The organism is Mesorhizobium sp. M1322, from assembly GCF_040318085.1.
Classification (GTDB): domain Bacteria; phylum Pseudomonadota; class Alphaproteobacteria; order Rhizobiales; family Rhizobiaceae; genus Mesorhizobium.
In genome coordinates, this window is sequence record NZ_JAMYLP010000029.1 from 1 (window position 1) to 55,950 (window position 55,950).

The 55,950-nt window shown below is 62.3% G+C and carries 54 protein-coding genes, 1 tRNA gene and 2 pseudogenes (1 of these 57 only partly in view); 27 read left to right on the forward strand and 30 right to left on the reverse strand.

The window, feature by feature from the left end; translation table 11 throughout:
- Positions 1-96 precede the first annotated feature (96 nt).
- Entirely contained in the window at positions 97-570 is a 474-nt protein-coding gene (greA, locus tag NKH12_RS13380) for a transcription elongation factor GreA (RefSeq protein WP_352953542.1), read from the reverse strand.
- A gap of 118 nt (positions 571-688) precedes the next feature.
- On the opposite strand from greA, the gene NKH12_RS13385 reads away from it, so the two are divergent.
- On the forward strand, positions 689-2,065 hold the full coding sequence (locus tag NKH12_RS13385) for a TIGR03808 family TAT-translocated repetitive protein (RefSeq protein WP_352953543.1): 1,377 nt from the start codon (positions 689-691) through the stop codon (positions 2,063-2,065).
- Between the two features lie 10 nt (positions 2,066-2,075).
- Here the strand turns inward: NKH12_RS13385 and NKH12_RS13390 are convergent, their stop codons facing one another.
- Positions 2,076-3,080 (reverse strand): asparaginase, encoded by a 1,005-nt coding sequence (locus tag NKH12_RS13390; protein ID WP_352953544.1) that lies wholly within the window; start codon positions 3,078-3,080, stop codon positions 2,076-2,078.
- Positions 3,081-3,186: 106 nt separating this feature from the next.
- Positions 3,187-4,353: an acetyl-CoA acetyltransferase gene (locus tag NKH12_RS13395; protein ID WP_352953545.1), complete on the reverse strand. Its 1,167-nt coding sequence runs from the start codon at positions 4,351-4,353 to the stop codon at positions 3,187-3,189.
- Between the two features lie 223 nt (positions 4,354-4,576).
- On the opposite strand from NKH12_RS13395, the gene betI reads away from it, so the two are divergent.
- From betI to betB, 5 genes are all read left to right on the forward strand, one after another.
- A complete protein-coding gene (gene betI, locus NKH12_RS13400; RefSeq protein WP_352953546.1) occupies positions 4,577-5,167 on the forward strand; it encodes a choline-binding transcriptional repressor BetI in 591 nt (196 codons plus the stop codon).
- On the forward strand, positions 5,164-6,693 hold the full coding sequence (gene betC, locus NKH12_RS13405; RefSeq protein ID WP_352953547.1) for a choline-sulfatase: 1,530 nt from the start codon (positions 5,164-5,166) through the stop codon (positions 6,691-6,693). The genes betI and betC overlap by 4 nt, the downstream gene beginning before the upstream one ends.
- Complete coding sequence (locus tag NKH12_RS13410) at positions 6,690-7,691, forward strand: threonine/serine dehydratase family protein (RefSeq protein ID WP_352953548.1); 1,002 nt, start codon at positions 6,690-6,692, stop codon at positions 7,689-7,691. Before betC ends, NKH12_RS13410 begins: the two co-directional genes overlap by 4 nt.
- Positions 7,684-9,336, forward strand: a complete 1,653-nt coding sequence (gene betA, locus NKH12_RS13415; RefSeq protein WP_352953549.1) for a choline dehydrogenase — start codon at positions 7,684-7,686, stop codon at positions 9,334-9,336. The genes NKH12_RS13410 and betA overlap by 8 nt, the downstream gene beginning before the upstream one ends.
- Positions 9,337-9,498: 162 nt before the next feature.
- The gene (gene betB, locus NKH12_RS13420; RefSeq protein ID WP_352953550.1) at positions 9,499-10,962 is read left to right on the forward strand and encodes a betaine-aldehyde dehydrogenase; all 1,464 of its coding nucleotides are present in this window, start codon (positions 9,499-9,501) and stop codon (positions 10,960-10,962) included.
- Positions 10,963-10,971: 9 nt separating this feature from the next.
- On the opposite strand, the gene NKH12_RS13425 is transcribed toward betB, so the two are convergent.
- Positions 10,972-11,883: a LysR family transcriptional regulator gene (locus NKH12_RS13425; protein ID WP_352953551.1), complete on the reverse strand. Its 912-nt coding sequence runs from the start codon at positions 11,881-11,883 to the stop codon at positions 10,972-10,974.
- Positions 11,884-11,982: 99 nt separating this feature from the next.
- Here NKH12_RS13425 and NKH12_RS13430 point away from each other — a divergent pair, with 99 nt between their 5' ends.
- Positions 11,983-12,867 (forward strand): NmrA/HSCARG family protein, encoded by an 885-nt coding sequence (locus NKH12_RS13430; RefSeq protein ID WP_352953552.1) that lies wholly within the window; start codon positions 11,983-11,985, stop codon positions 12,865-12,867.
- Positions 12,868-12,982: 115 nt separating this feature from the next.
- On the opposite strand, the gene NKH12_RS13435 is transcribed toward NKH12_RS13430, so the two are convergent.
- The gene (locus tag NKH12_RS13435; RefSeq protein WP_352953553.1) at positions 12,983-14,503 is read right to left on the reverse strand and encodes a phosphomannomutase/phosphoglucomutase; all 1,521 of its coding nucleotides are present in this window, start codon (positions 14,501-14,503) and stop codon (positions 12,983-12,985) included.
- Between the two features lie 204 nt (positions 14,504-14,707).
- Between NKH12_RS13435 and NKH12_RS13440 the strand changes: the two genes are divergently transcribed.
- Positions 14,708-14,784 (forward strand) — tRNA-Pro (locus NKH12_RS13440).
- Between the two features lie 82 nt (positions 14,785-14,866).
- Here NKH12_RS13440 and NKH12_RS13445 read toward each other — a convergent pair.
- Positions 14,867-15,703 carry a universal stress protein gene (locus NKH12_RS13445; RefSeq protein WP_352953554.1) on the reverse strand — a complete coding sequence of 279 codons (837 nt, stop codon included), beginning with the start codon at positions 15,701-15,703 and terminating at the stop codon, positions 14,867-14,869.
- Positions 15,704-16,058: 355 nt separating this feature from the next.
- On the opposite strand from NKH12_RS13445, the gene NKH12_RS13450 reads away from it, so the two are divergent.
- The 4 genes and pseudogenes from NKH12_RS13450 (at position 16,059) to NKH12_RS13465 (ending at position 19,482) form a co-directional block, all read left to right on the forward strand.
- Positions 16,059-17,621 (forward strand): bifunctional aminoglycoside phosphotransferase/ATP-binding protein, encoded by a 1,563-nt coding sequence (locus tag NKH12_RS13450; protein ID WP_502910790.1) that lies wholly within the window; start codon positions 16,059-16,061, stop codon positions 17,619-17,621.
- Between the two features lie 31 nt (positions 17,622-17,652).
- The gene (trxC, locus tag NKH12_RS13455; RefSeq protein ID WP_352953555.1) at positions 17,653-18,102 is read left to right on the forward strand and encodes a thioredoxin TrxC; all 450 of its coding nucleotides are present in this window, start codon (positions 17,653-17,655) and stop codon (positions 18,100-18,102) included.
- 53 nt (positions 18,103-18,155) lie between these two features.
- Positions 18,156-18,722: pseudogene (locus NKH12_RS13460) on the forward strand (ATP-binding cassette domain-containing protein); the annotation flags it as partial.
- A 271-nt stretch (positions 18,723-18,993) separates the two neighbouring features.
- The gene (locus NKH12_RS13465) at positions 18,994-19,482 is read left to right on the forward strand and encodes a nucleoside deaminase (protein WP_352953556.1); all 489 of its coding nucleotides are present in this window, start codon (positions 18,994-18,996) and stop codon (positions 19,480-19,482) included.
- A gap of 34 nt (positions 19,483-19,516) precedes the next feature.
- Here the strand turns inward: NKH12_RS13465 and NKH12_RS13470 are convergent, their stop codons facing one another.
- The 7 genes from NKH12_RS13470 to NKH12_RS13500 all read right to left on the reverse strand — a co-directional run bounded on the left by NKH12_RS13470 (position 19,517) and on the right by NKH12_RS13500 (position 26,706).
- Positions 19,517-20,482 carry an ABC transporter ATP-binding protein gene (locus NKH12_RS13470; protein WP_352953557.1) on the reverse strand — a complete coding sequence of 322 codons (966 nt, stop codon included), beginning with the start codon at positions 20,480-20,482 and terminating at the stop codon, positions 19,517-19,519.
- Between the two features lie 2 nt (positions 20,483-20,484).
- Complete coding sequence (locus NKH12_RS13475; protein WP_352953558.1) at positions 20,485-21,492, reverse strand: ABC transporter ATP-binding protein; 1,008 nt, start codon at positions 21,490-21,492, stop codon at positions 20,485-20,487.
- A gap of 2 nt (positions 21,493-21,494) precedes the next feature.
- The gene (locus NKH12_RS13480) at positions 21,495-22,412 is read right to left on the reverse strand and encodes a dihydrodipicolinate synthase family protein (protein ID WP_352953559.1); all 918 of its coding nucleotides are present in this window, start codon (positions 22,410-22,412) and stop codon (positions 21,495-21,497) included.
- A gap of 17 nt (positions 22,413-22,429) precedes the next feature.
- Complete coding sequence (locus tag NKH12_RS13485; protein ID WP_352953560.1) at positions 22,430-23,332, reverse strand: ABC transporter permease; 903 nt, start codon at positions 23,330-23,332, stop codon at positions 22,430-22,432.
- Positions 23,332-24,291, reverse strand: a complete 960-nt coding sequence (locus NKH12_RS13490) for an ABC transporter permease (protein WP_352953600.1) — start codon at positions 24,289-24,291, stop codon at positions 23,332-23,334. Before NKH12_RS13490 ends, NKH12_RS13485 begins: the two co-directional genes overlap by 1 nt.
- Positions 24,292-24,371: 80 nt before the next feature.
- The gene (locus NKH12_RS13495) at positions 24,372-25,952 is read right to left on the reverse strand and encodes an ABC transporter substrate-binding protein (protein WP_352953561.1); all 1,581 of its coding nucleotides are present in this window, start codon (positions 25,950-25,952) and stop codon (positions 24,372-24,374) included.
- A gap of 40 nt (positions 25,953-25,992) precedes the next feature.
- Entirely contained in the window at positions 25,993-26,706 is a 714-nt protein-coding gene (locus NKH12_RS13500) for a FadR/GntR family transcriptional regulator (protein ID WP_352953562.1), read from the reverse strand.
- A 147-nt stretch (positions 26,707-26,853) separates the two neighbouring features.
- On the opposite strand from NKH12_RS13500, the gene NKH12_RS13505 reads away from it, so the two are divergent.
- The 4 genes from NKH12_RS13505 to NKH12_RS13520 are packed head-to-tail and all read left to right on the forward strand — an operon-like array spanning position 26,854 to position 30,628.
- Complete coding sequence (locus NKH12_RS13505) at positions 26,854-27,825, forward strand: Gfo/Idh/MocA family protein (RefSeq protein ID WP_352953563.1); 972 nt, start codon at positions 26,854-26,856, stop codon at positions 27,823-27,825.
- On the forward strand, positions 27,822-28,817 hold the full coding sequence (locus NKH12_RS13510) for a Gfo/Idh/MocA family protein (protein WP_352953564.1): 996 nt from the start codon (positions 27,822-27,824) through the stop codon (positions 28,815-28,817). Before NKH12_RS13505 ends, NKH12_RS13510 begins: the two co-directional genes overlap by 4 nt.
- Complete coding sequence (locus NKH12_RS13515; RefSeq protein ID WP_352953565.1) at positions 28,807-29,760, forward strand: dihydrodipicolinate synthase family protein; 954 nt, start codon at positions 28,807-28,809, stop codon at positions 29,758-29,760. Before NKH12_RS13510 ends, NKH12_RS13515 begins: the two co-directional genes overlap by 11 nt.
- A gap of 43 nt (positions 29,761-29,803) precedes the next feature.
- Positions 29,804-30,628: a TIGR01458 family HAD-type hydrolase gene (locus tag NKH12_RS13520; RefSeq protein ID WP_352953566.1), complete on the forward strand. Its 825-nt coding sequence runs from the start codon at positions 29,804-29,806 to the stop codon at positions 30,626-30,628.
- Between the two features lie 24 nt (positions 30,629-30,652).
- Here the strand turns inward: NKH12_RS13520 and NKH12_RS13525 are convergent, their stop codons facing one another.
- Complete coding sequence (locus NKH12_RS13525; protein WP_352953567.1) at positions 30,653-32,185, reverse strand: FAD-dependent oxidoreductase; 1,533 nt, start codon at positions 32,183-32,185, stop codon at positions 30,653-30,655.
- Positions 32,186-32,467: 282 nt separating this feature from the next.
- Between NKH12_RS13525 and NKH12_RS13530 the strand changes: the two genes are divergently transcribed.
- Both NKH12_RS13530 and NKH12_RS13535 read left to right on the forward strand, forming a co-directional pair.
- Positions 32,468-33,439 (forward strand): SDR family oxidoreductase, encoded by a 972-nt coding sequence (locus NKH12_RS13530; protein ID WP_352953568.1) that lies wholly within the window; start codon positions 32,468-32,470, stop codon positions 33,437-33,439.
- An 88-nt stretch (positions 33,440-33,527) separates the two neighbouring features.
- Positions 33,528-35,240, forward strand: a complete 1,713-nt coding sequence (locus NKH12_RS13535; RefSeq protein ID WP_352953569.1) for an HAD family hydrolase — start codon at positions 33,528-33,530, stop codon at positions 35,238-35,240.
- Positions 35,241-35,415: 175 nt separating this feature from the next.
- On the opposite strand, the gene NKH12_RS13540 is transcribed toward NKH12_RS13535, so the two are convergent.
- Positions 35,416-35,802, reverse strand: coding sequence for a TIGR02588 family protein (locus NKH12_RS13540; RefSeq protein ID WP_502910792.1), 387 nt, complete (start codon positions 35,800-35,802; stop codon positions 35,416-35,418).
- Between the two features lie 56 nt (positions 35,803-35,858).
- Positions 35,859-36,647, reverse strand: a complete 789-nt coding sequence (locus tag NKH12_RS13545) for a TIGR02587 family membrane protein (protein ID WP_502910793.1) — start codon at positions 36,645-36,647, stop codon at positions 35,859-35,861.
- Between the two features lie 362 nt (positions 36,648-37,009).
- Between NKH12_RS13545 and NKH12_RS13550 the strand changes: the two genes are divergently transcribed.
- Positions 37,010-37,453 (forward strand): PPC domain-containing DNA-binding protein, encoded by a 444-nt coding sequence (locus NKH12_RS13550; protein WP_352953571.1) that lies wholly within the window; start codon positions 37,010-37,012, stop codon positions 37,451-37,453.
- Between the two features lie 48 nt (positions 37,454-37,501).
- Here NKH12_RS13550 and NKH12_RS13555 read toward each other — a convergent pair whose 3' ends face one another.
- The 3 genes from NKH12_RS13555 to NKH12_RS13565 form a co-directional block, all read right to left on the reverse strand.
- On the reverse strand, positions 37,502-38,776 hold the full coding sequence (locus NKH12_RS13555; protein WP_352953572.1) for a DUF763 domain-containing protein: 1,275 nt from the start codon (positions 38,774-38,776) through the stop codon (positions 37,502-37,504).
- 150 nt (positions 38,777-38,926) lie between these two features.
- A complete protein-coding gene (locus NKH12_RS13560; protein WP_352953573.1) occupies positions 38,927-39,364 on the reverse strand; it encodes a GFA family protein in 438 nt (145 codons plus the stop codon).
- A complete protein-coding gene (locus NKH12_RS13565; protein ID WP_352953574.1) occupies positions 39,351-39,986 on the reverse strand; it encodes an alpha-ketoglutarate-dependent dioxygenase AlkB in 636 nt (211 codons plus the stop codon). The genes NKH12_RS13560 and NKH12_RS13565 overlap by 14 nt, the downstream gene beginning before the upstream one ends.
- Positions 39,987-40,141: 155 nt before the next feature.
- On the opposite strand from NKH12_RS13565, the gene NKH12_RS13570 reads away from it, so the two are divergent.
- Positions 40,142-40,357 carry a KTSC domain-containing protein gene (locus NKH12_RS13570; protein WP_352953575.1) on the forward strand — a complete coding sequence of 72 codons (216 nt, stop codon included), beginning with the start codon at positions 40,142-40,144 and terminating at the stop codon, positions 40,355-40,357.
- Between the two features lie 60 nt (positions 40,358-40,417).
- On the opposite strand, the gene NKH12_RS13575 is transcribed toward NKH12_RS13570, so the two are convergent.
- Positions 40,418-40,645 (reverse strand): hypothetical protein, encoded by a 228-nt coding sequence (locus NKH12_RS13575; RefSeq protein WP_352953576.1) that lies wholly within the window; start codon positions 40,643-40,645, stop codon positions 40,418-40,420.
- A gap of 172 nt (positions 40,646-40,817) precedes the next feature.
- On the opposite strand from NKH12_RS13575, the gene ku (NKH12_RS13580) reads away from it, so the two are divergent.
- Both ku (NKH12_RS13580) and ligD read left to right on the forward strand, forming a co-directional pair.
- On the forward strand, positions 40,818-41,687 hold the full coding sequence (gene ku / locus NKH12_RS13580; RefSeq protein WP_352953577.1) for a non-homologous end joining protein Ku: 870 nt from the start codon (positions 40,818-40,820) through the stop codon (positions 41,685-41,687).
- Positions 41,688-41,690: 3 nt separating this feature from the next.
- Positions 41,691-44,240, forward strand: coding sequence for a DNA ligase D (ligD, locus tag NKH12_RS13585; protein ID WP_352953578.1), 2,550 nt, complete (start codon positions 41,691-41,693; stop codon positions 44,238-44,240).
- 31 nt (positions 44,241-44,271) lie between these two features.
- On the opposite strand, the gene NKH12_RS13590 is transcribed toward ligD, so the two are convergent.
- Complete coding sequence (locus tag NKH12_RS13590; protein ID WP_352953579.1) at positions 44,272-45,270, reverse strand: ATP-dependent DNA ligase; 999 nt, start codon at positions 45,268-45,270, stop codon at positions 44,272-44,274.
- A gap of 83 nt (positions 45,271-45,353) precedes the next feature.
- Entirely contained in the window at positions 45,354-46,157 is an 804-nt protein-coding gene (gene ku, locus NKH12_RS13595) for a non-homologous end joining protein Ku (RefSeq protein WP_352953580.1), read from the reverse strand.
- Between the two features lie 348 nt (positions 46,158-46,505).
- On the opposite strand from ku (NKH12_RS13595), the gene NKH12_RS13600 reads away from it, so the two are divergent.
- The gene (locus NKH12_RS13600) at positions 46,506-47,195 is read left to right on the forward strand and encodes a phosphoribosyltransferase (RefSeq protein ID WP_352953581.1); all 690 of its coding nucleotides are present in this window, start codon (positions 46,506-46,508) and stop codon (positions 47,193-47,195) included.
- 187 nt (positions 47,196-47,382) lie between these two features.
- Here NKH12_RS13600 and NKH12_RS13605 read toward each other — a convergent pair whose 3' ends face one another.
- From NKH12_RS13605 to NKH12_RS13615, 3 genes are all read right to left on the reverse strand, one after another.
- The gene (locus NKH12_RS13605; RefSeq protein WP_127317242.1) at positions 47,383-47,598 is read right to left on the reverse strand and encodes a hypothetical protein; all 216 of its coding nucleotides are present in this window, start codon (positions 47,596-47,598) and stop codon (positions 47,383-47,385) included.
- A 16-nt stretch (positions 47,599-47,614) separates the two neighbouring features.
- Complete coding sequence (locus tag NKH12_RS13610; protein WP_029356303.1) at positions 47,615-47,860, reverse strand: hypothetical protein; 246 nt, start codon at positions 47,858-47,860, stop codon at positions 47,615-47,617.
- 237 nt (positions 47,861-48,097) lie between these two features.
- Positions 48,098-48,265 (reverse strand): hypothetical protein, encoded by a 168-nt coding sequence (locus NKH12_RS13615; protein ID WP_352953582.1) that lies wholly within the window; start codon positions 48,263-48,265, stop codon positions 48,098-48,100.
- Between the two features lie 473 nt (positions 48,266-48,738).
- Here NKH12_RS13615 and NKH12_RS13620 point away from each other — a divergent pair, with 473 nt between their 5' ends.
- Complete coding sequence (locus NKH12_RS13620; protein WP_352953583.1) at positions 48,739-50,484, forward strand: thiamine pyrophosphate-dependent enzyme; 1,746 nt, start codon at positions 48,739-48,741, stop codon at positions 50,482-50,484.
- A gap of 19 nt (positions 50,485-50,503) precedes the next feature.
- Here the strand turns inward: NKH12_RS13620 and NKH12_RS13625 are convergent, their stop codons facing one another.
- The 3 genes from NKH12_RS13625 to NKH12_RS13635 form a co-directional block, all read right to left on the reverse strand.
- Entirely contained in the window at positions 50,504-50,818 is a 315-nt protein-coding gene (locus NKH12_RS13625; RefSeq protein WP_352953584.1) for a hypothetical protein, read from the reverse strand.
- A 164-nt stretch (positions 50,819-50,982) separates the two neighbouring features.
- A complete protein-coding gene (locus NKH12_RS13630) occupies positions 50,983-51,231 on the reverse strand; it encodes a hypothetical protein (RefSeq protein ID WP_352953585.1) in 249 nt (82 codons plus the stop codon).
- 140 nt (positions 51,232-51,371) lie between these two features.
- On the reverse strand, positions 51,372-52,193 hold the full coding sequence (locus NKH12_RS13635; RefSeq protein WP_502910791.1) for an SIR2 family NAD-dependent protein deacylase: 822 nt from the start codon (positions 52,191-52,193) through the stop codon (positions 51,372-51,374).
- A gap of 184 nt (positions 52,194-52,377) precedes the next feature.
- Here NKH12_RS13635 and NKH12_RS13640 point away from each other — a divergent pair, with 184 nt between their 5' ends.
- Complete coding sequence (locus NKH12_RS13640; RefSeq protein WP_352953587.1) at positions 52,378-52,701, forward strand: hypothetical protein; 324 nt, start codon at positions 52,378-52,380, stop codon at positions 52,699-52,701.
- Between the two features lie 262 nt (positions 52,702-52,963).
- Here NKH12_RS13640 and NKH12_RS13645 read toward each other — a convergent pair whose 3' ends face one another.
- Both NKH12_RS13645 and NKH12_RS13650 read right to left on the reverse strand, forming a co-directional pair.
- Positions 52,964-53,425 (reverse strand): GFA family protein, encoded by a 462-nt coding sequence (locus NKH12_RS13645; RefSeq protein WP_352953588.1) that lies wholly within the window; start codon positions 53,423-53,425, stop codon positions 52,964-52,966.
- A gap of 42 nt (positions 53,426-53,467) precedes the next feature.
- Positions 53,468-54,886: a coniferyl aldehyde dehydrogenase gene (locus NKH12_RS13650; protein WP_352953602.1), complete on the reverse strand. Its 1,419-nt coding sequence runs from the start codon at positions 54,884-54,886 to the stop codon at positions 53,468-53,470.
- Positions 54,887-54,938: 52 nt separating this feature from the next.
- Between NKH12_RS13650 and NKH12_RS13655 the strand changes: the two genes are divergently transcribed.
- Together NKH12_RS13655 and NKH12_RS13660 are read left to right on the forward strand one after the other, a co-directional pair.
- Positions 54,939-55,550 carry a TetR/AcrR family transcriptional regulator gene (locus NKH12_RS13655; protein ID WP_352953589.1) on the forward strand — a complete coding sequence of 204 codons (612 nt, stop codon included), beginning with the start codon at positions 54,939-54,941 and terminating at the stop codon, positions 55,548-55,550.
- 172 nt (positions 55,551-55,722) lie between these two features.
- Positions 55,723-55,950: pseudogene (locus NKH12_RS13660) on the forward strand (ATP-binding protein) (its annotated part continues 192 nt past the right edge of the window); the annotation flags it as partial.

Below are 55,950 nucleotides of genomic sequence, written 5' to 3' on the forward strand. Positions count from 1 at the left end.
GTGGATGTTCATTCGGACCCTCCGGTGAGTGCTGAAGCCTGGTAACTCCAGTCTCCCCGGTCCGGTCCGAATGGACAACCTCCCGAAAGCTCACAACTAGTTGTCGGAGAGCTTTACAATCTCCCATTCCTTGCCGTTCACCACGGCAATTTCGCCGACCTTCTTGCCGAACAAGGCCAGGGCCATCGGTGAAACATGGGAAATTGTGCCCTTGGCTGGATCGGCCTCATCCTCGCCGACGATCTTCCAGTGTACCTTCCGGCCGTCATCGCCTTCCAGCGTGACGCCCATGCCGAAGCGAACCAGATTGCTGCCCGGTTCAGGCACGGACAGCTCGGCGCTTTCACGCCGCGCGGTCCAGTAGCGCAGGTCGCGCGAAATAAGCGCGATACGCTCGCGGTCGGCCCTCTTCTCCGCCCTGGCCAAGTCGTCGCGCAGAGCAGCCAGTTCGGCGTCGATCAGCGTCAGCCCGCGTTGCGTCACCAGATTGCGGTGCGGACTGATCGGCCGCTCGCCGATGCCGGCGATGGCGTTTTCGCTATCCTCTTCGCGCGTGAAGGCTCTGCTCATCGGTCGAGCTTATGCCTCGCGCGGCGACTTCACAAGCTATGCCGGCAATCCGGATCGGGCCGATCCGGTCTGGCACGATTCCTGCGGCGTGACGGCCGAACGCTGAGGATCTGTGCCGATGTTGAACAGACGAAAACTTCTCGCACAAACCGCCGGCTTTGCCGTCCTGGGCCTCTCGCTCGGCAAGGCAGCGGCGGCCAGCCTGCCCGGCATCGACAATGCCTCGATGCGCGGCTCGATCAACGCTGCCGACCTCGGCGTGCGGCCCGGCGCGCTTGACGACCAGAGCAAGGCCTTCGCCACGCTGCTGCGCGAGGCAAACGACCGCGACATGCCGGTGTTCCTGCCGCCGGGAACCTATGTCGTATCCAACCTTTTGCTGCCCAGCCGTGTCAGGCTTTCCGGCGTGCCGGGTGCATCGCGGATCGTCTATCGCGGCAACGGCCATCTGCTCATGGCCGAGCAGGCCGAGCACATCGAATTCACCGGGCTGGCGTTCGACGGCACCAACCGCTGGATGGGCGATTACGCGCAAGGCCTGCTCGACCTCCGCCGCGTCGCTCACCTCGTCATCGACAATTGCCAGATATCAGGCAGCGGTAAGAGCGGCCTGGCGCTCGAGCACGCTTCGGGCCGCATCGAGCGCTCGGAAATATCAGGCTCGGCCGACGCCGGCATCTATTCGGTCGAGGCCACCGGCTTGGCGATATCAGGCAACACCGTGTCCGACTGCGCCAATGGCGGCATCCTCGTGCACCGCTGGCAAGCGGCCGAGGACGGCACCATCGTCAGTGGCAACCGCGTCGAGCGCATTCAGGCGCGTAGCGGCGGAACCGGCCAAAACGGTAACGGCATCAATGCGTTCGGCGCCGGCAACGTCGTGATCTCGGGCAATATCGTTTCGGACTGTGCGTTTTCGGCGATCCGCGCCAACAGCGCCAGCAATCTGCACATCACCGGCAACACCTGTTCGCGATCCGGCGAAACGGCACTCTATTCCGAATTCTCCTTCGAGGGAACGATCGTCGGCAACAACATTGTCGATGGCGCCGCCAACGGCATCTCTATCGTCAATTTCAACGAAGGCGGCCGCATGGGCGTGTGTTCAGGAAACATTGTCCGCAATCTCTCGACCAGCGGCCCCTACCTTGCCGATGCGCCCGGTTTCGGCGTCGGGATCAACGTCGAGGCCGATACCACGGTCTCCGGCAACGTCATCGAGAATGCGCCGCTCTACGGAATGCACATCGGCTGGGGGCCGTTCATGCGCAATGTGGTCGCCACCGCAAACATCATCCGCAAGGCCGGAACCGGGATCGCCGTCACCGTGATCGAGGGCGCCGGCACGGCGGTCATCTCCGATAATGTCATCGACGGCGCCCAAAACGGCGCGATCGTCGGCCACCGCTGGGCCGAGCCGGTGACCGGCGATCTCGCCTCATCAGGCAATGCCGGCTATGCGCATCTGACCATCGAGCGCAATCATGTGAGCTGAATGCCCGTTCTCAGCTCAGTGCAGCAGTAGGGCGGAGTGCGCCAACCTTGGCGCCGATCCGGCTTCCGATAGGCGGATGTCCCTGTTCGATCAGTTTCGCCGCCAGCGCCTTGTCGGCATGCAAAAGCCTGGCAATGCATGCCGCGACCATGACTTCAGCCGCGCGGCCAGCGCCATCATCGCATTTCAGCGCGATGCCAAAGCCAAGCTCGGGAAGGGCTGCGCAATAGACGCCTTCGGCCCCTCCCTTCACAAAAATCCGGCCGGGTGCGGCTTCCATCAGCGCAACATCAGCCCTGCCTGTGCCGGCAACCAGAAATGGCTCGGTCATGCAGGCGGAAAGCAGATTCTTTGCGGCCTTGGCGCGGATGGGTTCAAAGCCGATACCGGTCGCCATGCGGGCAAAGCCGAGCGCGAAGCTGCGCAGCGGCACGGCATAGGTCGGGATCGAGCAGCCGTCAGTGCCGCAATGATCGAAATCATGGGCAGCACCGGTCACCGCTTGCATCGCATCGCGCACCATCTCCTGCGAGGCATGGCCTGATTTGACATAGCCGCGATGGGCGATGCCGGCGTGGGCGCAGGTGCAGAGAAAGCCCGCATGCTTGCCAGAACAATTGTTGTGCAGGGCGTTTGGCAAGTTGCCGGCGCTGGCAAGCGCAACCATCGCGTCGTGGCTGGACGGCCAATGCGCGCCGCATTCCAGCGCCGCCTCGTCCAAGCCGGCCTTGGCCAGCATCGTCCGCGCCAGTTCGACATGCGCCGGCTCACCGGAATGCGAAGCGCAGGCAAGCGCCAGTTCGCGGTTGCCGAAACCGTACGCATCGGCGGCACCGCTTTCGACCAGCGGCAGCGCCTGTATCGCCTTGACCGCCGAGCGCGGAAACACCGGGCGTGCCGTATCGCCGATTTCCCAGACCGATTTGCCGTCGGCATCGAAGACCGCAATGGCGCCACGATGGGCGCTCTCGACCACGGTGCCGCGCAAAACTTCGACCAGAACCGGATGCGTCATGATTTCCCCGCTGACGCATGACCTCGAAAGTCATGCGTAAAATCAAAGTGTTACAGCGTCCTTTGCGCGCCCGGAAGGGCGCGCGGCGCTGTAATGCGGGCCGCTTTTATCTGATCCGATCGAGAATGGAAACGTAGTTGGCGACCGCGGCACCGCCCATGTTGAAGATGCCGCCTAGCTTTGCTCCCGGCACCTGGATGCCGCCGGCTTCGCCGACGAGTTGCATGGCGCTCAACACATGCATCGAGACGCCCGTGGCGCCGATGGGGTGGCCCTTGGCCTTCAACCCGCCGGACGGATTGACCGGCAGCCGGCCGTCCTTCGCCGTCTCGCCATCCAGCGCGAGTTTTGCGCCCTCGCCCGGTTTCGCCAGTCCCATCGCCTCATATTCGATCAGCTCGGCGATGGTGAAACAGTCATGCGTCTCGACGAAGGACAGATCATCAAGCGTCACGCCGGCCTTCTTCAGCGCCTGGTTCCACGCATGCTCGCAGCCTTCGAAGGCGAGGATATCGCGCTTCGACATCGGCAGGAAATCCTGCACATGCTCGTTGGCGCGGAAGGCGACGGCGCGGCGCATCTTCAACGCCGTCGCCGTGTCGGCAAGGACCAGGGCGGCGGCGCCGTCCGAAACCAGCGAGCAGTCGGTGCGTTTCAGAGGGCCAGCGACGAAGGGGTTCTTCTCGCTCTCGTGCCGGCAGAACTCATAGCCGAAATCCTTGCGCATCTGCGCATAGGGATTGTCGACGCCGTTCCTGTGGTTCTTGGCGGCGATCATCGCCAGCGCGTCCGACTGGTCGCCATAGCGCTGGAAATAGGCTTGGGCGATCTTGCCGAAAACGCCGGCGAAGCCTGCCGGCGTGTCGCCCTCCTCGGGCAGATACGAGGCCTTGAGAAGGTTCTTGCCAATTTCTGGACCTGATGTCGTCGTCATCTGCTCGGCGCCGACCACCAGCACGATGCGGGCAGCATTGGCGTCGATGGCGCGGATGCCTTGCCTGACCGCCGCCGAGCCGGTGGCGCAGGCGTTCTCGACGCGCGTCGCCGGCTTGAAGCGCAGCCGGTCGTCGGCCTGCAGGACCAGGCTTGCGGTGAAATCCTGTGCGGAAAAGCCGGCGTTGAAGTGGCCGAGCACGATCTCGTCGACCTCGTCCGGACCGATGCCGGCATGATCGAGCGCCTCGCTAGCCACCTTGGTGATCAGGCCCTCCAGCGTCTCGCCTTCGAGCTTGCCGAAGCGCGAATGCGCCCAGCCGACGATGCATGCTGTCATGGCAATCTCCATCCTGCGGGCCGGGCTGCGCGATGTCGCGGCGCGCCTTAGCATTGTTCAAGCATGAACCGTTCCAACGACTTCGTGAAGGGGCCAGAACCACACAATCGCTTGATCTTGATATCTGGTCACGACACTTGACCTTTGCCATAAAATCGAGCTGGATTTTTGTTGATTGATCCGTCAATAAAAAATAATCTCGTCGCAACAGGCCGGAGCAAGAATGCCGAAAGTCGGAATGGAGCCGTTGCGCCGCAGGGCGCTGATCGACGCGACGATCTCGGCGATCGGCGAGCGCGGTTCGCTGGATGTGACGATGTCGGAAATCGCCGGGCGCGCCGGCGTGTCCTCTGCGCTTGCCCATCACTATTTCGGCGCCAAGGACGAACTTTTGCTGGCGACGATGCGGCACATCCTGGCCGAGCTGACCGCCGACATGCGGCGCGCGCTTCGATCGCCCAGCACGGCACGCCAGCGCGTTTCGGCTGTGGTCGCCGTCAATTTCTCCGACGCCCAGTTCCAGCCTGAAACGATCGCCGCCTGGCTCGCCTTCTATGTTGAGGCGCAGAAATCGGCAGCACTTCGCCGGCTGCTCAAGGTCTATGCGCGACGCCTGCATTCAAATCTGTTGAGCGGGCTGACCGGCATCCTGCCGAGAAGCGAAGCCGACCGGGTCGCCGAGGCGACAGCGGCTCTGATCGACGGCCTCTATATCAGGCGCGCACTGAAGGACGGCGTGCCCAATGCCGTGACCGCGATCGCACTGATCGAGGATTATCTCGAAACGAAACTCAGCCGGCGGAGCGCGCAGTGACGTCCAAGCGACCCAATTTCCTGATCGTCATGGTCGATCAGCTCAACGGCACATTGTTCCCGGATGGGCCGGCGGACTTCCTGCATGCGCCGCATTTGAAGGCGCTGGCCGCTCGTTCGGCGCGCTTCAAGAACAACTACACCGCCTCGCCGCTCTGCGCACCGGGCCGGGCCGCGTTTATGAGCGGCCAGTTGCCGTCACGCACCGAGGTCTATGATAATGCTGCCGAATTCGTCTCGTCGATCCCGACCTACGCGCATCATCTGCGTGCCGCCGGTTATCACACCTGTCTCTCCGGCAAGATGCATTTCGTCGGGCCGGACCAGTTGCATGGCTTCGAAGAACGGCTCACCACCGACATCTATCCGGCCGATTTCGGCTGGACGCCGGATTACCGCAAACCCGGCGAGCGGATCGACTGGTGGTATCACAATCTTGGCTCGGTAAGCGGCGCCGGTACTGCGGAGATAACCAACCAGCTGGAATATGACGACGAGGTCGCCTTCCATGCCGTGCAGAAGTTTTATGATTTCGCTCGCGTCTCCGACGATGCCGCGCATCGGCGCTGGTGCCTGACGGTCTCCTTCACCCACCCGCACGACCCGTATGTCGCGCGCCGGCGCTACTGGGACCTCTACGAGGATTGCCCGGCGCTCGAGCCCGAGGTCGGCTTTATTGCCTACGACAAGCAGGACCCGCATTCGCAGCGGCTCTACCGGGCCAGCGACTACGACAGTTTCGACATCACCGCGGAGCAGATCCGCCGCGCGCGGCGCGGCTATTTCGCCAATATCTCCTATCTCGACGACAAGGTCGGTGAATTGCTGTCGGTGCTCGAGCGCACGCGGATGCTCGATGACACGATCATCCTGTTCTGCTCGGATCACGGCGACATGCTCGGCGAGCGCGGCCTGTGGTTCAAGATGTGCTTTTTCGAGGGCTCAGCGCGGGTGCCGCTGATGATCGCCGGCAAGGGCATACACGGCGGGCTGATCGAGGCCCCGGTCTCCAATCTCGACGTGACGCCGACGCTTTGCGACCTCGCCGGCATCGACATGAGCGCGATCGCACCGTGGACCGACGGGCAGTCGCTGCTGCCGTTGATCGGTGGCAAGACGCGCACCGAGCCGGTGCTGATCGAATATGCGGCCGAAGGCTCCAATGCGCCGATGGTGGCGATCCGCGACGGCCGTTACAAATTCATCCATTGCGAGATCGATCCGCCGCAACTGTTTGATCTTGAATCGGATCCGCGGGAACTGACCAATCTCGCCATCGACCCGGCGCATGCGGCTCTGGTGACTGCATTCACCGATAAGATCCGGGCGCGCTGGGACATGGCCGCTTTCGACGCTGCCGTCCGCGCCAGCCAGGCGCGCCGCTGGGTGGTCTATTCGGCGCTGCGCAACGGCACCCATTACCCCTGGGAATTCCAGCCGCTGCAGAAAGCATCGGAACGCTACATGCGCAACCACATGAACCTTGACCTGCTCGAAGAGCAGAAGCGCTTTCCGCGGGGCGAATGATGACAACCCTTGTCCCCTCCCTCGATCACCTCAAACAGGCCTATGACGTCACCGCCAAGGCGACGCAGATCACGCCACTGCTGGAGTCAGCGGCCTTGGCCAGAGAGACCGGCGCCGCGCGCGTCTTCATCAAGCCGGAGTCGCTGCAATGGGCGGGTTCCTTCAAGGTGCGCGGCGCCTATTGGCGGCTGAAGCGGCTTTCGCCCGATGAAGCCAGGAAGGGCGTCGTCGCCTATTCCTCCGGCAATTTTGCGCAAGGGCTGGCCGCCGCCGGCCAGGCGCTGGGCATTCCGGTGACCATCGTCATGCCGATCGACGCGCCAGCCGCCAAGCGCGACGCAACGACCGGCTATGGCGCGCGCGTGGTGCTGACCGACCATGGCGAACGCGCGCGTGAGGAGGTTGCCGCCGCCACGGCGCGCGAGATCGCCGAGACCGAGGGGCTGGCGTTGCTGCATCCGTTCGACGATCCGGAGATCGTCGCTGGCCAGGCTGGTGTGGGGCTGGAGGCACTCGAGCAACTCGATGCCAGGGGTGCCAGCGCCGATCTTCTGTTCTGTTCGGTCGGCGGCGGCGGGCTGATCGGCGGCGTTTCGCTGGCTTTCCACTATCTGTCGCCGCCGACCGAGATCATCGGCGTCGAGCCGGAAGGTTTCAACGGCATGGGCGCGTCGCTGGCGCATGGCGCCATCGAAACCATGCCGATCGGGCCGAAATCGATCTGCGACGGGCTGATGGCGCGAAAGCCCGGCGACGCGCCATTCGCAGCGGTCAGGACCGCGGGCGTTCGCGGCATCACCGTCGACGATCAATCGGTGCGCTGTGCGATGCGGATCGCCTTCGAGCGGATGAAGCTGGTGCTGGAACCTTCGGGCGCTGCATCGCTGGCGGCGCTGCTCGGCGGCAAGGTGGATGTGAGCGGCAAGACGGTGCTCGTGGTGGCAACCGGCGGCAATGTCTCGCTCGCCGATTTCATGGGGCATATGAACCATGCTTGAGGCGGATTTCGTCATCATCGGCGCCGGCTCGGCCGGGTCTGCCATGGCCTACCGGCTGTCGGAAGACGGCAAATATTCGGTGATCGTCATCGAATTTGGCGGCAGCGATGTCGGGCCGCTGATCCAGATGCCGTCGGCGCTGTCGATCCCGCTCAACATGAGCCTCTACGACTGGGGTTTTGCCAGCGAACCGGAGCCGCATCTCGGCGGCCGCGTGCTGGCGACGCCGCGCGGCAAAGTCATCGGCGGCTCGTCCTCGATCAACGGCATGGTCTATGTGCGCGGCCACGCCCGCGATTTCGACCACTGGGCCGAACAGGGCGCGGCTGGCTGGGGGTTTGCCGACGTGCTCCCCTACTTCAAGCGCATGGAGGACAGCAACGGCGGCGAGAATGGCTGGCGCGGCCACGGCGGCCCGCTGACCGTGCAGCGCGGCTCAAGGACAAACCCGCTCTACGGCGCCTTCGTCGAGGCAGGCCGTCAGGCCGGCTTCGAGCTGACCGACGACTACAACGGCGCGAAGCAGGAAGGCTTTGGGCCAATGGAACAGACCATTCGCGGCGGCCGCCGCTGGTCGGCGGCGAGCGCTTATCTCAGGCCGGCGCTGAGGCGGAAAAATGTTAGCCTGCTCAAGGGTTTCGCCCGGCGGGTGATCATCGAGAATCAACGCGCCACCGGTGTCGAGATCGAAGTCCGCAAACAGATTCAGGTGGTCAAGGCGCGACGTGAAGTGATCGTTGCCGCCTCCTCGATCAATTCGCCCAAGATCCTGATGCTGTCCGGCATCGGCCCGGCCGAACATCTCAGGGAATACGGCATTCAGGTGGTCGCCGACCGGCCCGGCGTCGGCCGCAACCTGCAGGACCATATGGAGCTCTATATCCAGCAGGAATCGACGCAGCCGATCACACTGAATTCGGTGCTGAACCCCTTCTCCAAGGCAATGATCGGCGCGCAATGGCTGTTCTTCAAGTCGGGTCTCGGCGCAACCAACCATTTCGAGGCGGCCGCCTTCGTGCGCTCGCGCGCCGGCGTCGACTATCCCGATATCCAGTATCATTTCATCCCGGCGGCGGTCCGCTACGACGGCAGGGCGGCGGCGAAGGCGCACGGTTTCCAGGCGCATGTCGGGCCGATGCGATCGAAGTCGCGCGGTTCGGTGACGCTGCGCTCGCCCGATCCCGGATCGAAGCCGGTGATCCGCTTCAACTACATGTCGCATCCGGACGACTGGACCGAGTTCCGCCACTGCATCCGGCTGACGCGCGAGATCTTCGGCCAGTCGGCATTCGACCCTTATCGCGGCAGGGAAATCTCGCCGGGCTCGCACGTGCAGTCGGACGAGGATCTCGACGCGTTCATCCGCGATCACGCCGAAAGCGCCTATCACCCTTGCGGCACCTGCAAGATGGGCCGCAAGGATGATCCGATGAGCGTCGTCGACCCGGAATGCCGTGTTATCGGCGTCGAGGGGTTGCGGGTCGCCGATTCCTCGATCTTCCCGCGCGTCACCAACGGCAATCTCAACGCGCCGTCGATCATGACCGGCGAGAAGGCCGCCGACCACATTCTCGGCCGCACGCCGCAGGCGCCGTCCAACCAGGAACCATGGATCAATCCGCGCTGGCAGGTGTCGGATCGATAGAGCGACGTGCGTCCGTTCGGACGCACAAGCGCTCTATCGCTTTTTTAGTCCTCGCATCGTGCTTTCCGAAAATCGATTCCGATTTTCGGGCCGATGCGATAAGCCATGATCCGGTGGTGTCCGCCCGCCGGCCCCGGCGAAATACAATTTGGAGAAGCTCCCATGCGCGCCCAGCCAAAGGCATCGCACTATGTCAACGGACGCTACATCGACGACGAGCAGGGTGCGCCGCTGCCGGTGATCTATCCGGCAACCGGCGAGACCATCGCGATGCTGCGTTCGGCGACGCCGAACGTGCTGGAACTCGCGATCGAAGCAGCGCGTGCAGCACAACCGGCCTGGGCGCGGCTGAAGCCGGTCGAGCGCGGCCGCCTCCTGCGCCGCGCCGCCGACATTTTGCGCGCGCGCAACGCCGACCTGGCGCGCATCGAGACGCTGGATACCGGCAAGGCGATCCAGGAGACGCTGGTGGCGGATGCGCCGTCGGCCGCGGACTGCCTCGAATATTTTGGCGGCGCGGTCGCTGCCTATAACGGTGAATCCTTCGATCTCGGCGGACCCTTTGCCTATACAAGGCGCGAGGCGCTCGGCGTTTGCGTCGGCATCGGCGCCTGGAATTATCCGATCCAGATCGCCGGCTGGAAATCGGCACCCGCACTCGCCATGGGCAATGCCATGGTGTTCAAGCCGTCGGAGAACACGCCGCTGTCGGCGCTGGCGCTGGCCGAAATCTATACCGAAGCCGGCCTGCCCGATGGGCTGTTCAACGTCGTGCAAGGCTATGGCGATGTCGGCGCCCGCCTCGTCGGGCACGATGTCGTCGCCAAGGTCTCGGTGACCGGTTCGGTGCCGACCGGCCGCAAGGTGCTGTCGCTCGCCGGCTCGAAGATGAAGCATGCAACCATGGAACTCGGGGGCAAGTCGCCGCTGATCGTTTTCGACGACGCCGATCTCGAAAATGCCATTGGCGGCGCCATGCTCGGCAATTTCTATTCGACCGGCCAGATCTGCTCCAACGGCACGCGGGTGTTCGTGCAGAGGGGCATTCACGACCGTTTCGTCGAACGCCTGGTCGAGCGAACCAAGAAGATCCAGATCGGCGACCCGCTCGACCAGGAGACGCAGATGGGGCCGCTTGTCTCCAAGGCCCAGCGCGAAAAGGTCATTGGCTATATCGAAGCCGGCAAGCAGGATGGTGCTGTGCTCGCCTGCGGCGGCAACGTGCCCTCGCTGCAAGGTTTCCAAGGCGGCTTCTTCGTCGAGCCGACGGTCTTCACCGGCGTCACCGACACCATGCGCATCGCCCGCGAGGAGATTTTCGGGCCTGTGATGAGCGTGCTGAAATTCGACGATGAGGACGAGGTGATCGATCGCGCCAACGACACCGAATTCGGCCTTGCCGCGGGCGTCTTCACGCGCGACTTGCGACGCGCCCACCGCGTCATCGCCGAGCTGCAGGCCGGCACCTGCTGGATCAACGCCTACAATCTGACGCCCGTCGAAATCCCGTTCGGCGGCTTCAAGCAGTCGGGAATCGGGCGGGAAAACTCGCTTGCTGCACTGGCGCTCTATTCGCAGTTGAAGTCGGTCTACGTCGAGACCGGCGACGTGGCGAGCCCGTATTGAGGCTCGCGGCTACTGCTGGTCAGCCGCTGTATTTGCCCGACTGAAAATCCGGTCGGATGCAAGCTCGATGAATGCCTTGACGAGGGGCGAAAGATGCCGGCTGCTCGGGTATAGGACATGCAGCCCGCCGACCGGCGTCGTGTGGTCCCGGAGAACGCGGCTCAGCCGCCCCCCATTGATGAGGGGCTCGGCGATGCTATGCGGCAATTGGGCGATGCCGAAGCCTGCGAGCGTGGCCGCAACGACTGCCTGCATTTCATTAGCGGCGAAGCGCCCGGCCACCGTGACCGTTTCCTGACCGTGTGGCCCGTCCAGCACCCAATGGGCGCCCGAGGTCGAAGGGCCTGCGATGACGCATTGGTGGTGCGCGAGATCCGCCAGGCGCTCTGGTACCTTGCGGCGCGCGAGATAGTCCGGGCTGGCGCAGAGCAGCCTGTGCGTGGAGCCGAGCTTGCGGGCGATCAGCGTGGAATCCTGAAGAACGCCGGTGCGGAAAGCGAGATCTATGCCGTCCTCGACCAGGTTGAGCTTGTCGTCGGTCAGGCGCAGTTCGACTTTGGTCTTCGGATACATTGCCAGAAAGTCGACCACGGCAGCTGTGAGGAAATGACCCCCGAAGCCAACGGGCGCCGAGATGCGAATCGTGCCCGATGGCTCCGCCCTCGCTTCCGCGAGGCGCAGATTTGCTTCCTCGATCGTCCGCAGGGCGTGGCTGCTCTGCTCGTAATAGAGACGCCCGGCATCCGTCACGTTGAGGCTGCGCGTCGTGCGCTGCAGCAGGCGAACCCCAACCTCACGCTCGAGCGCGGCAACGCGTCGACTGACCGTCGTCTTGGGCATGGCAAGCACCCGTGCGGCAGCGGTGAAGCTGCCAGCTTCGACGACGCGAGCAAACACCACGATATCGTTGAGGTCGATCATTGTATCTAATTATGGGACAAAGTTTTCCAATTGTAGTTAATTATGCATCAATGTGACAGACCCTAATTTTGCTCCATCGGAAAAAAGAAGGAGCAATACATGACCACCAAACGAAGCGTTCTGGTTACCGGCGCCACAGGCCAGCAAGGCGGCGCTGTTGCGCGTGCCTTGCTGTCGAGAGGACATCGCGTCAAGGCATTGACGCGCAAGCCGGACAGCGATGCCGCGCGGCAATTGGCGTCGGCAGGCGCCGAGCTCGTGGCCGGCGATCTCGGCGAGGCCTCCGTTGTGAAGGCAGCAAAAGACGTCGACACCATGTTCTTGATGGGCAACAGCTACGAGGCTGGCATAGCTGAGGAAACCCGCCAGGGGATCCTTGCCGCCGACGCGGCGAAGGCTGCCGGCGTCGGCCATTTGATCTATTCATCCGTTGCCAACGCCGACAAGAACACCGGCATTCCGCATTTCGAGAGCAAATATCTTGTCGAGCAACATGTCGCCGGGCTCGGCATCCCCTGCACGATCAGCGCGCCGGTTGCCTTCATGGAGAATATCGTCGCGCCGTGGTCGATCGGCGCGCTCATCCAAGGCATGCATGCCTTTGCGATGCCTGCCAAACGTGTCCTCCAGCTGGTCGCACTTGCCGATATCGGAGCCTTCGTTGCCGCCCTGGTCGAGCGGCGCGAGCGCGTGTTCGGCAAGCGCTTCGATTTCGCCGGGAGCGAATTGTCAGGCGAAGACCAGGCGAAGATCCTTTCGCAGGCCATCGGCCATCTAATCAGCTATCAGGAAATCCCGATCGCGGCGGCTCGTCAGCAGAGCGAGGATACGGCGCTGATGTTCGAATGGTTCGACCGCGTCGGCTATGACGTCGATATCGCTGCCTTGCACAGGGATTTCCACGAGGTCCGCTGGCACAGTTTTGCCGACTGGGCGCGGGAGTTCGACTGGCGTGCCCTTGAGCGGGCTTATTCCGCTGCCTGAATTCCTGTAGACATCATCGGCCGATGAAAACCTGGGGAGCGGACCAGCTGCAACGGGAAACACGTGGTCCGCTTCCCCATCGTGGCCTTCTCGCGCCGCGATGAAATGAGAGAACCTAGAACGTCTGGTTGTAGGCGCCGACCTCGGGGCTGCGGCGCAGTACCGCATCGACGCCTTCGAACATCTGCCGGCGCCGCTCGGACGACACCGGGCTCTCCACCACCACGACCAGCTCCGGCTTGTTCGACGACGCCCGCACCAGGCCCCAGGTGCCGTCCTCGGCAACGACGCGAACGCCATTGACGGTGATCAGATCGGCGATCTTCTGGCCAGCGAAGACAGTGCCATCCTGCTTCATTGCCTGAAAGTCGGAGACGACCCGCTCGACCACGCCGTATTTCAGCTCGTCGGCGCAGTGCGGCGACATGGTCGGCGTGCCGAAGGTCAGCGGCAGGGCGCGATAGAGATCGGCCATGCTGCTGGTCGGGCTGCGATCCAGCATCTGGCAGATGGCGATGGCCGTGATGAGACCATCGTCATAGCCGCGCCCGATCGGCGGATTGAAGAAGAAATGACCGGATTTCTCGAACCCGGCGATGGCGCCAAGCTCGGCCACGCGCCGTTTTATGTAGGAGTGGCCGGTCTTCCAATAGTCGGTGACGGCGCCATCTGCACGCAGGGCGGCGTCGGTGTTGAACAATCCGGTCGACTTGACGTCGACGACGAAGGTCGAGCCGGGATGCAGTCGCGCGATGTCGCGGGCGAGCATGACGCCGACCTTGTCGGCGAAGATCTCGTTGCCTTCATTGTCGACCACGCCGCAGCGGTCGCCATCGCCGTCGAAGCCAAGCCCGACGTCGGCTCCCGTTTCCAGCACCTTGTCGCGGATGGCGTGCAGCATCTTCATGTCTTCGGGATTGGGATTGTAGTTCGGAAACGTATGATCGAGCGCGACATCGAGCGGGATCACCTCGCAGCCGATCCGTTCCAGCGCTTCAGGTGCAAAGGCGCCGGCGGTGCCGTTGCCGCAGGCGGCGACCACCTTGAGCTTTCTCGCTATGCGCTTGTCGCGGGTCAGGTCGTCCAGATAGGTTTTGCGGAAATCCGCAACGAAGTCATAAGAGCCGCCGCCGACCAGGTCGAAGTCGCCCGCAAGCACGATCGCCTTTAATGCGCCCATTTCCTCCGGACCGAAGGTCAGGGGACGCGCTGCCCCCATCTTGACGCCGCTCCAGCCGTTCTCGTTGTGAGAAGCGGTGACCATGGCGACGGACGGCGTATCGAGCGCGAACTGGGCGAAATAGGCCATCGGCGACAGCGCCAGCCCGATATCCCTGACTCGCGCGCCGGCGGCCATCAGCCCGGAAACCAGCGCCAGCTTGATTGCCAGCGAATAGGAGCGGAAATCATGACCGGTCACGATGTCCGGCCCGGCGCCCAGGCGCCGGATCAGCGTGCCGAGCCCCATGCCCAGCGCCTGGACACCGATCAGGTTGAGCTCAGGCGGCTCCGCAGAGCCAGGATGGCCGAACCACCAGCGCGCATCATACTCACGAAAGCCGGACGCCTTGATCAGCGCCGAGGTTTCAAACTCGAAGGTGTTGGGACGGCCTTCGCTAACGATCTTCAGGGGCAAGACAGCAACTCCAAGCGGCTGGAATCAGAGTGGTTTCAACGCAGGTGGCCGATGCCTATAACACGAGCCTTTAAGCCGTGTTTATCCCCCAGCAAACTGAAAGCTGTATGACGTTAGGGCGGAAGCGGAAGAAATGCGACAGAGGCGCTGCCATTGGCGCTTGCAGGAACGAAGTGCGGCGGCTATAAGCCCGCGGTCTGGTCACGGAGTGTAGCGCAGCCTGGTAGCGCACATCGTTCGGGACGATGGGGTCGCAGGTTCAAATCCTGCCACTCCGACCAGAAAAAACAAATACTTAGCATTTCCCGAGATCGCCCGCCTCTGGCCGGCGGACTGACCGATGTCCGCGACAGCAGCCGGCGGCTACCGCGCCATAAGGATCGGCACTGGCGGATCTTCAATCATCGAGATGGTGACGCCACCGAAGATGCGCTCGCGCAACCGGGAATGACCATAGGCGCCCATCACCATCAGGTCGGCGGCGATGTCGAACGCGTGCCTGCGAAGCACGTCGGCGACTGAATGGTCCAGGCTGGGCAGCCGGTCGACCGTGACATTCACGCCATGCCGCGCGAGATAGGCAGCGGCGTCGGCTCCGGGTTCCGCCCCGTGGCGGTATTCGTCCGCCACCGGATCAACCATGACAAGGTGCACCTCGTCAGCGCTAGGCAACAGGTCGAGGGATTCGCGGACGGCACGCGATGACTCCAGACGCGCGTCCCATGCAATCAGCACGCGTTTCGGCTTCAGTGTCGGTCGCGACCCCTCGGGGATGAGCAGCAAAGGCTTTCCCGAAGAAAACAACGCGCCTTCGATCGCTTTGCTTTTCAGCGTTTCATTGGCAAGCAACTCCGGTCCAACAACCGTAATGTCGGCGTAGCGGGCACGGCGGCCGATGGTATCGTCGGCCCAGCCAGCTTCCGGATATTCGCTGGAGACATCGGCCGAAGGCGCCCTGCCGGCGAGAAAAGCCGACACGGCAGCGGTTCGCTTCTTCAACAGATCCTCGTCGGCCCGACGCTCGTCGAGCCAGGCTTCTGAAACGACCGCGGCATACTCTCCGACAGGTGGCGGCGCAGCAATGGCAACGACCAGAACAGCAAGGTGGGCGCCGATTTCGCTGCACAGGTCGGCGACGAGCTTGAGGTCCTCGTCACCCTTGTTCGGTCCCGTGACGGTAAGTATCGTCCTGAACGCCATGGCGGCTGCTCCCGATCTTGCGCCAAAGCCCAATCGTCGTTGCAACAACAGCGAGACGGCGCGGCGCGTTCCTAGGGCTAAGACAAGAACGTCGCCGTGCATCATTTGATCCGTTTCAACGTGCCCATTTGCGTCTTGCCGGAACATGGCGATCGCGACATGCCTTTGCGGGGTCGCCAGCGTTCTTCCGGACGACGCTAAGAAATACCGTCCGAACACCGGAGAGCACCACGGAACGCATCCACGACCTGGCTGGTTATATCCAGACGCTGCAGCAGTATGGGCCCGATGGCGCGGAATTTCAGCGACCACGCTCGTCGGATTCCAGGTTGGATACAAACCAAAGAGGCATCCGATGATCGTCGAAGATCAGGCATTCGTGGCCGCGATGTTGATGGATCCTGCCGCATATGGCGAGACCGGGCCGGTCGAGGCGATCGAAACCCATATCTCGCGTATCTTCCTGGTTGGCCAGCGCGCCTACAAGATCAAGCGAGCTGTCAAGCTGCCCTATGTCGACTTCTCGACCCCGGCCCTGCGGCTCGCCGCCTGCGAGAAGGAGGTGGAGCTTAACTCCAAGACCGCGCCCGGCCTCTATCTCGGTGTGCGGCGCATCACGCGAGAGGCTGGCGGCAAGCTCGCCTTCGACGGAAGCGGTGAACTGGTCGATGCGGCAGTCGAGATGGTCCGCTTCGACCAATCGAAGCTGCTCGATCGAATGGCAGTCGGCGGCGAACTGACGCCTGCGCTGATGACGGCGGTCGCGCGCATGATCGTGCGCTATCATCGCGGGACACGGGAGATCCACAAGGGCTGCGGATCCTCGAACCTGGCAGCCGTGCTCGCCATCAACGAAGCCGGCTTTGCCACCAGCCATATTTTCGAAGAAGCCGAGATCAAGGCATTCACCGGGATCTTCCGCACCGCCCTCGCCCGTCATCGCGAACTGCTCGACCGGCGGGAGACGGCAGGCAAGATCCGGCGATGCCACGGCGACCTGCATCTGCGCAACATCTGTCTCTTCGACGGAGAGCCCCGCCTCTTCGATCGCATCGAATTCAATGACCAGATCGCCAGCATCGATGTGCTTTACGACCTGGCCTTCCTGCTGATGGATCTTTGGCACCGCGGCTTTCCGGAACTCGCCAACCTGGTGATGAACCGGTACCTCGACGAAGCAGACGACGAGGACGGCTTCATCCTCCTGCCGTTTTTCATGGCAGTGCGGGCCGCAGTGCGCGCGCATGTCACGGCAACCCAGATCGAGCAAGGCAGTGCCGATTCCGGCGTGCTGATTGCCGAAGCTAGATCCTATTTCGAGCTTGCCCGACCACTTCTCCAGGCAAGGCCTCCGCGGCTGATCGCTATCGGCGGCTTGAGTGGTTCCGGCAAGACGGCCGTTGCCGAGGCACTCGCCGCACATATCGGCGCGCCGCCCGGCGCCCGCATTATCGAGAGCGACCGCATCCGCAAAGCGATGCATGGGGTGCCGGCCGAGACGAAGCTTCCGGACAGGGCTTATCGACCTGATGTGTCCGACCGCGTCTACCGCGAAATGGCATGGCGCGCCGACCTGATCCTTTCCGAAGGTGGTTCGGTGATCGCCGATGCCGTCTTTGACAGGCCGGCCGATCGCGACCGCATTGAGAAGGCGGCAAATGGCAGAGACGTTGCTTTCGCCGGATTCTGGCTGGAGGCGGATCCGCTCGTTCTTTGGCGACGGGTAAGCGAGCGCCGGGGTGGTCCTTCCGATGCTACTGTCGATATCTTGTCGCGGCAATTGCAGCGAAAGGCCACCCCGCCCTCCTGGCGCAAGGTCGACGCCGATCGAAAGCTCGCCGACATCGCCGCAGAGCTAGCGAGCGTTTCGGACGCGGCCGCTTGTGCGCAGGGTGCTCCCCTCAAGACAGCATCGTGACGGCGACGCGCATAAAGACGGGTGAATGGGCATGACGCAGGAAAATCTGGTGGTTTGCGGCAAATGCGGCGGGGTCAATCGCCTGCCGCCGGCACGCAATGCCGGGGACGCGAAATGCGGAAAGTGCGGCTCCAAGCTGTTCGCGGGTCACCCGGAAGACGTCGATGCACAGAGCTTCGATCGCCAGGTCAAGCGAAGCAGCCTCCCCGTTGTCGTCGACATCTGGGCACCGTGGTGCGGCCCCTGCAAGACGATGGCGCCGGCATATGAAGCGGCAGCAAGCGAACTGGAGCCGCGTGTTCGCCTGATCAAACTCAATTCCGACAAGGAGCAGGCCGTTGCAGCCAGGCTCGGCATTCGCAGCATCCCGACCATGATCCTCTTCCATGGCGGACAGGAGGTTGCGCGCACATCCGGCGCCATGACGGTGGGGCAGATCGTCAGGTGGGTCCGCGATCACCTGCCGACAGCCGCAGCCTGAACGCCGCCACGCCGTGGATTCGCTGATCGCGATGGCCGCATCAGCAAAGTTTCGAAATGAACGAGAAGCGGCTTATGGCGTTTCGGCGCAAGGTCCAGATGGTCTTCCAGGATCCGTACGGATCGATGAATCCGCGCATGCGCGTTTATTCGATCATTTCCGAACCCTGGGTGATCCACCGCGATATTCTGCCGAAGAACAGGTGGAAGACTCGAGTGGCAGAGCTCCTGGAATTGGTGGGGCTGTTGCCGGAGCATGCCGACCGCTACCCGCACCAGTTTTCCGGCGGCCAGCGACAGCGCATCGCCATTGCACGCGCGCTTGCGAGCGAGCCGGAACTGATCGTCTGCGACGAAGCGGTTTCGGCGCTCGACGTCTCCATCCAAGCGCAGGTGATCGACCTTCTGGCCGACCTTAGGACCAGGCTCAGCCTCTCCTATGTTTTCATCACACACGACTTGCCGATCGTGCGCCATTTCGCGGACCGGATCATGGTCATGAAAGATGGAAGGATTGTCGAGGAAGGCCAAACTTCGGCGCTGTTCGGCGCGCCTCGCCACGAATATACGCAAAGCCTTCTGCGGGCTGTTCCCAGGCCCAAATGGCTTACGCAAGCCTAGTAGTCCTCATCCTCCCGCAGTCAGCCCTTGAACAGCCGAACGTCAAGCTCGAACGGATCGATCCGTGCGTTTAATTCGGGCCGCGGCAGGATGACGAGGATTGATGAGAACATTCTGATCTGGTCCGTCCGAGACGGGACAATGGCTGACGGAACAAAGAACAGAGCAGCGGCGACGCTGTTCCGCCACTCATCGCCGAGCTGAATCTGCCGACTTGAGTCGGCGGATTGTTCGGCACTATGATCAAACGGCGCTGCCGGAGGATCTGCCGATGCCACAACGCCCCTATGATGAGCGCCTGCTCCGTCAGGCGTTCGATGTCGCGCGCAAGGCCCGCGATGCCGGCGAACATCCCTTTGGTTCGCTCCTCGCTGACAAAGACGGCAATGTGTTGCGCGAGCAACTCAACGGTTACAAATCCGGAGGGGGCGACCGCACCGCTCATGCCGAAAGGCTGCTGGCTTCGTGGGCGGGGATGAATTTCAGTCTCGAAAAGCTGGCCTCCTGCACACTCTACACTTCGGCCGAACCTTGCGCGATGTGCTCCGGGACAATCTATTGGGCGGGCATCGGACGGGTCGTCTTTGGGCTGAGCGAACATGACGTCAAGGGATTGACGGGTGCACACGTCGAGAATCCCACACTCGACCTGCCCTGCACGATCGTCTTCGAAGCTGGGCAGCGTCCGACTGAAGTCGTCGGCCCGCTGCTTGCCGATGAAGCGGCGCAACTCCATGCCGATTTCTGGAAAGACAAGTAGCTCAATTTCCGCGCGCGCGGGTATCGAGTGAGTGCTAGCCGACGTCGTCGCGAATGCAGGCCTTCAGATGGCCATCGGACGTTGCCCTCAGCGGCGGGACAATGCCGGCGCAGGCGTCGAGGGCAACCGGGCAGCGGGTTCGGAAAACACACCCGGTTGGCGGATTTGCAGGGCTTGGAATGTCGCCCTTCAGCACCTGCCGGTCTTGCCTGGCCAGCGGGTCGAGCGACGGAATGGCCGAAAGCAGCGCGCGCGTATAGGGATGCTGCGGCCGGGCATAGAGCGCGGCCGCCGGTGCAACTTCCATGATGCGCCCGAGATAGAGAACGATCACCGTGTCGCAGATATATTCGACGACGGCCAGGTCGTGCGAAATGAACAGCATGGTCAGGCCGAGCTGGACCTGCAGGTCGCGCAAAAGATTTATGATTTGCGCCTGAATGGAGACATCGAGAGCAGAGACCGGCTCGTCGGCGACGATGAATTCGGGTTCGAGCGTAAGCGCCCGGGCGATGCCGATGCGCTGACGCTGCCCGCCCGAAAATTCGTGGGCGTAGCGGTCATAGGCATCGACTGGCAGCTCAACCGCAGCAAGTGCCTTCTCGGCTCTCGCCCGTCGCTCGGGCCTGTTGCCGATACCCTGAAGATCCAGGCCTTCGGTCAGGATCTGCCCGATGGTCATGCGCGGCGACAGACTGGCGAACGGATCCTGGAAAATGTACTGCATCTTGCGGCGCTGGCGAGCCAGCGGGCCGGCGCTCAGCTTGGTGATATCGACGCCGCCAAAGCTGATTTCGCCGGAGGTCGGTTCGATGAGACGCAGCACCGAGCGGCCGATCGTGGTCTTGCCTGACCCGGATTCGCCGACGAGACCGACCACCTGGCCGCGCGCAATATCGAAGGAAATATCTTCCAGCGCCCTGACGACGGGACCGCGCGAGAACGCCGTCGGCGCAAAATGCTTGGTCAGGTGCCTGACCGAAAGGAAGGGGGCGTCCACTGTCAGAGATCCTCCCAGCGCAAACAACGGCTTTGCTGGGTCGACGTCGCCGCGAACAGTGGCGGTACCGCAGCGCGGCAGGCATCGACAGCCATGGCGCAACGCGGCGCGAAAGAGCAGCCCTTGGGCAGCAGGGCCAGCGACGGAACATTGCCGGCGATGGTCGGAAGCGGCGTTCCTGCTGCCTTCAGCTTGGTGGCTTGGCCAAGCCGTGGCACCGAACGCATCAGCCCCGCGGTGTAGGGATGGCGCGGACGGGTGAACACCTCGCTCACCGGACCCGATTCCACGATGCGCCCGGCATACATCACCGCGACCCGGTCGGCGATCTCGGCAACGACGCGGAGATTGTGCGTGACGAATAGAATACCCATGCCGCGTTGCGCCTGCAGCTCGGCCAGCAGGTCGAGAATCTGGGCCTGGATGGTGACGTCCAGCGCGGTGGTCGGCTCGTCGGCGATCAGCAAGGTCGGATTGCAGGACAAGGCCATGGCGATGGTAGCGCGCTGGCGCATCCCTCCCGACAGCTCATGCGGGTATTGCCGCGCCCGCCGATCGGGATCGGGAATGCCGACCTGAGCCAGCAACCGCACGGCGTCGGCGGCGGCATCACGATGCGACTTGCCGAGATGGATGCGGATCGGCTCGGCAATCTGTTCGCCGATCGTGTAGACCGGATTGAGGCTGGTCATCGGCTCCTGGAACACCATGCCGATGTCGTTGCCGCGCACCTTGCGCAGCGACTCGGGATCGAGGCCGGTCAGCTCGGTGACTGTGCCGTCCCTGCGGCGCAGCGCGATCGATCCCTCGGCGATGTGTCCGATCTTCTTCGGCAACAGGCCGATGATCGACAGGCTGGTGACGGATTTGCCCGATCCGGACTCGCCGACGAGCGCGACCGTTTCACCCGATCCGATCGTCAGATCGACGTCCTGCACTGCGGCGATGTCGCGTCCGGCGATACGGAACACCGCCCGCAGACCGGAAATCGAGAGAATCGGAGCGTCCACGGTCAGCGCAGCAATCCGACGTCGCGAAGGATGATTTCGACCTTTGCGGTTTCCTCGTCGTTCAAGCTGCGTTGCGGCCGCGCCATGGTATTGGATGCGACAATGCCGAGGCTTTTCATCGCAGTCTTGAAGGCGCCGACGCCGGCCGAGCCGGCGCTTGTCCGGCCGAGCGAGATCCAGACGATCTCGAACAGCTTCAGCAGCCGTTCCTGCTCCAGGCGGGCTTCGGCGTGCTGACCAGCCTGCATCAGGTTCCACAGCTTGACGTAACCGTGTGGGTCGACATTGGCGAGGCCCGGCACGACGCCATGCGCGCCCATGGCCAGCACGCTGTCCACCAGTATCTCGGACCCGGTCATGCCGAAGAAATCCGGATCGTTGGCCATGTCCTTGAGCACATAACGCAGATTGCCGTCATCGCCGCTGGAATCCTTGATCCCCGCGATAACGCCCTCGCTGGCAAGGCCGACGGTGGTCTTACGCTCCAGCCTGACATGGACGCAGACCGGAATGTCGTAAGCGATGATGGGGATGTCGACCGCGTCCTTGATATAGCGGAAGTGATCGCCGATCTCGGGCTGGCTGGTGCGGGTATAAAACGGCGCGGTGACCACGACGGCGTCAGCGCCGGCCGATCTGGCTATCCGGGCGTGGTTGATGACACGATCGGTCGTCGGGTCGATGACCCCGGCGAAGATCGGAACGCGGCCGTTGTTGACCCTGACCGCATGCTCGATGATCGCTCTGCGGCCGGCCTCGTCATGGAAGACCACCTCGCTGGTCGAGCCGAGCACGAACAGCCCGTGAACGCCGCCGTCGAGCAGGTTTTCGATCGTCCGGGTGAACGACGGGAAGTCGACACTGAAATCGGAAAGGAGCGGGGTGACGACAGGTGGCACGACGCCGGTAAACAGGGGCATTTTGAAAAACCTTCAGGTCAGTTGAGATCGGAACGGGGGTCGAATGCATCGCGCAGGCCATCGCCGATAAAGTTGATGGCCAGGACGGTGAGCACGAGCACGGCGCCGGGAAACATCCATTGCCAGGGATATTGTTCGAGCACGACGGTGGAGCGGGCCAGATTGAGCATGTTGCCCCAGCTGGCTTCGGGCGGCGCGATGCCGAGGCCGAGGAAGGAAAGGCCGGCTTCGAGCAGGATGGCGTTGGCGATCTGCAGCGTGGCGTAGACGACAAGAATGTCGATGCAGTTCGGCAGGCCGTGACGGAACAGGAGGTGCGGCAGCCCCGCCCCCATGCCTCGGGCGGCGACGACGAAGTCACGCTCGCGCAGCTCGAGCAGCCGGGCGCGCACCATGCGCGACAGCACCGGCCATGAGAGCAGCGAGATCACCAGGATGGTCGGCGCAATGCCGGTGCCGGCAATCGAAGCGAGCACGAGCAGGAAGATCACCGGCGGCAGCGTCATTGCGAGGTCGACGAAGCGCATCACCGTGCCGTCGACGAGACGCCCGCCGAAGCTCGCTATGGCGCCGACCAGGAAGCCGATGACGATCGAGATGGCGACCGAGCAGACGGCGACCAGCAGCGAGATCCGCCCGCCTTGCATCAGCCTGGCCATGACGTCACGGCCAACGCCGTCGCTGCCTAGCCAATGAATGGCGGACGGTCCCTTGTTGATCGCCCTGAGATCGATGACGTTGGGGCTGAACGGCCACCATAAACGATAGGTCGAAACCGCCAGCAGGATAGGGATAACGATAAACAGACCGGCGCGCGCCGCACGATTTTCAAAGAAGCGGTCGAGCGCGCGGCGGAGCGGTCCTTTGATTTGCAGCACGGCTGTCGAGTCGACTATCGGATCTGGCGCGGTGATTGCCATCACGACACCTGAATGCGCGGGTCGACAACGGCATAGACGATGTCGGTCAGGAGATTGACCAGAATGACGCAGATGCCGATTACCAGAGTGGCGCCCATGATCACCGGGTAATCCCGTGTGCCTACCGCGTTGACCAGCAGCAGCCCCATACCCGGCCAGTTGAACACGCTTTCGAGGAAGATCGCGCCGCCGATCGCGATGCCGACCGTCGACCCGATCAGAGTGATAACCGGCAAAAGCGCATTGCGGGTCGCGTGCTTGATGATCACCCAGAATTCGCGCACTCCCTTGGCACGCGCGGTCCGCACATAGTCCTGGTTGAGCACTTCCAGCAGCGACACGCGCATGTAGCGCATGATCAACGCGGCGTGTCCGATGGACAGCAGGCAGGCGGGCAAGACGAGGTGCGCGAGCACGTCCGATACGGAAAAAGGTGCGCCGGCGGTCTGCATGCCGCCTGATGGCGCCCAACGCAGCAGCACCGAGAAAAAGTACAGCCCGAGAAGTGCCGTCAGAAAAGCCGGGCTGGAGATGCCGACGAAAGCAACCACCGACAGCATGATGTCGGGCAGCGCGTTACGGCGGACGGCGCTGAAGATGCCGGCGGAAATGCCGAGCACGACGGCGATGGCCAGGCCCGTGCCCATCAGCAGCGCGGTTGGGCCGATGCGCTCCATGACCAGCGGCAGCACGGCAACGCCGCTGCGCTGGATCGAATAGCCGAAGTCGCCGCTGAGCGCAGCGCGAAGCCAGGCGAGGTATTGCACGGGAAGCGGCTGATCGAGCCCAAGCCGGTCGCGCAGGACTTCGAGGTCGGAAGCAGACATCGGGCTGGACGGATTGATATACGCGTCGATCGGATCGCCGGGCGCCAGTCGCAAAAGGATGAAGATGAGGACGCTCAGAGCGACCAGCATCAACAGTCCTGTAGCGCTGCGGCGGGCAATGAAACTCAGCATTGGCTGTCCGTAGTGGGTGAGCGGAGCCGGCATCAGGCCGGCTCCTTGCAAGGCGGGCCTGGAGTGGCCCGCCAAGCGTTTTACTGGATGTCCCAGCGTTCTGGGTGAGCCGCATAAGGACCGCCGGCCGGCGCCGGCGTCCAGACAAAGTCACGCAGCTTGTTGGAGGCCACGCCATAGCGGTTGGCCACCCATAATGTGGCCCAGGGCACATCCTTGTTCATCACCTTGCAGACTTGCTGCCAGGATTGATCGATCTTGGCCGGATCGGTCTGGCCGAGCGCGGCGTCCAATGCAGCGCTCAAATCGTCGAACTCGATGCGCATGGTGTTGAAGCCTGCCGGCGGAATCTGGGACTTATTGAGACCCGGGCTGATGCCGGCCGGATTCGGACCGTTCTGTAGGCCGGCATAGACCATCGGAAACGCGTTCCAGTCCGGCGTACCTTCCTTGTAGACGATGCCGTTATAGGTCGGCGTATCGACGACGCGCGGCACCACATTGATCCCGACCTCGGCCAGCATCGATTGGATGGCGGCCATCACATTGGCCGCTTGCGGCGAGCCGTAGTAGGTCAGCAAGGTGATGGGTTTGTCGCCGTTGATCTTGTCCCAGCCCGCCTCGGCAAGCAGAGCCTTGGCCTTTGCCGGATCGTAGGCATAGGGTTCGAGGCCTTCGGGGAGCAGATGCGGCGCGACGTAGCCGCAGTTGGCCGGTTTGGCCGCGCCGCCATAGAGGCTCTCGATGATGGCATTGCGATCGATCGCGTACATGATCGCCTGGCGGACGCGAACATCCCTAAAGAGCTCGACCTTCTGGTTGAGGCCGATGTAGTTGACCACATAAGAAGCGCCCTCGATCACCTTGAAATTGCTGTCGCTCTTGAAGGATACCGCGTCGTCGGGCTCGACATAGGTGAACTGGATTTCGCCGGCGCGCAGCGCGGCAACGGCCGCCGCCGGGCTCTCGAAATAGCGGTTGATGAGCACATCGACCTTCGGCTTGCCGCCGCGATAGTCGTCATCCGCGGCCAGCTCGACATATTGATCGCTGACATAGCGATTGAATTTGAAGGGACCGGTGCCGACCGGCGTGGTGGACCACCAGGTGCTTGTGGCCAGCGTTTCTGGTGGCATCCCGGCCAGGGCATGCTCCGGCAGGATCATCACCTGCGAGAGAATGGACAGGAAGGAGCCGTTGGGCTTCGACAGTTTGACGACTACGGTGCGGTCGTCCGGCGCGTCGACCGACGCGATGTCGCCGAGACGCGCGGCAAACAAACTGCCGGATGCTTTGTTCCTGGCGAGTTCAAGCGTAAACTTGACGTCCTTGGATGTGAACGGCTTGCCGTCGTGCCAGCTCTCTTGGGCAAGGTTGAACGTATAGGTCAGCTGGTCGTCGCTGACCTTGTAGTCCTTGGCCAGATCGCCTTCGAGTTCGGTCAGATCGGCGTTGTAGATGACCAGCGGTTCAAAATAGGTGCTGAGCCAGGTAAAACCGCCGGTCGCAGCCAGCGGGTTGAAATTCTTGGGAAAGCCGCCGGGGCCGACGTCGAAGCCCCCGGTTATGGTCTTGTCGTCCTGTGCCTGGACGCTGGTGGCCAGGCCGCCGAGCAGCAGTCCGGTGATGGCCAGATGACGAGCGATAGTCTTGATGCGCATGGTTTCCTCCCTTGGCATTGTCAGGTAGTTCGGCGTTGGGTCAGGTGGTTCGGTTTTTGGCGATGACTTGCTGAATCCCCCTATAGTGGTCGTCGAGGCGTTCGCGCGCCCGGTCGACATCCTTGGCGGCGACGGCCTCGACAATCTCGTGATGGTCGCGCCACGTCGCCAGCGGTGTCGGATTGTCGAGGCTGGTGAAGTTCGAGGCCTTGTTGAACGCCACCCAGAAGATGTCGATCAGCGCACTCAGCATGTGATTGTTCTGGCAACGGAACAGCAGCTGATGGAATTGCTGGTCCTCTTCGGCAAAGCTCTCCTGGCGCTCGGCGCGCCGCCGCATGCTTTCGGTCAGCTGGCGCAGCGCGGCGATGTCTTCGGCGCTGATCATCTCGATGGTTTTGGCGATCAGGCCGGTTTCAAGGACGCGGCGGATCTCGCGCAGCTCTTCCACATCGCGCAACGAATCCTGCAGGCCATATGCCAAATTATCCAGCAAGGGCTTGAACGAGAATTCCTTGACGAACACGCCGATGCCGCGACGCGTCTCCAGAATGCCGATCGACTCCAGCGCCTTGATCGCTTCGCGCACCGAGTTGCGGCCGACGCCGAGCCGCTGCGCCAGGAAGGTCTCTGGAGGCAAGGGATCCCCCGCCTTGAGCTTGTTGCTCTGGATATAGGTCCTGAGGCTCTCCTGCACGCTGACGTGAAGCAGCGGCGGTCGGCTCAGCGGTTCGATCGACCTGGGTTCCGACATGGATTTGGGTTCCGAGATCGATTTGGGTTCCGACATTTTGCTCCCAGCGCCGCTGCAATTGCGCCCGATGGCACATTGCAAAACGGTCGATGCTTGTAGCATAGCGACTTGTAGGATATCCTGCAAGCGGGAGGATACGTCAACGAAATGAAGATGGTTCTGGCTGGCTCAAGCCATTGGCACGCCGAAATGCATCTCGACGCTGCACATTCTTGTGGCACTGAGATTGCCGGCATCTGGGATGAGGACGCGGAGCATGCGCGCGCCTTCGCGACGCGTCACCAATTGCCGTTCATTGCGGATTTTGCGGAAATCCTCTCCAGCCCGCCGGACGTGGTCCTGCTGATGGGACATCCTTCGACAGTACCGGCGCGGGCGCGGGTCGTCATCGAAGCCGGCATACCGCTGATCCTGGAAAAGCCGGCGGCGAGCAGCACCGGAGCGTTGGCCGGGCTGCGCGACCTGGCGAGGCAGCACCAGGCCTTTGTCAGTGTTCCCCTGCCCAACCGCTTTGGGCCGGCCGTCACTGCCTTTGAACGGCTGCGCCAGCAAGGCCGCGCCGGAGCGGTTGCGCATTGCCAGTTCCGGCTGGTCAATGGCCCGCCGCAGCGTTATGCGGCCGACGGCGTCGCCTGGGTGGTGGATCCGGCGATCGGTGGCGGCGGCGCGCTGAGGAACCTCGGCATACACGGCGTCAATGCCGCGCTCGGCCTGGCAACCGGCGGGCTTGGGCTGAAAGCCGTTTCGATCGAGAACCGCATTCACCGCGCCTCGGTCGAGGACCATGCGCTGCTTGTGCTGGAAGACGCTGCCGGAGCGCTATTCGTCGTCGAGGCAGGATACACTTTCGCGTCTATGCGCCCCGGCGGCGACTTCGAATGGCGCATCGTCAGTGAGAATGCGACCCTCATCGACTATGGAGACCGCGCCATCTGTGCGACGCTGGACGATGGCGCTATCGTCGACTTGCCGATCGAATTGCCGGCGACACGCTACCGGCTATGCATGAGCGACACGCTCGACCGGCTGGCCCGAAAAGCGCCGCCGGCGATTTCGATCGATGACTATGTTGCGGCGATGTCGCTGATCGACGCCGCGTATGAAAAGGCAGGACGATGATTGGAATAGGCATTATCGGAGCGGGCGATTTCGGCGCGGCCCATGCGAGGGCAATCAAGGAAGTGCACGGCCTGCAACTCGTCGCATCGTGCCGCGGCAATAACGACGCCCTCGCCGCCTTCACCAGCGAGCACGGTGGTCGCGGCTACACCGACTGGCGCAAGCTGCTGGACGACAAGGATGTCGACGCTGTCCTCATCGCCAGCCCTCACCATCTCCATGCCGAAATGGCGATCGGTGCAGCAAAGGCCGGCAAGCACGTCATGCTGGAAAAACCGATGGCGCCGACGGCGGCGGCCTGCGATGCGATCAACGCCGCCGTGGCCGCCGGTGGCGTCAAGCTGATGATCGCTCATCTCATGCATTTCGCCCTGCCCTGCATGGCAGCCCGGCAAATGCTGGAGGAAGGAGCGCTCGGCCGGCCGCTCATCGGATCGAGCTGGATCATTAAGCTCTGGATGGAGCACAATCGCCGCGTCTGGCATCTGCGCGAGACAACCGGCGGCGGCATGCTGTTGACGGCCGGCATTCATGCGCTCGACCGCCTGGTCTGGCTGATGGATGACGATGTCGTGTCGGTGAGCGCCATGCTCGGCGCCAAGTTCCATGACCAGGAAGCTGACGACACCGCCTTGCTCGGACTGCGCTTCGCCGGCGGCGGGCTCGGCCAGGTGCAGAGCGTCGGCTATCGCAATGGGGCGACCAGCTACGCCATGGACCTGGTCTGCGAGCAGGGAACGCTGCGCATCGACATGGACCGCGGCACGATGCTGGGGCGCGATACCACCTGGACCGACCTGCCCGGCTCGTTCGAGCCGAACTGGATGCATAACGCGCTGGTGCGCGAATGGACGGCAATGCGCGATGCGATTGCGGACGACAAGCCGGTGCCGGTCGACGGTGCCTATGGTCGCAAGATCATCGCCATCATCGAGGCCGCCTTTGCGTCGAACGAGACCCGGCGCGAGCACGAGATCGCCGGTGCGCGCTGAGCTCGACGATCACCTGAGCCACTTGCCTGCACACGCGCCGCGCGGCGTCTGGGGCGCGGTGATGCTGGCCATCGATGATCTCGGAGCAATCGACTGGCAGGCGACGGAAGAGACGATCGCACGGCTCTGTGCATCAGGTCTCGATGGCATCTATTCCAACGGCACGGCCGGCGAATTCCACTGCCAGACCGAACCCGAATTCGACCGTCTTAGCGACCTGGTGGCCGCGATAGCCGGCCGCGCGCGCCTGCCCTTCCAGATCGGCATCAGCCAGACCAATCCGCGCGTCGCGCGCGAGCGGCTGGTGCGCGTGTCGGCGCTTCGCCCGGCGGCGGTGCAATTCACCTTGCCCGACTGGTGGCCGCCCAGCGACGACGAGGTCATGCGCTTCGTCGGCGGTCTTTGCGAGACTGCGCCCGACATGCCGCTGGTGCTCTACAATCCACCGCACGCCAAGCGCCGTCTGACGCTCGAAGGCATCGCCAGGCTGCGTGCAGCCGTGCCGTCGCTGGTCGGCGCCAAGCTGCCGGGCGGCGACGCCAGCTGGTACGCCGACATGCGCCGCGAACTGCCGGGATTTTCGGTCTTCGTGCCCGGCCACACGCTGGCGGCGGGATTTGCCCAGGGCGCCCACGGCAGCTATTCCAATGTTGCCTGCCTCAACCCCAAGGGGGCGGTGATTTGGTGGCAGACGATCCGCACCAACATCGCAGCCGCTGCCGAGGTCGAGGCGCGCATCCAGGCCTTTCTCGCCAGCCACGTACTGCCTTTTCGCGCTCGCTACGATGTCAGCGATGCGGCGCTCGACAAGGCGATGGCCGCGGCCGGCGGCTGGGCCCCGCTTGGCCCGCGACTGCTCTGGCCTTACAGCTCGGTTCCCGACGAGGAGATCGCGACGCTGGCCGAAGCCGCACGCACGGCCTTCCCCGAATGGTGGCAGTGACCGTCGGTAAGGAACAACCATGGCCTTGTTCCGGATTTGACGCTTGGCGGACTCGTGGTCATGCTGGACCGATGACAAGGGGGGTGTACTGCTGGACCTCGCAGGCGTCTTCTATGATGGCGAGACCGCCATGCCAGGCGGGATCGACGCCGTCGCGCGTTTGCGCCAGGCCGGTCTGGCCGTACGCTTCGTAAGCAATACCACGCGCTCGTCGAAACAGAGGGTCCTCGAACGTCTGGAGGCGATGGGACTCACCGTTACCAAGGCAGATGTTCTCACGCCGGCGCACGCTGCTCGCGAATGGCTGCTTCGCAATGGCCGTGCGCCATACTTGTTGGTTCACCCCGGCCTTGCGCCGGATTTTTGCGAACTGCCGGATCGCGACGAGCGCGCCGTCATCGTCGGCGATGCCGGAGACGCCTTCACCTATGCGGCGTTGAATGACGCGTTCCGCGAGCTGAGCGCGGGGGCCGAATTGCTGGCCCTTGCCACCAACCGGACGTTTCGGGACGCTGACGGCGGGCTCAGCCTCGATGCAGGGCCATTCGTCGCGGCATTGGAATTTGCCTCCCTGAAGCGCGCAATCGTTCTTGGCAAGCCCTCGCCGGCATTCTTTCTGTCGGCGCTGGCAAGCATGGGCTGTCCGCCGGATCAGGCGATCATGGTTGGCGACGACGCCGAGGCCGATATAGCTGGCGCACTGCGGGCCGGACTTTCGGGCGCATTGCTGGTGCGGACAGGTAAATACCGGCAGGGCGATGAGAAACGGTTTGATCCGCGCCCGACCGCAACCGTCGCCGATCTCGCGGCGGCAACCGACTGGATCATTGCGCGCGAGCTCCAGTCAGGAAGCGCAATTGAATGCTGATCGCCACGGAAGGCGGGGCGCTCGCTAGGTCATTTGGCGCTCCATTTCCACCTCGGCCCCTAGACTTTCGATGTCGCGGAAGATCGAAGCGACAGCCAGCGTGCGCCCTTCGCGCTTGAAGCGGAGCAGGCAATCCTTGGCAATGATGTCTCCATCGACCACGATCTCGTCCCATTGCGCGGCATGGCCGACATAGTTGATGGGAACATCGTAATGCTGGCTCCAGAAGAACGGCACGGCGACGAATTTCTCGCGATGGCCGAGCATGTTGAGGGCCGCGGTTCGCCCCTGCCTCTCGGCAACCACCCAATGCTCGACCCGAATGCTCTCGCCACTGTGAGGATCTGGCCACCGCGCAATGTCGCCGGCCACGAAGATGCCTGGTGCGCTCGTCTCCAAAAAGGAGTTCACGACGACCCCGCGGTCAAGGATGAGCCCCGCCGTTTCGGCAAGCCCTATCCGCGGTCGCACGCCGATGCCGACGACGACGAAATCCGCCGCCAGCGTATCGCCACTGCTCAGTTTCACCTTGCTGCCGTCGATGCTGCTGGCGGTGTCCTCGAGATGGAACACGACACCATTCTCCTCATGGAGGGCGCGGATGAAATCGCCCATTTGCGGACCCAGGACCCGTTCCATGGGCCGTTTTTCCGGCGCCACGACATGAACTTCGATCTCGCGCGAGCGCAGGGCCGCGGCAACCTCCAGACCAATGAAACTGGCGCCAAGAACGATGGCTCGGCGCGCAGTTTTGGCTCGCGCGATGATCGCCTTGCAGTCTGCGAACGAGCGCAATGTGAGAACGTGTGGTTGGTCGGCGCCTTGTATAGTCAGGCGAACCGGTTCGGCTCCTGTCGCCAGGAGTAGCCTGTCGTAGGCAGTCCGGGCCCCGTCGGCGAGCACAACTTCGCCAGAACGTGCATCGATGCTGGCGACGTTCACATTGAGGCGCAGGTCGATATCGTTCTTCGAATAGAAGTTTTCTCCGCGGAGCGGAATCCAATCCTCCGGTGCTTTGCCGGCGAGGTAGTCCTTGGAAAGATTGGGCCGATCAACGGGCGGCGCTTCGTCGTTGCTGAGCATGACAATGCTACCTTGATACTGTTCGCGCCGCAGTTTTTCTGCCGCCGCGAAACCGGCTGCGCCGCCACCGACAATGACAATTTTCTCTGGAACCTGGCCGGAGCTTCCATTGCGCTGCTTCGGTGCCGTCCGTTTGCGCTTCTCGCGCACGAATATCCGATCATCGCGTTGTTCCACCGACCAGCAAGCGAGTGGACTGAAAGCAGGGGCGCGCAAGGCTTCGCCTGTCCGCAAATCGAAGCACGCGTGATGCCAGGGACACCGGACGGTGTCTTCCACCACAAGACCGTCGACGAGCGGCCCGCCATAATGTGTGCATGTCGCCCCGGTGGCGAAGACCTCGGTCCCGCTGCGCACCAGCAGCACCTGCTCATCGCGGCAATGGCCGAGGAGCTTTGCGCCATCGGCAAGGTCGGATAACGCGATGCCCGCGACCAGATCCGGCCCGTTTGGTTTGGTGTGACGTTCAGCCATGTTCCTCTCCCTTGGCGCGATCCGGTGACAAGATCGCCTGTACGGCCGAGAAGCGGGAAATCTTTAGGTCACCAGCCTCGGACTACCTTCTGCCTGGCTGGCGCGCCTTCAGGTTCTCGGACACCGCTCGTGCCCAAACGTGCGGCCGCGTCATTCGTTGCCAGTTGGGCAAGGCCCCGTTCGATTTCCTGGCGTTTGGATTCGCTACCGAAGGAATGACACCGTCGCGTAAACTTTTTCGCCGGACGTGCGTTGTCCCTTCTCCAAGCCAAGGAGACAGCCATGCAGATGAAATCGGAAACCGCCGGCGAGGCCGCCAAGCAACGCCACATCCAGCGCGGCATCGATGCCAAGGACAAATCGAAGGCTCACGGCAAGCAACAAGGCGCCATGCAGGCCGGAGCACGCAAATATCCCGAGCCGCCCTTTCCCGAACAGCACCAGCCGAAGCCCGGGCACGAATGGGCGATTGAGCCGGCGCCGCTCTATGACGCGCCATTCTATATCGGATCGAAAAAGCTAGAGGGCAAAGTGGCCGTCATCACCGGCGGCGATTCCGGCATCGGCCGAGCCGTGGCCGTGCTCTATGCGCGCGAAGGCGCCGATGTGGCGATCGTCTATCTGTCCGAGGATAAGGACGCCGAAGAGACGAAGAGGGCCGTCGAAGCCGAAGGCCGGCGCTGTATGCTGATAAAGGCCGACGTCAGCGAACGCGACCACTGCCACAATGCTGTGGCTGAGGTGGTGAAGGAATTTGGCCGGATCGACGTGCTGGTCAACAACGCCGCTTTCCAGATCCATTCCCGCGACTTCAGCGAACTGACCCAAGAGCATTTCGACACGACGCTGAAGACCAACCTTTACGGCTACTTCCACATGGCGCAGGAGGCCGTGCCGCATATGAAACCTGGTTCGGCGATCATCAACAGCGGCTCCGTAACCGGCATCGAGGGCTCGAAGCAACTGGTCGACTATTCAATGACCAAGGGCGGCATTCATGCCTTCACGCGCGCACTCTCCGGCAACCTTATCGAAAAGGGAATTCGGGTGAACTGCGTGGCGCCGGGCCCGGTGTGGACGCCGCTCAATCCGTCGGACAAGCAAGCCGGTGACGTTTCGAAATTTGGCGCAAACACGCCGATGAAACGGCCGGCGCAACCGGAGGAGATCGCGCCCGCCTATGTGTTCCTCGCCTCGCCGCACTGCTCGAGTTACATCACCGGCGAGATATTGCCGATCATTGGCGGCTACTGAGTGCTCGTCGCCCGTCCAGCTCGATCGTCGTGGGACCTCTCGCATGCGACGGCGGCAGCGGCGATCTCAGATATTAAATGGTCGACAGATGTATTTCATTGCCTTGGCGACAGACTATGACGGCACGCTGGCGCACGATGGGATCGTAGCTGAAAAGACGCTTGCAGCCCTCGAACGGTTCAAGGAAAGTGGCCGCAAGCTTATCCTCGTCACTGGCCGCGAACTGCCCGATCTCAAGCGGGTTTTTCCCGAGCTTGGCGTATTCGACAAGGTCGTCGCCGAAAATGGGGCGTTGATCTACACGCCTGCCAGCGAGGACGAACGTGCTATTTCCCCGGCGCCGGCGCCCAAGTTCGTCGCCAAGCTGAAGAAACGCGGCGTCAAGCCGCTTTCAGTCGGACGGTCGATCGTTGCGACCTGGGAACCGCACCAGGCAACGGTTCTCGAAGTCATCAAGGAACTCGGGCTTGAGCTGGAAATCATCTTCAACAAGGGCGCGGTGATGATCCTGCCGAGCGGTATCAACAAGGCAACCGGGCTTGCCGCCGCACTTGAGGACCTCAAGCTGTCGCCACACAATGTGGTCGGTATTGGCGATGCTGAAAACGACCATGCGTTCCTGCAGGCCTGCGGCTGCAGCGTCGCCGTCGAGAATGCACTTGCGGCGGTTAAGGACACAGCGGATCTCGTAACGCGCGGCGCGCGTGGAAAAGGCGTCGAGGAACTGATCGAAAAACTGATAAAGCGTGATCGGGAATTTGTCCGAAAACGCCGTGACGCCATCCTTCTCGGCTCGGTCGGCAGCGACGAAGTCTATCTGACGCCGACCGATACGGTTCTGATCGCCGGAAGCTCCGGCATCGGCAAATCCACCTTGGCCACCGCATTGACGGAACGCTTCGTCGAGCACGGATTTCAGTTCTGCGTTTTCGACCCGGAGGGCGACTACGATGGGCTCGAAGGCGCCGTCCGGATAGGCGACGGCTCAAGCGAACCGACAAAGGCACAAGTGCTCGACCTGATCGAAAAGCCCGACACGAATGTGGTCGTCAATGGACTGGCGTTGCGGGTCAATGAGCGACCAGACTTCTTTGCCGATCTGCTCCCCGGTCTTGGCAGTATCCGCTACCGTACGGCGAGGCCACATTGGCTGGTCATCGATGAGGCGCATCATCTTCTGCCCAAGAGGCGCGACGACACCCGCGCCATTCTATCGTTGGAATTGCCAGGCACTGTCCTGATCACCGTTCATCCGGAAGCGATCTCGACCGACGCCCTGCGTCTGGTCACTGCCGTTATTGCGCTCGGGCCCAAGGCCAAAGATGTCATCAAGGCCTTTTGTCAGGAGACGGACACCAAGCCGCCAAAGGATATTCCCTCGCCAGAAGGCGAGCGGGTGCTGTTCTGGCGGCCGCAAGCCCGCAAGAAAATTGCCATGGTCAAAGCGATCGAGCCGCGTCAGTCGCTCAAGCGTCACAGCCGCAAATATGCGGAGGGTCAACTCGACGAGGCCGGCAGCTTCTATTTCAGAGGTCCCGACAACGCGATGAACCTGCGGGCCCACAACCTGATGATCTTCGCTCAGATCGCCGAGGGCATCGACGACAGGACCTGGGAGCATCACCTGCGCGCCGGCGACTATTCCGAATGGTTTCGCCGACAGATCAGGGACAAGGAGCTGGCGCGCGAGACCGCCGAGGCGGAAAAGGACGAAATGCTCTCGGCGCAGGAAAGCCGCAAGCACGTTCTGGATGCGGTACGTCGCCGTTATACGGCTCCTGCCACCGCCCCGGAGGAATAGGGAGCGAAAGGATCGCCCATGCACATTATCCTCGAAGGCACGGGCCATGTTGATTCTGCTGCAGCGATGTCGCTTTTACAGCATCCATGTCGCTTTTACAGCAGGGCGAAGCAGTGGCCGGGTTGACCGCGTCATCCATGCCGAGTTCCATCTCATCGGTGGTGTTTCCGACTGGTCAGGGTTCGCTGTATCCACTAGCAAAGAGGCGCAGGTCATAGGCCTCGGGATCACGACGAAAGATCAACGCGCCCTTCCGTTGGGATTCCTGTGGGACATAGTCGAGCGTAGCGCTGCTTTCCTCGACGACCTCATCGCCATTGCGGAGTTCACCTTTGATTTCGACAGCAGCAACTGATTTCCCCGCTCTGTTTGCGGCAGCGAACTCGACCACGTAGCCGCCCTCGGTGGCCGCGACCGCGAGCGGCAGCACAACAATCCGGGCGGTCCCATCGCGCTCGCTCAAGCCATCAACGACAAGATAGCTGAGCACGGCAAGCAGGGCTACGGAGCTTATCCCCGCCACGACCCATTCCGTGACCGAAGTCCCGGGTTTGCGTGTCATTCTTTTGTTGTCGGACGGCTGCTTCTGTTGCTTGTCGCCTTTTGCGGGGTTCTTTGTCACAGAATGAGCCTCGCAACCGCCGCCCCGAGCGCGCCGGGAAACGACAGAACCACCACTGCACTGAGTGTTTCCGAAAAGCCGGCGCCATCGGTCCTGCCGAAGGTCCACAGGATATAAAGGTTCACAAGCATCACCAGGACATAGCCGACGATCGCATAGCGAAAGAAAATGCTGGCGAATCCAGCGCCTGGTTCGGGACTGTGCGAGCCGCGGAATTCGAACTCATAGACGAAGGCGTGCATGAGAGCGAGGGTGACCACGACCAGAGCGATTTCCTGCCAGGGGTGCATCTTGTAAGCGATGAGGACGACCTCCTCCGTTGGCGCGATGTTCACCGATAGAAACAGCGCTCCGACCACCATCAGGAACAGCTCTCCGGTGTAGCCGGGCTCGGGAATGTCCTCCTCCTCCAACGAACTCGGGCCAAGCTGAGCGCGTGCCAAAGATGCTCCGAGACTGCCTGGGACAACCTGCACCGCTATTTTGCCAATCACCTCCCGTAGCGGCATTTCGACGGTCACGATGCCGAAAATAAAAAACACCGCAGTAGCCGCCACAGCGGCCACAAGTATGGCCACAAAAGCATCGGCGATGCGGTCGCGGAGCGCCACCGTCTGGCGAAAGCCTCCGTACTTGTGCAGCAGCACCAGCATTGGCAAAGTGACAGCGAGGAACAGGGCGAGCCGCAGTGGGTGAAGGTGAAAGCCCAGCGCCCAAGCTTCCATGGTCATCAGTACCGGGACGGCGAAGATCAACGCTCCGGCAAAGGCACGGCCAAGACCAATCCAGAACTTACGCGGCGTCAGCGCATGCCTGACGATGATTTCACTTGGCGTCACGTCCGCTCCCTGAGATAGCCTGCGGGGAACAATGTTTCCTGCGCGATCTTGTTCCGAAGGCGCATCGAGGAAGCATGGACGCGCCCAGGCATGAAAACACTCCGTGTAAGCGCTCGGCCGAACTGAATATCGCAGCGGTGCGGAACGATTTCGGACCAGGCGATCGCGACAGGGACAGCTCTGGATTCGAACTTCGGCTTCAGGAGTTCCAAACCAACCCACCCCTTCGGAACTCACGGGCCAGCTTTCCGTTCAAACCCGATCGAACAGGAAACCGGCAAAGCCGACACAGCGTCTGGAGTGAAGTCATGAAATCGCAGCTCGTCGCCGAAAGCGCCGGACAAAGGACGTTCGTGGTGGTGCTTGATCCCGGCGAGGAAGCGTTCGCGGCGCTTACCTCTTTCGCAGTCGATCAGGACATTGGCGGCGCCTCGCTGACCGCGCTCGGCGCCTTCGAAACGGCGACCGTCGGCTGGTTCGACTTTGGGGAAAAGACTTTTCGCAAAATCCCGGTCCGCGAACAGTGCGAGGTGCTCAGCGTGATCGGCGATGTCGCGATCGGCGACGACGGCAAGCCCAGCCTTCACATCCACGCGGTGCTCGGATTGCGCGACGGCACGACTCGGGGCGGACATCTGCTCGAAGGCATTGTTCGGCCGACACTCGAAGTCACATTGGTGGAAGCGCCTGGCCACCTGCGCCGCAGGAAACGTCCGGAACTCGGCATCGCCTTGATCGATCTGGGTGCCTGAGGCCGAACACGGATCAGGCCAGGTCCGCTGAATTGCGATCCGGGCCGATTATCCCTTTTGTTTGATTTGCTCGACGCCCGCGGGGGCCTCGGGTGCGGCCTCCCAGCCGAACACGCTGCGACCGCCGAGCAGATGCGACTGATCGAACTCTCCGGCAACGATTTCCTTCAAGCTGGGGCCTGTGACATAGCGTTCGACCTGCCGTGACTGGTCGTCCAGCCGCTTCAAGGCACCGATTTCTTCGTCGCGGCCAAGTTTGGCCTTGTGAACGGCGGACTTCAGCACGCCGATCGTCTCGTCATAGACCTTCAGCGGCACAGGGAATGGGTGCCTGTCCTTGCCGCCATGCGCCAGCGAGAAGCGGCCGGGATCGGAAAAACGGCATGGCGCGCCATGCAAAACCTCGGCAACCAGCGCCAGCGCCCGCACCGTGCGCGCCCCAACGCCGGGGACCAGGAGAAGTTCGGAGAAATCGGCCGGGCCACGCTCGGCAGCCGCCGCCATGTTGCCATGAAGGCGGCGCATGATGACATCGCTTTCGCGGACATCGTGGTGCGCCGGCATGACCAGGTGTGGCAGCATCGGCTGGGCGGGCATCGGTTCTGCAGCCACGTCACGCTCGAGAGCGGCAAACTCCCTCAGAATGCGATCCGGTCCGAGGTCCTGCAGCAGTTCCAACTGTCCCTTGCGCGAGGCGTCGGCGCGGCGGTCGGTCAGGTTGACGATCTCGCCCTGGTTGGCGCCCTCGATGGCGGCATGCGGCTGGTCGACGAAGCTCTTCAGGCCTTCGGACAGCCAGTGATAGCGGCGCGCCACCCTGTTGTCGCCGTTCATACCCTGCTGCACCACGACCCAGTCGCCATCATCGGTGACGATGAAGCCATGCAGATAGAGGTCGAAGCCGTCCTGGACGGCGGCGCTGTCAACCTTGGCGACGAGCCGGCTGGCAGTTGCCAGGCCTGTTCCGTCGAAGCCGACGCGCTCGCCGATGGCGGCAAGCTCGTGCGGGGTCTTGCGTGAATGCGCGCCGCGGCCACCGCACACGTGAATGCCGAGTTCGCCGGAAAGCGGAGCCAAACCCCGTTTCAGGGCGCCGATGACGCTGGTCGTAATGCCGGAAGAATGCCAGTCCATTCCCATGACGGCGCCAAACGACTGGAACCAGAAAGGATGCGCCAACCGGCGCAGCAGCTCCTCGCGGCCGTAATGGTGAATGATCGCCTCGCACATCACCGCGCCAAGGCGCGTCATACGGTCGCCAAGCCATTTCGGCACGCGTCCGCCATGAAGTGGAAGGTCTGCGCTTCCCGATCGTTGTGCCAAATTCTTGCTGCCCGTTGCCGACAATGCCTGCGCTCAACAGATAGGTATCGAAAGCGGCGTGAAGAAGCGATGATGCCGGTTCGTTTGGATTACCGAACTGATCGCAATTCAATTCAGCTTGGGCGGGTTCCATTGGCGGCGTTTTGCCGGTTACCGATCGGTCGGATTTCCGACTGCCGGATCGCGCCGTCTTGAGTATCTTCCCACACGCGGCAGATCGTCACGAAATTCCACCCACGGCAGCTTCATGTCCCAATAGGCGTGAGCCTGCGGCGCAAAGCGTTCGGGACGGTCGAAGAAGCCGATCGTCACATAGAGTTCTTCGGGAAGCCCCTGGTCGAGATAGGTTATGGATGTCCCGCAATCGGCGCAGAAACTGCGGAGCACGCCTCGGATCCTTGAGAACGTCTTCGGCGCGCCGGTCAGCAATCTGAATTGGGCCGGTCGATAGCCGACCCAGACCGTCAGCGGGCTCCCTATGGCCTTGCGGCAATCGTCGTCGTGATCGGAGCAAATCCAAAACGGGTCGCCATGCATCTCAGCCGTTATCGAACCGCAAAAACAGGAGCCGGTCTCAATTCTGGTCATCGAACCACCACTTCTGAGCGACGTTGCGGTGCAGGGTCCGCAAGGTGATCGAATAGCGGTGCGCGGCAACCGGCGGGATGCTGTGCTCCCATTCGGTGCGCGCCGGACCCGTCATGATGTAAATCGATCTTGGCTCGACGATGATGGTCTCGCGGTCCCATCTCGTGCCGTTTTTCCGGCGGAGCCGAAAGCTGCATGGCGCAAGCAGGGAAACGCCGGCCACGGCATCGAAATGCGGCTTGTCGCGATGCCAGCCGATACCCGCGCCGGGCCGGTACTCGTTGATCAAAACCTGAGCGAAAGCATCGGCGGGCAGCCGCGCAAAGGCCGCCACCTTCTCCCTGAGCGGCATCAGGAAAGCAGGGATCGCCTGTGCCTCGACGACTTTGCGTTGGTCAAAATCGTAGCGCAGGCCAAAACCGGCGACGCGCCGGTTTGCGAGATGGCCATGAAAGTCGAAAGGCTGGAAGACGAGACTTTCGAGCTGCCGCACCAGCTCGGCCTCTTCCTCGGCTGTGATCAGCTCTGGCTGGTAGTGAAATCCTTCGGGCAGATCGTTGGGCGCACGAAATAGGTCGCCTTGGCCAGCGAATTCCGGCTGCTTGGTTTTGAGCGATGGCATCAACCCTAATTGGTGAAGCCGGCCGGCGGCGGCAAGACCTTGAAGGCGTCGAGCCGGCTTGATCATCGCCCCATATCTTTGCACGGGACGGAACCTGGCATGCCGGGGCGGGTTATTGCCCAGACGCGTCGAGTGTTGGGGTCGAGTGTTGGGAAATGCCTTCAGCTGCTATCCAACGTATGAATTACGATCCGGCGACGAGGACCCTCTCCGTATGGTTCGTCCCAAGCGGAAATCGCTACGATTACCACGACGTGCCGCCGCAGACCTACGCTGCATTCCGCAAAGCCTCGTCAAAAGGCCGGTTCTTCAACGCGTTCATTCGAGACCGGTATAGCTATCATCTGGTCGAGCAGAGCCAGTCGGGGTGACCACCTCGTGCCCTTGCCGCTCGTATTGCATCCGGAGAATCCGGTCGGCCGGCCGATCCCTCATTGCGCCGGCGGCGTACCGGGTTGATCGCCGCCTGTGGTCGTCTTCGGCGTCGGATCCTTGTCGACCTCGGGATTTTGGTCGACGGTGTTGGTGTTGCTCTGTGTCGGTTCAGTGCTGCTGGTGCTGTCCTGTGTCGGTTCGGCCTCGTTGCTGCAGCCCGCTAAAGCCAGAGCTGCAACCAGAGCCGACAAAAACGACAGTCTCGTCAATGATAGTCTCGTCATGGCCAACCGCTCCCTTCCTGCTCGACAACGGTGGGTCGTGAATTTGGTTGCAGCGGAACGGTTGTCTGGTTGATCAGGACCTTCTCATCGCCGTGAAGGTGCCAGGGAACAAATCCGCGCACCGCCACGTTGCATTTCCAGTGCAAACGCTTGTGACAGTGAGGCTGTTGTCTTGGCGCCGAGAGCAAATTGGAAGGGCTTCCTGAAAATTGGAGAACTTAGCTGCCCGGTGGCGCTCTATACGGCAGCTTCCGCCTCAGAGCGGATCGCCTTCCACACGATTAACCGCGCCACGGGCCATAGGGTGCATCGCGCATTCGTCGACAGCGATAGCGGCAAACCCGTCGAGAAGGACGATCAGGTCAAAGGCTATGGGATCAGCTCGGGTGAGTATGTCGTGCTCGAACCCGATGAGGTCGCAGCCGCCGTCCCCGAGAGCGACAAGACGCTGTCGGTCTCGGCCTTCATCGGCTGTTCCGATGTCGACGATGTGTATTTCGACAAGCCATATTACCTCGCCCCGCCGGACAAACACGCGGAAGAGGCATTCGGGCTGATCCGCGAAGGCATGCGCAGGAAGAAAGTCGCTGGGATCGCCCAGACCGTCCTGTTTCGGCGCGTCCGGACCCTGCTCATCCGCGCCTATGACGAAGGCCTGGTCGCAACGACGCTGAACTTCGACTACGAGGTGCGCTCGGCAGAGGAAGCCTTCGACAACATTCCCGATATGAAGATCGAGGGTGAGATGCTCGATCTGGCCGAACACATCATCAAGACCAAGAAGGGCAAATTCGATCCAACCAAATTCGACGACCGATATGAGGCGGCGCTTGCCGAGCTTGTGAAGGCAAAGCTCGAAGGCAAGAAGATCGCCGTTCCGAAGCCGGCCAAGCGGGAGAAGGTCGTCGATCTTATGGATGCGCTGCGCCAGAGTGCCGGCGTTGGCGGCAAGCAGCCCTCGACAAGAAAGCCCGCGGCAAAGTCAAAGCCGGAGCGCCATGCGAAGGCGAAGCAGACGGCGCCGCGTCGGAAGGCCGGCTGACCGATGGCGCTCGAGACCTACCGCAAGAAGCGCGATTTTTCGGTGACCCCGGAGCCGCAGGGCCGCAGGGCGCCGAGGACCGGCAACAGCTTCGTCATACAGAAGCATGATGCCACCCGACTCCATTACGATTTTCGTCTCGAAATGGACGGAGTCCTGAAGAGCTGGGCCGTCACAAAAGGGCCGAGCCTGATCCCCGGCGAGAAGCGTCTTGCCGTTCATGTCGAGGACCATCCTTTGGAATATGGCGGTTTCGAAGGCACCATTCCGAAGGGCGAATACGGCGGCGGCACCGTTATTCTTTGGGACAGAGGCACCTGGACACCGATCGGCGACGCGCATCGCGGCTATGCCAAAGGCCATCTCGACTTCGAACTTCACGGCGAGAAGCTGGGCGGCCGCTGGCATCTTGTGCGGATGGCCGGAAAGCCGCGGGAGAAGCGCGAGAACTGGCTGTTGATCAAAGGGGACGACGCCGCCGCGCGCACCGAAGACGACCCCGATATTCTGGACGAGCGGCCGGAATCCATTGCGACCGGCCGCAAGATCGAGGACGTCGCCGGCGAAGAGCCCGGCTGGTCGTCGAAGACGGGGGGCATTCGCAAGCGCCGCGGCGGCCGCACAGGGGCCGCTCCACCGGAAGAGCCGCCTACCACCGTCAGCGTTCCGGAGCCGTCAAAGATCAAGGGTGCCAGGAAGGCAGCGCTTCCCGATTTCGTCGAGCCGACGCTGGCGACCCTGGTCTCGCCCGCGCCGTCCGGCGAACGCTGGCTGCACGAGATCAAATTCGACGGCTACCGGCTGCAGGCCAGGATCGAAGCCGGCCGCGTCAAACTGTTGACGCGGAGCGGTCTCGACTGGACGAAGAAATTCGGAAAGGCGGTCGTTTCGGCGCTGGCCGATATCCCTGTCGGAACGGCGCTGATTGACGGTGAACTCGTGGTCGAGACGTCTGCCGGCGCATCGGATTTCTCCGAGCTGCAAGCCGATCTCAGCGAGGGCCGCAGTGACCGCTTTCGCTTGTACGTCTTCGATCTGCTCCATCTCGATGGGTACGATCTGCGCGACGTTGCGTTGATCAGGCGCAAGGAATTGCTGGAAAAGCTCATCGGCGGCGATAACGGCATCGTCAGCTACAGCGGACATTTTGAGGAGGATGGCGCCCTGGTCCTGCAACACGCCTGTCGGCTGAGCCTGGAAGGCGTCGTCTCCAAGCTTCGCGATGCGCCTTACCGCTCGGGCCGCAGCAAGAACTGGGTGAAGTCGAAATGCTCGGCGCGGCAGGAATTTGTCGTGGCCGGCTATGTCCCCTCGACAACCTCGCGCAACGCGATCGGTTCGCTTGTCCTGGGTGTCTATGACGACGGCAAGCTTCATCATGTCGGGCGCGTCGGCACCGGCTACACGGCAGCGGTCGCCGAGGGCCTCTTCAAGAAGCTCGAGCGGATACGCATTCCGTCGAGCCCGTTCGACGAGCGGCTCACCCCCGAGGAGGCTCGGCAAGCCCGCTATGTCAGGCCGGAACTCGTCGCCGAAGTCGAGTTCCGGGCCTGGACTGCCGACGGCAATCTGCGCCACGCCTCGTTCCGCGGATTGCGCGAAGACAAGCCGGCGAAGGAGATCGTCCGCGAAACGCCGAAGACGAACAAGGCAGCACCCAAACCTCAGCGCCGAACCGTCAAGCTCACCCATCCCGACCGCCTCTATTGGCCGGACCAGGGCGTGACCAAGGAAGGTCTCGCCGACTATTATGCCGAGGTGTGGCGCTATGCGTCGCCCTACATCGTCGGCCGGGCACTGGCATTGCTGCGATGCCCCAGCGGTATTTCGGGCGAGCGGTTCTTCCAGAAGCACGCCTGGAAGGGTCTCAACCCCAACATCGTGCTGGTCCACGACCCTAAGGATCCGCCCGATGAGCGGCTGATCAGCATCAATGATCTCGATGGGCTGATCGGTCTCGTCCAGTCGGCGGCGCTGGAGATCCACCCCTGGGGCTCGATGGTGAGCGATTGGGAGCGTCCGGACACGATCATCATGGACCTCGACCCCGGCGAAGGCGTGAGTTGGGAGGCGGTGATCGAAGCCGCCGTTGAGACCCGCAACCGGCTGAGACAGGCAGGCCTTATCCCCTTCATCAAGACCTCCGGCGGCAAGGGTCTGCACGTCGTGGCGCCGTTGAAGCCGAAAGCGGAATGGCCTGATGTAAAAGCATTCACCAAGGCGATAGCCGACTCCATGGCCGCCGACAGCCCCGGCCGCTACGTCTCGACCATCACAAAATCCAAACGGCGCGGAAAAATCCTGGTCGATTATCTGCGCAACCAGCGCGGTGCGACGGCGGTCGCACCCTATTCGACAAGAGCACGACCGGGTGCGGCGGTGTCGATGCCGCTTGCCTGGGACGAACTCGGCCCCGGCATCGGACCGGCCTATTTTACCGTCGAGAACACGCCGACCCGGCTTGCGTCGCTATCGTCGGATCCCTGGCAGGATTTCCGAGCGGCCGCAGCACCGATCGAGGACCGTGCACACCGGCGCAAGAAAGCGGCTTGAAAACCGTATACGGAGCACGCACCGCAGGCACTCAGGCGATCTGCTTAAACGTGCATTGTTTCGGTGCCTTGTCCGGCCGCCAGCGCAGGAACTTGGTGCCATGCCGGAAACGGTCGCCGGTGACGTGATCGAAGCGTACTTCGACCACCAGTTCGGGCCGGACCGGCTCCCATTCGCCGCTGCGCTCGGTGCTCCAGCGGCTCGGCCCGCCCGGCGCTTTTCCGGTGAAGCCGGGTGGCTGGCGCATGGCTTCGAGTTTGCGGGTAAGCTCGGCCCTGTCGTCCTTGGCAATGGTCGAGGTGAAACCGACGTGATCGAGCTTGCCGGCCTCATTGTACAGACCCAGCAGCAATGACCCGACCTGCCGGCTGTTGCTGAGGTAGCGAAAGCCGCCGACCACGCAATCGGCCGACCGCAACCGCTTTACCTTCACCATCGCGCGCACCCCCGGCTGGTAGGGACCGTCCAGCCGCTTGGCGACCACGCCGTCTGTCGCCCCTTGTCCGGCATTCCCTAACCAGGAGCGGGCTTCCTTCACATCGCGCGTACAGTGCGAAAGCACGATGTTCCTGCGGTTTGCCGAAGCGACGAAAGCCTCAAGGATCGCTCGCCGTTTTTTCAGGGTCCGCGCCAACCAGACGGTTCCGTGCTCATCGCAGAGCATGTCGAATAGGACGATGCGAGCCGGGGTTTCGGCGGACAGCTTGCGGATCCTGCTCTCGGCGGGATGAAGCCGCATCTGGAGCGCGTCGAACGAAAACTTGCCGTCGACCGAGATGACGATTTCACCGTCGACGACAAAACGGCGCGACGGTAGTTCCTTCAATGTCTCGACGAGTTCGGGAAAATAGCGTCCGAGCGGCTTGCCTGACTTTGCACGCAACTCCACCGCATCATCCTGCCGAAATGCCAGGCAGCGAAAACCATCCCATTTGCGCTCGTATTGCCATCCGTCTCCTTCGGGAATCGCATCGGCCGCCTTGGCCTCCATCGGAGGCGTATCGAGCGGCAGGAGGAAATCGCGGGTCATCGGCGGGTGCTGTCGAAAGCAGGATCGCGGGGTATGACCTTCATTGTGCAGCCTTTGTCCCGACCGAGCCTGCTCCCAGGCGCCTATTTTCGCTTTCCGGTTTCCGAGCCGAGGCTCTTGCGCAGCGCATCCATGATGTTGATCACGTTGCTTGGCGGTTGCTCGGCCTTGGCCTTCGCCTTGGCTGGATGCTTCTTGCCCTTCTTCTTCGAGGCAATGATCTCCAGCAGCCGCGCCTGGACGGGATCTCCGGTCATGGCGGGATCCCACTGCCTGGTTCGCTCATCGATCAAGGTCGAGACCATATCCATCAGTTTCGGGTCGGGTTTGGCGTCTTCGATCTTGCCGAAATAATCCTCAGGATCGCGAACCTCGTCGCCATAGCGCAGTGTCCACAGCACGATGCCCTTGCCTCGTGGTTCAAGCATGACGGCGCGCTCGCGGCGGTACATGACCAGTCGCGATATTCCGACTGTCCCTGTCGACTGCATCGCGTCGCGAATGACCGAGAATGCTTCCTCCCCGACCGGATCGTCAGGGGTGAGATAGTGAGGCTTGTCGTACCAGATCCAGCCGATGCTGTCGGCATCGACGAACATGTCGATGTCGATGGTTCGCGTGCTCTCCAGCGCGACTGCGTCGATCTCATCGTCCTCGAGCAGCACGTATTCGTCCTCGCCGCGCTGATAGCCCTTGACCTCGTCGTCTTCAGCAACGGGCTTGCCGCTGACGGCATCGACATATTGGCTGACCACCCGATGCCCGCTCTTGCGATTGAGCGTATGGAACCGGACCTTTTCGCTCTCGGTGGTAGCGGGCGTCATCGCAACCGGACAGGTCACGAGCGAAAGCTTCAGATAGCCTTTCCAGAAAGGGCGTGGCGCCATCGGGAACCCCGGCAGGTTTAAAACAGTCGAACGCATCAAGGTGATCGATTGTTCCAGCAGCGCTCGCCGTCCCGGCCAAGGCTGGCGAGCAAGATCGCTTCTCTTCGACCGCCGAGAGGACCTGACGTTAGCCGATGCCGTCGAATTCATCATTTTTCCGGTTCGAGAAGGAACCGATGAGCGCAAGCGCAGTTCGGACAGACAATAGCTCGCCGGCAGCAAGGACCATGTCAATGTCGGAAGCGATCCGGATCGCAATCAGGGCTCCATTGTCGGGAAATGCGGCAGCGCTTGGCGCCGAGATGAAGCAGGCGATCGAGCTCGCGGTCGAGGAGCAGAAGTGACGCCATGATCTTCGACGCGCCGAGATTCAGGGATCGAACGGCTGCAGGGCGCCAGCTTGCCGCCGCCTTGACCGGGTTTGCGGCAACCGATCCTCTGGTGCTGGCGCTGCCGCGCGGCGGAGTGCCGGTCGGCTTCGAAGTGGCGAAGGCACTCCGTGCCCGGCTCGACGTGCTGCTTGTGCGCAAGATCGGCGCGCCGGGCCATTCCGAATATGGCATCGGCGCGGTCGTCGACGGGGAAAATCCGCAGCTCGTCCTCAACGAGGAGGCGATGGCTTTGGTCCAGCCGTCAGACGACTACGTCGAAGCAGAGAAGCGGCGGCAACTGCTCGAAATAGAACGCCGCAGAAATCTCTATTTCGGCAGCCGGCCTGCGGCTTCGGCCCTGGGCCGGACTGTCATTGTCGTCGATGACGGCATAGCGACCGGAGGCACGGTCAGAGTGGCGCTCAAGGCGTTAAGGAAGGATCGGGCCGCGCATGTTGTCTTGGCCGTTCCGGTAGCACCCCAGGATACGCTCGACCTGGTAAAAGCCGATGTGGACGAAGTGGTCTGTCTCGCCACGCCCGAGCCGTTTGTTGCGGTGGGCCGGTATTACGAGGATTTCGCGCAGACCACGGACGCGGAGGTGATCCGGCTGCTGCGTGAGGCAGAGCAGTTCGAGAGCAAATCGTCGATGGGATCTGCCGGCTAGAGCGGGATGTTTTAGCTGAACCGGGCATCCCGCTCTAACGAACTCAAAATAATCGCGCCATCCGTTAGAGCCGCTTTTCAGTGGCGAATTGGGCCTGAGCCGTACCGCGCCCCTCCCCTTGAGCTCGTCAGCACCCTGAAAGGAAGGCCGAGGGGCACACCACCGCTCCCATACAGAGAGTGAGCCGTCAGTCCCGCAAACGATTGGCAGCGTGATCCTGGCGCTGCTCAGTTGCGACCTGCTTGGAATCCAGACCGCGTTCCTTCGTATGCTGAGCCTTGTCGCGGTTGGACAGGATTTGGTTTTCTTCGAGCTTGTCTTTTGGGGTTGTGGTCATGGCACCTGTACCAGAACCCTTTCCCCGTGCACCCGCTCCGATGTGCTTCTTGCTACCTTTTGCCATAGGCTTGCTCCAATTCTCAGTCGTCGGGACGGTTCTTGTGATGAACGCTCTCCTGATTTTCTCCGCGAAGGATGTTGCGATCGTCAGGGTCAACAAGGTCGGGTGTCTTGGACCTGATTTCCGATCCCTTGCGCAGCGCTTCACGTTCCGCTGCTGATCGCTTCAGATCCGCCTCCGCGTCGAAATCCTTGCCGGCGCCCTTGGTGTTCTCCCGCTTTTCAATGATGCGCAATTGCTGCTCATGGGTCCTGCGTCCAGCCATTGGTTCCTCCAAGATGCCTTGCGTTCGATTTGAGGCCCAGACCGCTGGCGGCATCATCGACTTGCCGGATTGCGAGGCCACGGCCCTTGCCGAAGCGGACCACTCGTGGGCCACCACGATCTGAGCCTGTCCTTATGGCGATAATGGCAGGGCGGCGGGATCGTTCCGAAATGACGGTCGAATAAACGTCCATCGCTCATCGACTCCGGGCTGCTCATCCGCATCTGCCATGATCCGTCAATCTTTCTCCTCCTCCTCGCGGTACAAGCGCTCGGTCGCCTGCTCGCTCTCCCTGCGTTCTGCGGGACCGCGACGACGTCGCGTGAGGAGTGCGTAGGCGATCAGGATTGCCAGTATCAGGGGACCGCCTGCAACGACGAGCAACCACATGCTGTTCTCAAACATGCAACATCTCCTTTCCCTCACAACCGAGAAGGCGCCATAACCGTTCCTGGACTCTGCCGCCAATCTCCAGCAATTAGCCAATCGACCACGCGAGCTTGCGATTGCTGCGAGCGAATCCTTGCTTTGTGACGGCAGTTATGCTATTGATCTGGCGATGGTGCTGATTTGCGCCAGCGACCCGCCGCCGGCGGGTTTTTTGTTTTTCGGCGCCATCTTGATCTCGCCGTTAGCCCACTTCCGACAGCCCGAGTGCTGGCTTGAACTCCGGGCCCTTGGGGCGTCTTGCCAAGCAGAAGCCGCGGCGCGGCCTCTCAGCAGCCGCTGCCGATCGCAACGCTGCCGTTCCGATGGAACATCCCGGCATCTCCGTCGTTCGGCGACTGATCGCCGATGTCCACGCCTGACGCCACTCCACAGCGAGGCGTAAAGCTGCAGGCCCAGGACAGAACTTACCAGACACACAGGAGGCAACCATGCCCAACACTGCCGAGATCCTTGTCGACACCTTGATCGCCTGGGACGTGCGCGTGATCTTCGGCCTGCCGGGGGACGGCATAAACGGTATCATGGAGGCGCTGCGCACAAGGCAGGACAAGATCCGCTTCGTACAGGTGCGGCACGAGGAATCCGCGGCCTTCATGGCAACGGCCTATGCCAAATGGACCGGCAAGCTCGGTGTCTGCCTCGCCACGTCAGGGCCAGGAGGCACTCACCTGCTCACCGGCCTTTACGACGCAAAACTCGACCAGGCGCCGGTCCTTGCCATAACCGGCATGCAGTTCCATGACCTGATCGAGACATTCACGCAGCAGGATGTCGATCTCACCCGCGTTTTCAACGACGTCGCCATCTTCAACACGCAAGTGACCGACGCAGCGCATATGGAAAACGTTGCCGGCCTGGCCTGTCGTTCCGCGCTTGCGGGACGCGGCGTCTCCCATCTCTCGATAGCCAGCGACGTCCAGGAACAGACGTCGGCAAAGCGCTCGCCCCGTAACCTTCCAAGACACACAGCCGAACGGTGGTTCGAAGCGGACAAGCGACCCGACGAAGCCCAGCTTGCTCTTGCAGCTGACATTCTCAACACTGCCTCAAAGGTGGCGATACTCGCCGGGCGCGGTGCGCTGCATGCGCAGGCCGAACTCGAGAGGACGGCGGAACTCCTCGCCGCACCCGTCGCTAAGGCTTTGCTCGGCAAAGCCGTCCTGCCGGACGATCACCCGCACGTCATGGGCGGAATAGGCATATTGGGCTCGCTGACCTCGCAGGAGATCATGGAGGAATGCGAGGCGCTGCTGATCGTCGGCTCGACCTTCCCCTACATCGAATACTATCCCAAGCCCGGCAAGGCGCGCGGCGTGCAGATCGACCGCAACGCGCAGCGCATCGGCCTTCGCCATCCCGTCGAGGCTGGTCTCGTCGGCGATGCGGCCATCACGCTGCAATTGCTCAATGAAAGGCTGAAGCCAAAGCAGGACAGATCATTTCTTGAGAACGCGCAACAGAGCTTACAGCGTTGGCGCAAGATGATGGCTGAGGCGGAAAGCCGGGACGACGTGCCGCTCAAGCCGCAACGCGTCGTCAAGGCGTTCGGCGACCGAATGCCGGCCAATGCGATCCTGGCTAGCGATTCCGGTCAGAACACCGAACTTGCCGCCCGTCATATCGATATCAAGGCAGGACAGGATTTCGCCGTCTCCGGCTCGCTGGCATCGATGGCCTGCGGGCTGCCCTACGCGATTGCCGGCGGGATCGCCTTTCCGGGCCGGCCGGTTTTCGCGGTGGTGGGCGATGGCGGGCTGGCAATGCAGCTTGGCGAATTTTCAACGGCCGTGCGCTACAAGATTCCGCTCAAGGTTCTGGTGATCAAGAACAACATGCTCAACCAGATCGCCTGGGAGCAAATGATGTTTCTCGGCAACCCGCAATTTGCCTGCGAGCTACAGCCGATCGATTTCGCCTTGGCCGCGGAGGCTATGGGAGGCATCGGCTACAGCGTCACCCGGCCTGAGGACGTCGATGGGATCCTTGATGCCGCTTTTGCCGCGGAAGGTCCTGTGATCATAGAGGCGGTCGTCGACGCGTATGAACCTATGCTGCCGCCGCGCATGCCGGACGAATATCGCAAGAACATGCGCACAGCGCTGCGGCAAACGCCAGGCCGTAAAGAGATCGAAGCAAACCTCGCTCGGGAGCCGCTGAAGACAATGATGGGCTGACTGCAGGTTCCCTGGCCGGTCAGCCCTTGACGTAGGCGCCTGGCTGGCGGCGGCTCTTCGCAGCCTTAGCGTCCTTGGAACGCTCAGCGATCGACGGACCGGCGCCGGATGTCTTTTCGGTCGCGGCACTGGGCGTGGACTGACTGGGCGGGTTTTGCCCTTCGGACTGACGGGTCTTGTCCTCCACCTCGTCCCTCGACGGTGTCAGCCCCATCCCGCCGGCAGGCTTCTTGTTGGCGGCCGCCTCTTGGGAAAATTGATCCGACGCGTCGGCATCTTTCTTGGCCGGGTACTTGGTCGCACCATGTTCGTAACGGGTCTCGTTTTTAGTCATGGCGTCTCTCCGATTGCCTCATCATAGCGTTAAACAGACCCCTGACGGCCGGGTTCCAACTGCCGCCAGTGCTCCCCACTGCGGCATATGCGACATCGCAAGCAGACGCGGCACCCGCTGGCGCGGCTGCCGATATTCGGCAACGCTCAGGCGTCCTGCGGCAGTCAGGCCTCTTGCCATGGCGTGTGCAGGATATCGGCGCCCGGCTGCTCGTCGAACAGGACCGCGCAGCCGCGTCCCCACGCCACCGGCGACAGGGCATTGGCCACTACTTCGTCCGGCGAGATGAAATCCCCGGTCAGCACGCGCAACTCTTCCACGGCTTTGGCCATCGACACCAAACGCCCTACGGCGCGGCCGGTCGTGCAGGCATCGATGACGGAAACGAGATCGATCATATCGAAGTGGCCCATTATAGGCCTCCGCAAACAACATCCCTTCCCGGCTATGAACGCCGCAGCGATCGACAATGTTCCCGGCGGGGCCGAATAGAGCGACGCTCCGAATTTGCCGTCACCCGTTCGGCTTCAAGCGCGGTGCATCATATCGCCTTTCAGGTGTTGTCTATCGCGTCCTTGAGCTTGCTCAGGAATGCCACCAGAGCATCCTCCGGCCGCTCGGCCGCCTCGGTCAGCATGTCGATACCCCAGCGTCCGAGGACCGCTTCCTGGATGACGCTCGGTTGCGGCATGAAGACGAACGATTTCGGACGGTTCTTTTCGTAGCCGGACCGGCGCCAGGTTTCCCAAAGCCGATACAGCAACAGGCGGATGTTCATGTCGGACATGCTGTAACCGATGAACAGGATAGTGCGCCCCAGTGCGTCGGCACGAAACTTCACATCCAGCGGCGACTCGAACGACAGCCGCTCGAAATAGTCGGACTCCGCCAGGACCAGAGATGCATCGTCGTCGAAATCGCCGTGGTATTTGATGATCTGGGTAACCTCGCCGTTCACCTTGGCGATATCCTTGGCATTGGCAACTTTTACGAACGGGCGGTCGTGGACTTCGAACGCAACCTCAAGGTTCCGATCATAGTTGGTGGTGTAGATGATCGGGAAATCGAGTGACACGATCAGCTTGTGGATCGCCGATCCCTTGACTTTTTCCCGCGAGACGCTCCATTCGCGATCCATCCAGCTGCGCAAGGGGCCGAGACTCCCATGCTTCAGCCGGTAATATTCGGCAAGAGCCTGGTAGCTGGGTTCAGGCATGTCGGCCATGTCGCGGTCGAGACCGAGTTCATCCTCCATATGCTCGATGAGCTTTTCCCAGGACGGCAGGCCGACGCTCATCGACACCCCCGCCCCAACGAACAAGATCGCTCGTCGCTCTTTCACGGATTGAGCCAGTTGCTCGAGTGCAGACGGCATAGCCAACTCACCAGGCGATGATCCGACACAACTGCGAAAGGCCTTCTCTGTTCCGGAGAGGCCCGGATCGTCGCCAAATGTGTCCAGCAAATGGGGTGTGCTCAGAAATGGGGTGTGTTTAGCAAATCGGGCGCAGACTGGAACCGCTGGGGCAGATCAAAGTTTGGTTGCCAGGGAGACCGTGATGGCCGCACGACGAGATCAGACGCCCGCCAAAGCGAGAGGCGATATTCAGGCCGGGGCGACACAGGATAAAACCCCGGGGTTCGACCCTGCCGCTGCACCTGAAGAGACCGACGCAGAAGCGGCAGATGTGCCAAATCCTGCTGGCGAGGCTCGTCCACGGCGACAGCCAGAGTTCGCGAATGAAGCAAGCTTTGCCAATGCGATGCGGCCGGTGGAAAGCAAGCCTGGTCTTCAGCCTGGCAAGAACTGGCCGGTGCTGGTGATTGCCGCAGTCGTTCTCGTAGCGGCCGCGGTCTTCGTGCTAGCAGCCATGCTGCGCTAGCGAGGTAGGGTTCGAGAGCTTATCGGCCCTCGAACATGAAACGGGCACAGATATACGTGAGCCGTCCCCCGTGAACTTCGGTAAGGATCTGGGCGGATCCCCGCGCTGCCATGTCACGCCCAAAAGCATAGCTCAGTTCGGTGAGCGCCGTGATGAACCTAACCGATCTTGCCGAAGAACCAGCCGATGGTGCCGCAGGACAGATGCCGAACAGCGCCGAGCCATCACGTGGATGGCCACCCAAATAAATCGACTCGGCACATCACAAGCCACTCATGATCAGCTTCCCGATCGCCAACTCGCTCGCGAAATAGCCGCTGTATTTGGGCACGCTATCGGGCATCTCCAGCACACGACGGTGATAGAACATGTCGATCCGAACCGGCGGCAGCCCGGCCTCGGGCTCGAAAGTGCTGGCCGGGATGAACATCACCTTGAACGGCCCGACGCCCGCAACCTCCACAACCGGCTTGCCGCAGGTCCGGCAGACCCCGCGATTGAAGTTCGGAGGCGGACGGTATTTCTTGAATGAAATATTGCCGGCGTTTCTCAGCACGACATCCTTGGCGCGAACGGCGACCACATCCGCGAACGGTTTGCCGTTGAAAGCCTGGCAGATCAGACAGTGGCACCGGAACCTGGCTTTCGGCGAGGTATGCACCTCGAACGAGCAGGCGCCGCATTCGCATGAGCCGCGTAGCGGCAACGATGGGTCGGTGGTCATGTGCTGATGCTCTCTCGGCTTCAGTGGGAAACGGAATTCCGATCACCGAAGCATCATGTTGAGGATGGTATCGATCGGCTGTCTGAACGGGGCGTGTAGCAGGTTGGAGAGGTTCCAGCGACCCTGCTCATAGATCCCCTTGGCATGGCTGAGGGTACGGAAACCCTCGACGCCGTGGTAAGCGCCCATGCCGCTGGCCCCGACGCCGCCGAACGGCAAGTCATCCTGGGCGATGTGCATGATCGTCCCGTTGATAGTGACGTTGCCTGAGGTTGTTCGGCTCAGCACCATGCGTCGGTCTTCATCATCGGCCCCGAAATAGTAGAGCGCGAGTGGCCGGGGTCGGACGTTCACATAGGCGATCGCTTCTTCGATGTCGCGGTAGGGAAAAATCGGCAGGATCGGGCCGAAGATCTCCTCATGAGCAATGCGCATGTCGTTTGTGACGCCGAGGACGACGGTTGGCGCCAGCGTGTCGGGGCGACGGGATGCATCGCCAGGCCGGTTGCCGACCTCGATGATCCGCGCTCCTGTGGAACGGGCATCGTCGATCAGGCTCTGAAGCCGGGCATAATGCCGCTCGTTGATGATGGAAGTATAGTGTTCACTCCTCGGCCCGTCCGCATAGAAGGACGTCACTTTCCGCCCATACGTCCCGACAAACGAGTCGACGTCGTTTTCGTGGACGAGTGCGTAATCGGGGGCGATGCACGTCTGGCCGGCGTTGAGTAGTTTGCCGAAAGCAATGGACGCCGCCGCCCGGTCGAGGGAGTGGCCTTTGGCGACGATGCTAGGCGATTTGCCCCCCAGTTCAAGGGTGACCGGGACAAGGTTGTCGCTAGCGGCCTTCATCACCGACCGTCCCACCGCGGTGCTACCGGTGAACACGAGATGGTCGAACGGCAAGGCAGAGAATGCCACCCCTGCGGCCGCATCGCCGGTGACGATCGCGAACTGGTCCTCGGGGAAGACCTCGCCCAGCATCTTCGCGAGCAGCGAATTGGTGACGGGTGTAAACTCCGAAGGTTTCAGCATCACCCGGTTCCCGGCGGCGATGGCCGTTACGACCGGCATCAGCGCGAGGTTCACCGGATAGTTCCACGGCGACATGACGCCGACGACGCCAAGCGGCTGATATTCGATGCGAGCGTTGCCCATTCGCATATGCAGGGCGACGTGGCGGCGGGTCGGCGCCATGAATTTGCGAAGGTTTCGGATCAGATACTTCGTGCCCTCGGCGACCCCTCCGACCTCCATGATCGCCGTTTCGTGCCTAGAGCGATGCCCGAAATCGGCATTGATGGCATCTTCGATCGCTTTGCGGTGCCCGATGATCGTGGCCCTGAACTTGGCCAGATCAGCGCGTCGCTGCGCCAGCGAAGGCGCTCCGTCCCGCAGGAAGGCAGCACGCTGACTGGCGAGGAGACTGCCTAGCCGATCCGCGTCGGTGATTTTTGCGATTGCCTTAAGTAGCCACTGTCAACAATGTATTCACAAGAAACTTTGAGGTACTATGCAGGACGCACCCAACCGCCCCTATCACCACGGTGATCTCCGTCGTGCGGTTATCGAGACGGCGTTGGATATGCTTCGGGAGGAAAAGGGCTGGCAGTTCACGCTGCGGGAAGTCGCCCGCCGGGCTGGCGTAAGCCACGCGGCACCCTACAAGCACTTCCCCGATAAGGCGGCGCTGCTTGCGGAGATCGCTATGATTGGGTTCGACCGGTTGCGCGCGTCCTTAGCGGCTGCGAAGCCCAAGGCGGCCAAAACTCTGCGCGACGAAATTACTCCGATAGCTCGTGCCTACGTCGCGTTCGGAACGGACAACCCGGCTCTGTACCGCCTGATGTTTAGCGCGGAGGAGGGAAAGGCGGTGGGAATGCATCTCAATGAGCGGGCGCTGGCGGTATTCGATGTTCTCCTCGAAATCCTCCGGCGCGGCCAGGCCGCGGGGAGCATTCGCAAGCGGCCTATAGAAGGTCAGGCGGCAGCCGCCTGGGGACTCGTCCACGGCATGACCATGCTTGCGATCGATGGGCTCCTGGTGCCCGAGAAGGTGGGATCGGCGCCCTTGGATGCAGCCTTGAGCACGCTGGTGGAGGGGCTGGGGAACCCAGCAACATGACACTAGCTGGCGCCATCCCGTTCGCCGTATAATCCCCCTACCATACATCTGTGCCTCTTTATTCGTACCCGAAGGCATTGTGCGCATCGGTCGCGGCTATCGCAGCCTGGCCGAAAGCGACTGCGATCTGGTTCAGGGCCTTGACCAGGTCGCCGATGGCGTACACCCCCTCCTTGGGGTTTATCTCAGTCAGATCGCATCAGGCGTCATGCGTTCACACGCAGGAGAGGGTATTCGCCTCGATCTGAAAGTGGATGCCTACCCGGTGTCAGTGAATGTCGCCATGCCGACCGGGCTGGTTGTGAACGAACTCCTGACCAATGCGGTCAAGCATGCCTTTACTGGCCGCGAGGGTGGAACAATAACGTTGCATAGCACCGCCGACAGCAAAGGTTCCCAA

What these genes read in the sequence shown, in the direction of transcription:
- greA (WP_352953542.1), bottom strand. Translation starts at nt 570, where the DNA reads ATGAGCAGAGCCTTCACGCGCGAAGAGGATAGCGAAAACGCCATCGCC.
- NKH12_RS13385 (WP_352953543.1), top strand. Translation starts at nt 689, where the DNA reads ATGTTGAACAGACGAAAACTTCTCGCACAAACCGCCGGCTTTGCCGTC.
- NKH12_RS13390 (WP_352953544.1), bottom strand. Translation starts at nt 3,080, where the DNA reads ATGACGCATCCGGTTCTGGTCGAAGTTTTGCGCGGCACCGTGGTCGAG.
- NKH12_RS13395 (WP_352953545.1), bottom strand. Translation starts at nt 4,353, where the DNA reads ATGACAGCATGCATCGTCGGCTGGGCGCATTCGCGCTTCGGCAAGCTC.
- betI (WP_352953546.1), top strand. Translation starts at nt 4,577, where the DNA reads ATGCCGAAAGTCGGAATGGAGCCGTTGCGCCGCAGGGCGCTGATCGAC.
- NKH12_RS13410 (WP_352953548.1), top strand. Translation starts at nt 6,690, where the DNA reads ATGATGACAACCCTTGTCCCCTCCCTCGATCACCTCAAACAGGCCTAT.
- betA (WP_352953549.1), top strand. Translation starts at nt 7,684, where the DNA reads ATGCTTGAGGCGGATTTCGTCATCATCGGCGCCGGCTCGGCCGGGTCT.
- betB (WP_352953550.1), top strand. Translation starts at nt 9,499, where the DNA reads ATGCGCGCCCAGCCAAAGGCATCGCACTATGTCAACGGACGCTACATC.
- NKH12_RS13425 (WP_352953551.1), bottom strand. Translation starts at nt 11,883, where the DNA reads ATGATCGACCTCAACGATATCGTGGTGTTTGCTCGCGTCGTCGAAGCT.
- NKH12_RS13430 (WP_352953552.1), top strand. Translation starts at nt 11,983, where the DNA reads ATGACCACCAAACGAAGCGTTCTGGTTACCGGCGCCACAGGCCAGCAA.
- NKH12_RS13445 (WP_352953554.1), bottom strand. Translation starts at nt 15,703, where the DNA reads ATGGCGTTCAGGACGATACTTACCGTCACGGGACCGAACAAGGGTGAC.
- NKH12_RS13450 (WP_502910790.1), top strand. Translation starts at nt 16,059, where the DNA reads ATGATCGTCGAAGATCAGGCATTCGTGGCCGCGATGTTGATGGATCCT.
- trxC (WP_352953555.1), top strand. Translation starts at nt 17,653, where the DNA reads ATGACGCAGGAAAATCTGGTGGTTTGCGGCAAATGCGGCGGGGTCAAT.
- NKH12_RS13465 (WP_352953556.1), top strand. Translation starts at nt 18,994, where the DNA reads ATGCCACAACGCCCCTATGATGAGCGCCTGCTCCGTCAGGCGTTCGAT.
- NKH12_RS13480 (WP_352953559.1), bottom strand. Translation starts at nt 22,412, where the DNA reads ATGCCCCTGTTTACCGGCGTCGTGCCACCTGTCGTCACCCCGCTCCTT.
- NKH12_RS13485 (WP_352953560.1), bottom strand. Translation starts at nt 23,332, where the DNA reads ATGGCAATCACCGCGCCAGATCCGATAGTCGACTCGACAGCCGTGCTG.
- NKH12_RS13490 (WP_352953600.1), bottom strand. Translation starts at nt 24,291, where the DNA reads ATGCTGAGTTTCATTGCCCGCCGCAGCGCTACAGGACTGTTGATGCTG.
- NKH12_RS13495 (WP_352953561.1), bottom strand. Translation starts at nt 25,952, where the DNA reads ATGCGCATCAAGACTATCGCTCGTCATCTGGCCATCACCGGACTGCTG.
- NKH12_RS13500 (WP_352953562.1), bottom strand. Translation starts at nt 26,706, where the DNA reads ATGTCGGAACCCAGGTCGATCGAACCGCTGAGCCGACCGCCGCTGCTT.
- NKH12_RS13505 (WP_352953563.1), top strand. Translation starts at nt 26,854, where the DNA reads ATGAAGATGGTTCTGGCTGGCTCAAGCCATTGGCACGCCGAAATGCAT.
- NKH12_RS13510 (WP_352953564.1), top strand. Translation starts at nt 27,822, where the DNA reads ATGATTGGAATAGGCATTATCGGAGCGGGCGATTTCGGCGCGGCCCAT.
- NKH12_RS13525 (WP_352953567.1), bottom strand. Translation starts at nt 32,185, where the DNA reads ATGGCTGAACGTCACACCAAACCAAACGGGCCGGATCTGGTCGCGGGC.
- NKH12_RS13530 (WP_352953568.1), top strand. Translation starts at nt 32,468, where the DNA reads ATGCAGATGAAATCGGAAACCGCCGGCGAGGCCGCCAAGCAACGCCAC.
- NKH12_RS13535 (WP_352953569.1), top strand. Translation starts at nt 33,528, where the DNA reads ATGTATTTCATTGCCTTGGCGACAGACTATGACGGCACGCTGGCGCAC.
- NKH12_RS13540 (WP_502910792.1), bottom strand. Translation starts at nt 35,802, where the DNA reads ATGACACGCAAACCCGGGACTTCGGTCACGGAATGGGTCGTGGCGGGG.
- NKH12_RS13550 (WP_352953571.1), top strand. Translation starts at nt 37,010, where the DNA reads ATGAAATCGCAGCTCGTCGCCGAAAGCGCCGGACAAAGGACGTTCGTG.
- NKH12_RS13560 (WP_352953573.1), bottom strand. Translation starts at nt 39,364, where the DNA reads ATGACCAGAATTGAGACCGGCTCCTGTTTTTGCGGTTCGATAACGGCT.
- NKH12_RS13565 (WP_352953574.1), bottom strand. Translation starts at nt 39,986, where the DNA reads ATGCCATCGCTCAAAACCAAGCAGCCGGAATTCGCTGGCCAAGGCGAC.
- NKH12_RS13570 (WP_352953575.1), top strand. Translation starts at nt 40,142, where the DNA reads ATGCCTTCAGCTGCTATCCAACGTATGAATTACGATCCGGCGACGAGG.
- NKH12_RS13575 (WP_352953576.1), bottom strand. Translation starts at nt 40,645, where the DNA reads ATGACGAGACTATCATTGACGAGACTGTCGTTTTTGTCGGCTCTGGTT.
- ligD (WP_352953578.1), top strand. Translation starts at nt 41,691, where the DNA reads ATGGCGCTCGAGACCTACCGCAAGAAGCGCGATTTTTCGGTGACCCCG.
- NKH12_RS13590 (WP_352953579.1), bottom strand. Translation starts at nt 45,270, where the DNA reads ATGACCCGCGATTTCCTCCTGCCGCTCGATACGCCTCCGATGGAGGCC.
- ku (WP_352953580.1), bottom strand. Translation starts at nt 46,157, where the DNA reads ATGGCGCCACGCCCTTTCTGGAAAGGCTATCTGAAGCTTTCGCTCGTG.
- NKH12_RS13600 (WP_352953581.1), top strand. Translation starts at nt 46,506, where the DNA reads ATGATCTTCGACGCGCCGAGATTCAGGGATCGAACGGCTGCAGGGCGC.
- NKH12_RS13605 (WP_127317242.1), bottom strand. Translation starts at nt 47,598, where the DNA reads ATGGCAAAAGGTAGCAAGAAGCACATCGGAGCGGGTGCACGGGGAAAG.
- NKH12_RS13610 (WP_029356303.1), bottom strand. Translation starts at nt 47,860, where the DNA reads ATGGCTGGACGCAGGACCCATGAGCAGCAATTGCGCATCATTGAAAAG.
- NKH12_RS13615 (WP_352953582.1), bottom strand. Translation starts at nt 48,265, where the DNA reads ATGTTTGAGAACAGCATGTGGTTGCTCGTCGTTGCAGGCGGTCCCCTG.
- NKH12_RS13620 (WP_352953583.1), top strand. Translation starts at nt 48,739, where the DNA reads ATGCCCAACACTGCCGAGATCCTTGTCGACACCTTGATCGCCTGGGAC.
- NKH12_RS13625 (WP_352953584.1), bottom strand. Translation starts at nt 50,818, where the DNA reads ATGACTAAAAACGAGACCCGTTACGAACATGGTGCGACCAAGTACCCG.
- NKH12_RS13630 (WP_352953585.1), bottom strand. Translation starts at nt 51,231, where the DNA reads ATGGGCCACTTCGATATGATCGATCTCGTTTCCGTCATCGATGCCTGC.
- NKH12_RS13635 (WP_502910791.1), bottom strand. Translation starts at nt 52,193, where the DNA reads ATGCCGTCTGCACTCGAGCAACTGGCTCAATCCGTGAAAGAGCGACGA.
- NKH12_RS13640 (WP_352953587.1), top strand. Translation starts at nt 52,378, where the DNA reads ATGGCCGCACGACGAGATCAGACGCCCGCCAAAGCGAGAGGCGATATT.
- NKH12_RS13645 (WP_352953588.1), bottom strand. Translation starts at nt 53,425, where the DNA reads ATGACCACCGACCCATCGTTGCCGCTACGCGGCTCATGCGAATGCGGC.
- NKH12_RS13655 (WP_352953589.1), top strand. Translation starts at nt 54,939, where the DNA reads ATGCAGGACGCACCCAACCGCCCCTATCACCACGGTGATCTCCGTCGT.